Raw genomic sequence first — 53,890 nt, 5'->3', positions numbered from 1 at the left:
TCGCCGGGCGAGCCGGTGCGGCCCGGCCAGCCCCTGCTCTATCTGGAGCCCGCCGAGGTCGAGGGCGGCGAGGCTCTGGCGGCCGAAGCCGTCGACCCAGACGCGATCCGCCCCGACCACGCCGAGGTCATCGCCCGCCACCGCTTCACCCTGGACGAGGCCCGGCCCGAGGCGGTGGCCAAGCGCCGCAAGACCGGCCACCGCACGGCGCGCGAGAACATCGACGACCTGGTCGATCCCGGCAGCTTCCTGGAATACGGCGCCCTGGCCATCGCCGCCCAGAAGCGCCGACGCTCGACCGAGGACCTGATCGCCGCCACGCCCGCCGACGGCCTGATCACCGGGGTGGGCAGCGTCAACGGCGCGCTGTTCCCGCCGGACAAGGCCCGGGTCGCGGCCCTGGCCTACGACTTCACGGTGCTGGCCGGCACGCAAGGCGCGATGAACCACCGCAAGTCCGACCGCCTGCTGGCCGTGGCCGAGCAGCAGCGCCTGCCGATCGTCTGGTTCGCCGAGGGCGGCGGCGGGCGGCCGGGCGACACCGACACCACGGCGGTGGCGGGGCTGGACGTCCCGACCTTCCGCAGCCTGGCGGCCCTGTCGGGCGTGGTGCCCAAGATCGCCATCGTCGCCGGCCGCTGCTTCGCCGGCAACGCCGCCATCGCCGGGCTGTCGGAGATCATCATCGCCACCAAGGACTCAAACCTGGGCATGGGCGGCCCGGCCATGATCGAGGGCGGCGGGCTGGGCGTGTTCCGGCCCGAGCAGATCGGCCCGGCGGCGCACCAGTGGGCCAACGGCGTCATCGACATCCTGGCCGACGACGAGGCCCACGCCACCGGCTTGGCCAAGCAGGCCCTGTCCTATTTCCAGGGCGCGGTGACCGACTGGACCTGCCCCGACCAGCGCCTGCTGCGCCGGGCCGTGCCGGAGAACCGCCTGCGGGTCTACGACGTGCGGGCCCTGATCGCGGGGCTGGTCGACACCGGCTCGTTCCTCGAGCTGCGCGGCGGCTTCGCGGCCGGGATGATCACCGGCCTGGTGCGGATCGAGGGCCGCCCCTTGGGCCTGATCGCCAACGATCCCCGGCATCTGGGCGGGGCCATCGACGGCGACGGGGCCGAGAAGGCCGCGCGGTTCCTGCAGCTGTGCGACGCCTTCGGCCTGCCGGTGCTGAGCCTGTGCGACACCCCCGGCTTCATGGTCGGACCCGACAGCGAGGACGCCGGGGCGGTGCGGCGGGTCAGCCGCCAGTTCATCGCCGGCGCCAAGCTGCGCACGCCGCTGCTGACCGTGGTCACCCGCAAGGGTTACGGCCTGGGCGCCCAGGCCATGGCGGGGGGCAGCTTCCAAGCCCCGCTGTTCATCGCCGCCTGGCCCACGGGCGAGTTCGGCGGCATGGGCCTGGAGGGCGCCGTGCGCCTGGGTTATCGCAAGGAGCTGGAGGCCGAGACCGATCCCGCCAACCAGAAGGCGCTCTACGACCAGTTGGTCGCGAAGCTCTACGCGGCGGGCAAGGCGACCAGCATGGCCGCGGCCCTGGAGATCGACGCCGTGATCGATCCGGCCGACACCCGCCGCTGGATCCTGGGCGGCCTGGACGCGGCGGCGGGGACGACGCGGCCGTGGGAGGTGCGGGTGGACAGTTGGTGACGACGCGGCTTTCGCGGGACGAACTGCCGGTCGACACGGCCGCCCTGGCCCGCTTCCTAATCGGCAAGATCGTGGTGCGCGAGACGCCCGAGGGCGTGATCAGCGGCCGCATCGTCGAGACCGAGGCCTATGTCCTGTGCGACGCGGCCAGCCACGCGTTCCGGGGCATGACGCCCCGCACCCGCCCGATGTTCCTCGAGCGCGGGCACGCCTATGTCTATCTGAACTACGGCACGTCCTGGATGCTGAACGTCTCCGGCGAGGCGGCCGGCATCGGGGCCGGGGTGCTGATCCGGGCGCTGGAGCCGCTGGAGGGGCTCGCCCTGATGCAGGCCCATCGCGGGACCGAGAAGCTGCGCGACCTGGCGCGGGGACCGGGTCGGCTGTGCCGGGCGCTTCAGATAGGACCGTGGGCCGATGGTCTCGATCTGTGCGCGGACGGCCCGCTCTGGCTGGGCCGCGACGAGGTCGAGCCCGGCGAGATCGGGCTCAGCGTCCGGATCGGCATCACGAAAGACGCCGACCGGCCCTTGCGTTTCTACGTGCGCGGCAGTCCCTTCGTCAGCGGGACGAGGGCGCTGAATGTCTAAGCCGCTTCCGGACATCGTCGCGCCCGGGCTGTCGGTCGTGTTCTGCGGGCTGAACCCGGGACTGTCGGCCGCCGCCTCGGGCCACCATTTCGCCGGGCGCGGCAACCGGTTCTGGCGCGTCCTGCATCTGGCCGGGTTCACGCCGGCGCTGATCGCGGCGGAGAACGACGCCGACCTGCTGGCCTACGGCCTGGGGATCACCAGCGTGGTCGAGCGGCCCACGGCCGGCGTCGACGACCTGGCGCGGTCGGAGTTCGTGGACGCCGCCGCCGGCTTCGAGGCCTGGGTCCGCCGCTGGGCGCCGCGCCATGTCGCTTTCCTGGGCAAGGCCGCCTACGGCGCCATGCTGGGCCGCCGGACCGTGCCCTGGGGCCGGCAGGCCGAGCCGTTCGGCGGAGCCGTGGCCTGGGTCCTGCCCAATCCCAGCGGCCGAAACCTCGCCTTCAGCCAGGACGCGCTGGTGGCGGCCTATCGCGAGCTGCGCCTGGCGGCTGAAGGAGCCTGAACATGAGCGAAGTCGACGTCGCCACCGACGGCCCGGTCTGGACCGTCACGATCAACCGCCCGGAGAAACGCAACGCGGTGAACCCCGAGACGGCCCTGCAACTGCGCGCCGCCTTCGACGCCTTCGAGGCCGACGAGGTCGCCGCCGTGGCCGTGCTGACCGGGGCGGGCGGGACCTTCTGCGCCGGGTTCGACCTGGCCGTCGCCGCCTCCGGCGAGGGCGAGCGCTACGACCCGGTCGGCGAGGGTCCGATGGGGCCGACGCGGCGGCTGCTGTCCAAGCCGGTGATCGCCGCCGTCGAGGGCCACGCGGTGGCCGGCGGGCTGGAGCTGGCCCTATGGTGCGACCTGCGGGTGGCTTCCGAAGCCGCGATCTTCGGGGTGTTCTGCCGGCGCTGGGGCGTGCCGCTGATCGACGGCGGCACGGTGCGCCTTCCGCGCATCGTCGGCCAGGGCCGGGCGCTGGACATGATCCTGACCGGCCGGGCGGTCGAGGCGGCCGAGGCGCTGAGCTGGGGCCTGGCCGACCGCGTGGTCCCGGCGGGCCAGGCCCTGGCCGCCGCCCAGGCCCTGGCGGCCCAGATCGCCGCCTTCCCGCAGGTGTGCCTGCGCGCCGACCGCGCCTCGGCCTTCGCCCAGTGGGACGTCTCGCTGGCGGAGGCCCTGAAGGTCGAGGGGATCGGCGGGCTGGAGCCGCTGCGCCGCGAGGCCCGCGCCGGCGCCGCGCGGTTCAAGGACGGCGAGGGGCGCGGCGGGAAGTTCTGAGAACTCTCAAGAACCGCTCATCCCGGCGAATGCCGGGACCCGGATCCTGGGTAGTGGATTGGAAGGGCTCAGCGCTTGTGGCGTCAACCACACCGCCATTCCATCTGGGTCCCGGCATTCGCCGGGATGAGCGGAATTGAAATCTAGAACCGCGCCTTGCCGCGCCACCACTGGCTGACCAGCATCGGCCCGAAGGCGGCGCTGATGCCGCAGGCGTCGGCGAACAGGTCGAACCACGAGGCGTCGCGGCCGACCAGGCCCTGCAGGACCTCGATCCCGCCGCCGAACGCCAGGATCACCAGGCCGATGCGGTGCAGCCGGCTCTGCGGCAGGGCCAGGCTGGCCAGGACGCTCAGCACATAGAAGACGATGAAGTGCTTGGCCTTGTCCCACGGGATCAGGCCGATGCTGTCGTCGTCGGGCAGCAGGGCCCGGGCCAGGGCGTAGGCCGAGGCGGCCAGGAAGACGATGAAGACCAGGCGATTGATCTTGCGGGCGCGGATGGACATCGAAACTCCGGGTGAGGTCCCTCCGCACCTAGCCGTTCCGGTGAGGCTTGAAAATGGCGGGACACGGACTTCATCGCTTCCGATCAGGCCCTGCACCAAAACTGCTTGGCCGGCGCGCGCGACCTAGACCCAGACGCCGTGGTCGAAGATCTTCTGTCGCTCGGCCTCGTTGAATTCCCCCGCCAGCCGCGCCAGGACGGGCAGGCGCTTGCGGACGGCCACCACGGCCAGGGCGCTGCCGACCACGGTCGGATCCTCGGCAACGCGCAGGAGGTCCAGGGCGGCCGCCAGCAGCGTCTCCCAGGCCTGGGCATAGTCGGCGGACAGCCAGTCCGGGATCGGCGGGTTTCGGTCATGGACGCGTGACTGTTCGATGGTGGCCGCCAGTGCGTAGGCGTTCCATCCGCCCGCCTTTCCATCGGCGGCCAGGCGCGCGATCCACGGCACGGCGGCGTAGGAGGCGACATCGACGTCGCCCTGGTGGTGGAGCTCTTCCCAGAGTTCCGACCAGGCGGCTTCGGCGCCCTGATCGTCGTCAATCGCCTTGAGGGCCGGGCGGGGGTCATAGGGCAAACGGTAGCCGCCCAGCAGGCCCAGCCATCGCTCATCCAAAAGATCCACGGCGTCCCCCAGGGCTTCGTCCCCGGCGCGAGGCCGGGGACTGTGGCTCAGTTTCCTAGAACGTCAGGGCGCGGGCTTCCTTGACGTGCGGCAGGGCCTGGATCTTGGCCAGCAGGGCCTCGTCCGGGGCCTGGTCGACGCCGACCAGGGCGATGGCGTCCTCGTCGGCCGAGACGCGGCCCAGGTTGAAGGTGGCGATGTTGACGCCCGCCTCGCCCAGCAGCATGCCCAGGGCGCCGATGAAGCCCGGCTTGTCCAGGTTGTTGATGTAGAGCATGGCCGGCGAGAAGCCCGCGTCCAGCTCCATGCCCTTGACCTCGACGATGCGCGGCGCGCCGGCGATCACCGTGCCGGCGAAGGCGCGCTTGCCCTTCTCGGTGGTGATGGTGATGCGCATCAGGCTGTCATAGGTGGGGCTGACCTCCTGGCGGCTCTCCGAGACGGTGATGCCGCGCTCCTTGGCCACGGCCGGGGCGGAGACCATGTTGATCTCGGCCAGCATCGGCTTGAGGATCCCGGCCAGGGCGGCCGAGCTCATCGGCTTGACGTTCAGCTTGGAGACCTCGCCTTCGAAGGCGATGTCGATCGCCGAGATGCCGAAGTCGACCATCTGGCCGGCCAGGGCGCCGATCTTCTCGGCCAGGGCCACGAACGGCTTCAGCTTGGGGGCCTCTTCCGCCGTGATCGACGGGCTGTTCAGGGCGTTGGTGACCGCACCGGTCAGCAGGTAGTCGCTGACCTGTTCGGCGACCTGCAGGGCCACGTTCTCCTGGGCCTCGGCGGTGCTGGCGCCCAGGTGCGGGGTGGCCACGACCTTGTCCGAGCCGAACAGCGGGTTCTCCTTGGCCGGCTCGGTGACGAACACGTCGAAGGCCGCGCCGCCCACGTGGCCGTCGTCCAGGAGCTTGCGCAGGACCGTCTCGTCCACCAGGCCGCCGCGGGCGCAGTTGACGATCAGCACGCCCTTCTTGGTCTTGGCCAGGTTCTCGGCCGACAGGATGTTGCGGGTCTTGTCGGTCAGCGGGGTGTGCAGGGTGATGACGTCGGCGCGGGCCAGCAGCTCTTCCAGCTCGACCTTCTCGACGCCCATCTCGATGGCGCGTTCCGGCGACAGGAAGGGGTCGTAGGCCACGACCTTCATCTTCAGGCCCAGCGCCCGGTCGGCGACGATGCCGCCGATGTTGCCGGCGCCGATCAGGCCCAGGGTCTTGGCGAACAGCTCCACGCCCATGAAGCGGTTCTTCTCCCACTTGCCGGCCTGGGTGGAGGCGTCGGCCTGGGGCAGCTGGCGGGCCAGGGCGAACATCATGGCGATGGCGTGCTCGGCCGTGGTGATCGAGTTGCCGAACGGGGTGTTCATCACCACGATGCCCTTGGCCGTGGCGGCCGGGATGTCGACGTTGTCGACGCCGATGCCGGCGCGGGCGATGACGCGCAGCTTGTGGGCGGCGGCGATCACGTCCTTGTCGAGCTTGGCGCCCGAGCGGATGGCGATGCCGTCATAGTCGCCGATCACGGCGATCAGCTCGTCCTTGGACAGGCCGGTCTTGATGTCGAAGTCCAGGCCGCGGTTCTTGAAGATGTCGACGGCGGCGGGGCTGAGCTTGTCGGCGATGAGGACGCGGGGAGCGGTCATGTCGGGGTTCCTTGCGGAGAATGGTGTGCGGTGAAGGCCCCCTCCGGCCCTTCGGGCTGCCTCCCCCAGAGGGGGGGAGGACCTGCCCGCTGCGATGCTCCCCCTCCGGGGGAGCTGTCGCGGAGCGACTGAGGGGGTTCTAGGGCGCTAGGTTAAGCGGCGGCCAGTTCGGCCGAGACGGACGCGAACGCCCAGTCCAGCCACGGCGTCAGGGCCTCGAGGTCCGAGGCCTCGACGGTGGCGCCGCACCAGATGCGCAGGCCGGCCGGGGCGTCGCGATAGCCGCCGATGTCGAGGGCCGCGCCCTCCTTCTCGAGCAGCGAGGCCAGCTTCTTGGCGAAGTCGGCCTGGGCGTCGTCCGACAGCGCCGTGATCTTGGGATCGACGACCTTGAGGCACACCGAGGTGTTGGAGCGGATTTCCGGCGTCGCCGCCAGGAACTCGACCCACGGGGTCTTGGCCACCCAGTCGGCCAGCACGGCCAGGTTCTGGTCGGCGCGGGCCTGCATGGCTTCCAGGCCGCCGATGGACGAAGCCCACTTCAGGGCGTCGAGCGCATCTTCGACGCAGAGCATCGACGGGGTGTTGATCGTCGCGCCCTCGAAGATGTCGGCCGCGATCTTGCCGCCCTTGGTCATGCGGAACAGCTTCGGCATCGGCCAGGCGGGGGTGTAGCTCTCAAGACGGGCCACGGCGCGCGGCGACAGGATCAGGATCCCGTGCGCGCCCTCGCCGCCCAGCGCCTTCTGCCAGGAGAAGGTCACGACATCGAGCTTGGTCCAGTCCAGGTCCTGGGCGAAGGCGGCGCTGGTGGCGTCGCAGATGGTGATGCCTTCGCGGTCGGCGCTGATGAAGTCGGCGTTCGGGACGCGGACGCCCGAGGTGGTGCCGTTCCAGGTGAAGACCAGGTCCTTGGCCGGATCGACCTTGGAAGTGTCGGGCAGCTGGCCGTAGGGCGCGTCGAGCACTTCCACGTTCGGCAGCTTCAGCTGCTTGGTCACGTCGGTGACCCAGTCCTTGCCGAAGGACTCGAAGGCCAGCAGCTGCACGGGCTTGGCGCCCAGCATCGACCACATCGCCATCTCGACGGCGCCGGTGTCCGAACCGGCGACGATGCCGATCAGGAAGTCGGCGGGGACTTCCAGCACTTCGCGCGTCTGGTCGATGGCGGCCTTCAGGCGGCCCTTGCCCAGCTTGGAGCGGTGCGACCGGCCCAATACGGCGTTTCTGAGATTTTCGGGGGTCCAGCCGGGGCGCTTGGCGCAGGGGCCGGAAGAGAACTCGGGACGAGCCGGGCGGATCGCCGGCTTGGCGAGGGTCGTGGTCATAGCGATGTCTCCCATCCTTACAGATGGACTGCATCCCGTTGGGGGGATGTGGCCCGCCGGCGAGAAACCCCGTTTCGGCGACGAAGGCAAGGAGAGATTTTGCCGTGCGACGGACAAATCGTCCGTACCAGGCAATTATTTTGCGGCGCGGGCCCGGCGGCGGGCCGAGGCGAAAATCCCGAACAGGATGCAGACCAGCACCCCGGCGGAATTCAGGTTGTTGACGATCCCGTAGGTCAGGTCGTGCTTGCGCTCGGCGACGATGTAGTAGGCGTGCAGGCCGAACTGCGTGGCCTGCAGCAGCATCGCGCCGCCCAGCCAGGGGCTGGTGTAGCGCAGGGCCAGCATCAGGAAAGCGAGGCTATAGAGCCCTTCGGACAGCAGCAGGGCGATCGCCTCGGGCCGCGGGGGCAGGACCATCTGGATGATCAGGGCGACCACCGATCCGGCCAGCACGATCAAGCTGCCCCAGCGCTCGGCCGCGGACCCTTTGATCCACGCCAAGCCGCACACCAAGAAGGTGGCGCTCCATCCCAGCAGAGGTGCGATTTGCAGGTGCATCCCTAGAGTCTCTAACGCGAATTAGAGACCCTAGGGATTAAACTCTTGCAATATTGCTTAGCTGGCTTCGATTAGCCGGCTTCGGCGATCCGCTCGGAGCCTTGGACGTCGGCCGAAGCGAACGAACCGTCCTTCATGTCCCAGCCGATCATCTTGGTGCGGACGCCCAGACGCAGACGCTTTTCATCCAGGTCGGCGTGAGCCGAGACCATGGCTTCGCGAGCTTCCGACAGAGCGGACATAGCCGCGATCACCTTGCTGGTGACGTCGGCGGCGAAGGTCGGCGACAGGCCCAGATCCTTACGGGCTTGGACGAGTTCCGACATCATTTCGGCGGTTTGCACCATCGCCGCGTCGATCGCGGCCTCGGTCCCATGCAGCTTGCTGGCCACACGCTTGACGACAAAAACCTTTTCCACGCCCCATCTCCTTAATGAAAGACTAAGGATAGAGGTAAACGAAAAGTTAAGAACTGTGCAATGAGAAATGCGCGTTAACGTTGTTTTGTCGCGGGGCCGCTGTATCTTGGAAGCGAAGCGTTAGGAAGATTGGGGCAAGCTCGACCTCTAGGATTCTCCTGGGACGGGAAATGATCGACGACAGCCGCAGCTCTGAAGCCGCGACTCACGCGCCTCTGCAGGCGCGGATTTCGGCTGTCGCGCTGACCACCACGGTGGTCGCGCTGCTGGCGGCTTGCCTATGCTTCATGGTCCAGCAGTGGAGCGTCGCCCGCCAGGAATCCCGGGCCAATCATGAAATCCTGGCCCAGATGGTGGCGGCCGGCGCCGCCGCGCCGATGGCCGACCACAACACCGTCGGCGTCTATCGCGCCCTCGAGGCGGTGGCCAAGGCGCCCAACGTCGTCTCCGTCAGCCTGATCGACATGAGCGGCCAGCCCGTGGCCCAGGTGGGCGCGGCCAAGGATTCCGAAGTCGACACCCTGGTCCGCCCCGTGAAGCTGGGTTCGCGCCAGGTCGGCACCCTGTCCCTGGCGGCCCGTCGCCCCAGCCTGACCGACATCGTGGCCCGCGACCTGGCCCTGACCGGCACCCTGTTCTTCGGCTCGGCCGGCCTGGCGATCCTGCTGGCCAACGGCCTGGCCCGCCGCATGACCAAGCCGATGGAGCGCCTGTCCAACGCCATGCGCGAAGTGGCCGCCAACGGCCAGTTCAAGCCGGTGGAGCAGGCCGCCGACGACGACGTCTTCCAGAGCCTGACCGACAGCTTCAACCATCTGGTCTCGCGGCTGGAGATCAACGACCACGACCTGCGCGGCGCCATGGCCGAACTGGTCAAGGCGCGCGACGACGCCAACGCCGCCAATGTCCTGAAGTCGCACTTCCTGGCCAATATGAGCCACGAGATCCGCACCCCGCTGAACGGGGTGCTGGCCATGACCGAGGTGATGGCCATGGGCGAGCTCAGCCCCGCCCAGCGCGAGCGCCTGTCGGTGATCCGCGAATCCGGCGGCCTGCTGCTGTCGGTGCTCAACGACGTGCTGGACCTGTCGAAGATCGAGGCCGGGCGCCTGGACCTGGTGGAGCGCGACTTCGACCTGGCCAGCCTGGCCCTGTCGGTCCGCGAGTCCTACACCACCCAGGCCCGGGCCAAGAACCTGGAGTTCGGCGTCTTCGTCGCGCCCGAAGCCCTGGGTTCGTGGCGCGGTGACGCCGACCGCCTGCGCCAGATCCTGGGCAACCTGGTCTCCAACGCCCTGAAGTTCACGCTGGAAGGCAGCGTCTCGGTGCGCTTCGCCTCGGCCGACGACGGCAGCGGCCTGCGCGTCGACGTGGTCGACACCGGCATCGGCATCGACGCCGAGACCCTGCCCCGCCTGTTCGACAAGTTCGTCCAGGCCGACAGCTCGACCACCCGCCGGTTCGGCGGCTCGGGCCTGGGCCTGTCGATCTGCAACGAGCTGGCCACCCTGATGGGCGGCGGCGTGCATGTGCAGAGCCGCGAGGGCCAGGGCTCGACCTTCACCGTCGTGGTGGCCATGCCGCGCGGCGAGGCGACCGTGCCGGCCCAGGTCGAGGCGGCCCCGCCGCCGATCGAATCCGAGCGCCGCCTGCGGGTGCTGGCCGCCGACGACAATCCGACCAACCAGAAGGTCATCGCCGCCGTCCTGGCCCCGCTGGGCGCCGAGGTCGAGCTGGTGGCCGACGGCGCGGCCTGCGTCGAGGCCTGGAAGCGCGGCGGCCACGACATCGTCCTGATGGACATCCACATGCCGGTCATGGACGGCGTCGAGGCGGCCCGCACCATCCGCGCGCTCGAGGTCAGCGAGAGCCGCAAGCGCATCCCGATCGTCGCCGTCACCGCCAACGCCCTGGTCCACCAGGTCGAGGGCTACATGGCCGCCGGCATGGACGGCCACGTCGCCAAGCCGATCGAGGTCACCAAGCTGTACGACGCCATCGAGACCGCCGTGGCCATCGCCCGGCGCGACGGCGCGAAGACGGCTGCGGCTTAACAGCTCCGCTCATCCCGGCGAATGCCGGGACCCAGATGGAATAACGGTGTGGCGGGCTCCAGAAGCTCGGCGTTCATCCAACCAGCCCAGACGCCTTGGGATCTGGGTCCCGGCATTCGCCGGGATGAGCGGGCGTTTGGGGTGTTCAGGTACCTGAACAGAACATAACGAGCGGCTCAGAACCGCTTCAGGCTGGGTGTGGTCTCTTGTCGTCAACGTCGTCCCCGTCGGGCGTCGGAAATGTTCAAGAGGAACCGTACCGATGAAAAAGATTCTGCTTTCGATCGCCGCGGTCTCGGCTGTCGCCGCCGCCGTCCCCGCTGTCGCCTCGGCCCAGGCCTATGGCCCCGGTCCCGGCTACGACCGTGGTTATGACCGCGGCTACCAGGACATCGGCGGCGACCGTGTCGCCCGCCTGGACCAGCGGATCGACATGGGCATCCGCAGCGGCGGCCTGACCCGCAACGAAGCCTGGCGCCTGAAGGGCGACCTGCGTGAAACCGCCCGTCTGGAAAGCCGCTATCGTCGCGGCGGCCTGAGCGGCTGGGAACGCGCCGACCTGGATCGCCGCTACGACCGCATCAGCGCCCAGATCCGCTACGAGCGCCACGACGGCGACCGCTACGGCCGTCGCTACTAGGCCCGTGAGGGCTAACGGAGAGCCGGTTCCACCCTCAGCCGGCTCTCCACCATCGTGAAGCCGCGGCCGCGCAACAGAACGCGCGCGCCGCGGTTTTCGCATTCCAGGTCCCCGCCCCGCCCGGGGCAGGCCTGGTGGAACCGCAGGGTCGCCGCCCCCAGCCGCTCGCCGAAGAACGGCATGAGGATGCAGTGGGCCGAGCCCGTGGTCGGGTCCTCGGGAATGCCGCAGCCCGGCGCGAAGAACCGGCTGACCACCGCGTAGTCCCGCCCCGGATCGGCCAGGGCGGCGACGATCGCCTGACCCGCCCCACCCTTGGCCAGGCCGCCGCCGACCGTGTTCAGCAACGCCAGGTCGGGCGACAGCCCGCGCACCGTCGCCTCGTCGGCGACCACGGCCAGCAGGTACTGCCCCGCCCAGACCTCCAGGGGCTCCACGCCCAGGGCCTTGGCCAGGTCCCGCCCCGCCTCGACCCGCCGCGGCGGATCGGCCGGGAAGTCCATCTCCAGCCCCCGCCCGCCGAACACACCGTCGACCCGGCGCACGGTCAGCGCGCCCGACAGGGTGTCGAAGGTCAGCAGCGGGACGTCGACGCCCAGCTCCTCGAACAGGGCATGGGCGCTGGCCAGGGTGGCGTGGCCGCAGATCGGGGCCTCGACCGTCGGGGTGAACCAGCGCAGGCCGAACCGCGCCGGATCGGCGGTGCGCAGCAGGAAGGCGGTTTCGGCCTGGTTGTTCTCGGCCGCCAGGGCCTGCATCCAGGCCGTCTCGGGCCAGGCGTCGAACGGCTCGACCACGCAGGCCGGATTGCCCTTGAACGGGCCGGAGGCGAAGGCGTCGACGGTCCACTGGCGCATGGCGGGGCTCCTGTTCCTCAACGCCTAACCATCGCCCCAGCATGGATCAATTCGAACATTGTCACGCGGGACAATGTAGCGGCGGCTCCCCCTCCGGCCCTTCGGGCCACCTCCCCCAGAGGGGGAGGATCTACGCCGAGCAGATGCTCCCCCTCTGGGGGAGCTGTCGCGGAGCGACTGAGGGGGTCTTCACTGCCCCTCGACCGTGATCTCCGGCCAGCGCGCCTGGGCCGAGCCCGTCGTGCGCGCCCAGCCGCCCGCCCCCTTCACCCGCAGCGGGTTGGGCCGCAGATACAGGGCGAACAGGTCGTCCAGGCCGAACGGCGCGAACACCGACAGGCTGTCGTCGGCCTCCATCCGCACGCCCACGCAGAAGGCCGTGGCCACGAAGCGCTTCAGGGCCTCGGCGCTGGACTCCAGCGGCGGATAGGGCTCGTCGGCGCCGAACTTCTTCTCGAACCACAGATGGACGCGGGCCTGGTTGCGCACCTCGACCAGGTCGCGCAGCGGCGGCTCGAACGCGGCGGCCACCCGTTTGATGACCACGTCCTCGGCCTCGTACGAGGTGTCGGACGCGTCGTGATAGGCCACGTCGTAGTCCTTGATTCCGTAGTCCGGCGCCCGGCCGGTCAGGTGGTTCCAGACCGGCTGGTAGACGGCGCCGGAAAACACCATGGCGTCGGGCAGGCCCAGGTCTCGGGCCGTGCGCAGCACCTGCATCGTGGTCGGGACGCTGCGGACGATGTCGACGAGGCGGGCTTCCAGATCGCTCATTTCCGCACCCCCCACGCATGATCCAGCGGACCGTGCCCCGCCCCGAAGCCCGGAGCGCGCAGCATGGCCTCGTGGACGTAGTTCCAGGCCCGGGCCACCGACTCCGTCAGGCCCAGGCCCTGGGCCAGGCCCGTGGCGCAGGCGCTGGCCAAGGTGCAGCCGGTGCCGTGGGTGTGGCGGGTCTCGATCCGCTCGCCCTCGAAGGCGGTCTCGCCCTGGCGGGTGATCAGCAGGTCCACGACCCGCTCGCCCGCGACGTGGCCGCCCTTCATCAGCACCGCGTGGGCGCCCAGCTCCAAGAGGGCCTCGCCGGCCCGGCGCAGGTCGTCGGTGGTCTCGACCGTCAGGCCGGTCAGGGCGGCGGCCTCGGGGGCATTGGGGGTCAGCAGGGCGGCGCGCGGGACCAGCAGGCTCTTCAGCGCCCCGATCGCCTGCTGCGCCAGCAGCGAGGCCCCGCCCTTGGCGATCATCACCGGATCGATGACGGCGGGGACGGCCCCATTTCGTGTTTTTGGGGCGCTGTCCAGCACCCGGGCCACGACCTCGACCGTGGCGGCGTCGCCCAGCATGCCGGTCTTGAAGGCGTCGGCCCCGATGTCGTCCAGCACGGCGCGGGCCTGGGCCTCGACGATGTCCAGCGGGATCGGATGGACGCCGGTGACGCCCAGGGTGTTCTGCACGGTGATCGCCGTGATCGCCGTGGCCGCGTAGCCGCCCAGGGCGGTGATGGTCTTGATGTCGGCCTGGATCCCCGCCCCGCCGCCGGAATCCGATCCGGCGAGGACGAGCACGCGGCCTTGGTGGGGGGCGCTGGTCATGGGCTCTTCTAGCGGGGAGTCGGGGGTATGGGGTAGGCGCCTTGGGCGGTGGCTCACCCACTTACCCCCACCTGGCGACTTCGTCGCCTGTCCGCCCCGTAGGGGGCGGAGCCTTCCGCGCGGCTCTTCCCCCTATGGGGGAAGACGACCGCGAAGCGGTCCGTAGGGGGCAAGTGGCTACAGCCCGACGTCCGGACCTACTTCCCCACGCTCTCGAAGCTCCCCGCCGCCCCGGGGAACACAACCGGGCTCTCCCAGCCGTCGGCGCCCACCGACGACACCCCGAAGAACCAGTCGTCGATCACCACATTCTTCAGCGTCGTCGAGGTCTCCGCCCCGACCGCCCGCGCGCGGCTCCACCGCGGCTCGGTCGTGCCGCGCCACCAGACGCGGTAGCCGGCCGCGCCCGGGACGGCCGTCCACGAGACCTTGGTGTCGGCGCTGACCGCGCCCTCGATCTTGACGCCCGACGGCGGGGCCGGGGCCGAGGCCAGGGCGGCCAGGGTCACGGCGTTCAGCCGCGTCACCTGGGCCAGATACGGGAAGTCCACGCCCTCGATCACATCGCCATAGGCCCGGCCGTTCTCGGTGCGGACGGTCTGGTGCTGGCGGTCGTAGTGCTCGGCCGCCTCGGTGACCCGCACGGCCGGATAGCCGGCCTCCAGCACCGGCACCTGGTCGCCGCCCCGGCCGTAGCGGTCGGTGCGGTAGACCATCACCACGTCCAGCCCCTTCACATAGCGGTCGGCCAGGCCGTCCATGAACCGGGCCAGGTTGCGCGACGGGCTGTCGACCTCGCCGCCGTTGTAGCGCCGGGTGTTGGCCTGTTCCGGCGTCTCGACCGCCTTGGTGCCTTCCGAGAACACCCGCACGTGGGTCCGGTCCACGGTCCCGCCGATGCCGTGGACATTGCCGACGATGTCGTTGTTGAGGTCGGCCTCGACCTTCCAGCCCTTCTCCTTGGCGGTCTGGGCCAGCAGCTGGCCGCCGAACAGGCCCTGCTCCTCGCCCGACAGCACCGCATAGACGATGGTGGCCGGGAATTTGTGCTTGGACAGCACCCGCGCCGCCTCCAGCACCGCCGCCACGCCCGAGCCGTCGTCGTTGGCGCCGGGCGCGTCGGTCGTGGCGTCCATCACGTCGTTGACCCGGCTGTCGATGTGGCCGGCGATGATCACCACCCGGTCCGGATCGGTGGTCCCGCGCTGGATCCCCAGCACGTCGACGATCTCGACGCCGTTCGGCGCCCGCTTGCCGGTGAAGGTCTTGCTGGGCGTCTCGACCGTCAGGCAGCCACCGCAGTCCTTGGAGATCGTCGCGAACCGCGCCGCCGTCCAGCGCCGCGCGGCGCCGATGCCCCGGGTGTCCGAGGTGGTGTCCGACAGGGTGTGGCGGGTGCCGAAGCCCACCAGCGACCGGATCGTGGCCTCCAGCGCCTTGGCGTCGACATCGGCGGCGACGGTCTTCAGGACGGGCTGGACCTTAGCCGGCTTGGGCGCGGGCTCGGCGGCGAATGCGGGGCCGGCCAGGGCCAGGGGGGCGGCGAGCGCGGCGGCGATGAGAACGGAACGCATGGGGTCTCCCGACTAGGTCGCGCAGCTTGGCGGTTTCGCCCCTGGACGCAAGGGGACGGACGCAAGAGGCCTGAGTCAGGCGCGCGGCTCCCGCCACATCGCCGCCAGCGGCGGGGCGCCGGGCGCGGGGGCGAAGACCTCCAGCATGCGGAATCCCGCCCCTTCGTAGAGCGGGGTGTTGGCCGGATTGCTGTTCTCCAGATAGGCCGGCAGGCCCGCCGCGTCGCAGCCGGCCAGGACCGGCGCCAACAGCCGCCGCCCCAGCCCCTTGCCCCGCGCCTCGCTCAGCACGCCGATCGTGAACAGGTAGACGTGGGGCGCCTTGGGCTTGCGGCGCACCATCTCGGCGTCGACGGCCAGGGCGCGCTTCATGGCCTTGGGCCCGCCGTCGACCAGCAGCCGGGCCGCCGCGCCCAGCAGCGACAGCGGCGGCAGTTCCTTGCTGGGGCCCGGCGGCAGCCACATGGTCGCGCCCCTGTCGCCGTCCGCCAGGTGGCAGATCCCGCGCGGCAGGTAGACGTCCCGCGCCAGGCGCTGGAACACGGGCTTCAAGCAGGGCTTGCCGTCGAAGGTCCAGGTGGCGACCGGGTCCGCGGCGAAGGCCTCGGCGGTGATGGCGCCCAGCGTCCGCCAATCCGCCTGCGCCGCCTGGCGCAGCCCCTCGGCTGGTTCGATCCGCAGCATCGGCCCCTCCCTTTTGGAAGAAGGCTAGCATGGGCGCGGCGGTCGGCTAGGCCTCGCGCTCGTCCTTCAGGCGGGCGCTTTCGGTCTTCAGCGGCTTGGAGACCGGGCAGACCTCCTGGACGAAGTCGTTCAGGGTGTTGACCAGGCTGTCGCGCACCAGGCTGTAGTGCACGAACTGGCCGCGCTTCTCGCTGCGCACCAGGCCCGCCGCCTCCAGGATCGACAGGTGTTGCGACACCGCCGGCTTGGAGATCGAAAAGCGCGAGGCGATGTCCCCCGCCGTCAGATCGGCATGGGCCAGATAGGCCAGGATCTTCCGGCGGACCGTCGAGGAGAGGGCTTCGAACACGCGCTGCATGGGAAGGTATTTAAGCGCTTCGCTAACCGCTTGCAAATTAGCGATGAGGTATTTAAGGAATAGCTTATCTTCAATCGAGGATATCGCCATGGACGCCGCCCTGACCGATCGCCGCGCCTCCGCCCTGTCGCCTGGAAAGGTCGCCGGGGCCATCGTCGCCGGAACCTTCACGGGATCAGGGTTGCTCGCGGCGGCGGTCGTTGTCGTGGTGTCGATCGCCAGCCTGATGCAGGGCGGTTTCGAGGCGTTCGGGAACGGCGTGGCGGTCGCGTTCCTGTTTTTCCTGTTCTCGCTTCCGGTCTGGGCCGGCGGACTGATGGTGGTCGGCCTGCCCGGATGGGCCGCATTGCACGCCTTGGGATGGCGCTCACGAGGGGTTGGCGCGGGATTCGGCGGCGCGGCGACCCTTATCGTGTCCTGGATACTCGGGCTGGGCCTCAACCCAAGCCTGGCCGACGAGCCCTGGGGGCTCCTGCCGATAGCCGGCGGGCTGGCCCTGATCGGCGCGGTCGTGGGCTGGGTGACGGCGCAGGCGGCCTACGGTTCGCAAGGCGCCGACCGATGAGCGCGATGGCCCGTCACGACTCCGTCTGGCCGCCGCGGAACGCGATCAGGGGCCTGGTCGCCGGCGCGCTGACGGGGGCCAGCCTTCCGGGCGCGGTGATCGTGGTCTCGGGTGTCGCCACCTCGCCGACGGAAAGCCTCGGATCGATGCTTGTCGGCGCGGTCCTGGTCATGCTCGCGGTCCTTGTCTCCACCCTAACCATCTGGGCCTTCGGCCTGATCATGATCGGCATACCCGGCTGGTGGATGTTGTGGGCCCTGGGATGGCGCTCGCCCTGGGCGGGCGCGGCCTTCGGCGGCCTGGCGACCTTCATGGCCTCCAGCCTGCTCCTTCGGGGGCTTGGCCTCCACTCCGCCGCCGATCCCAAGCCCTTCCTGATCATGACGATCGTCCTTGGCCTGAGCGGCGCCGTCGCCGGTTGGGTAGTGGTCGTGGCGAGCCGGGACGAGAAGGAAACCGCCGAATGAATTCGCACCCTCACGACGATCCTTACGCCGTCCACTCCATCGCCGAGGACGCGGGCGGCGACGCCGCGGTCGGCCGGGTGGTCTGGGCGCCGGCGACCTCGCTCTGGCAGGGCGTCATGCTGGCCGGCGCCCTGGCCGCGCCGTTCGCCTTCAGCTGGAGCGGGCTCGGCGTGTTCGTGGTCCTGACCGGCGCCACCCTGCTGATCGGCCATTCCGTCGGCTTCCACCGGCGGCTGATCCACGGCAGCTTCCAGAGCCCGCCCTGGCTGGACCGCCTGATGATGTGGCTGGGGACGCTGGTCGGCATGAGCGGGCCGCTGGCCATGATCGCCGCCCACGACCTGCGCGACTGGGGCCAGCGCCAGCCGGCCTGTCACCCGTACCTTGCCAACCGCGCCGGGTTCTGGACCGACTACGCCTGGAACCTGCACGGCCGGCTGGTGCTGGACGCGGCGCCGCGCCAGGCGATCCCGGCCCGGATCGCCGACGACCGGTTCTACCGCTTCCTGGAACGCACCTGGATGCTGCAGCAGCTGCCCGTGGCGGTCGTCCTGTTCGCGCTGGGCGGCTGGTCGTGGCTGCTGTGGGGCGTCTGCGCGCGGGTCTGCGTGTCGGTGACCGGCCACTGGTACGTCGGCCGCCTGGCGCACACCACCGGACCGCAGCGCTGGCTGGTGACCGCCTCGGGCGTCCAGGCACACGACGTGCCCTGGGCGGCGATCCCGACCATGGGCGAGGCCTGGCACAACAACCACCACGCCTGGCCGGGCTCGGCGAGGCTGGGATTGTATCCCGGGCAAGCCGACTGGGGCTTCGCCTTCATCCGCCTGTTGGAGCGCCTGGGCCTGGCCTGGGACGTGCGGACGCCGGAGACCTTGCCGCAGCGGGCGGGACTGGCGCGGGTCTAGCCCGCACCGCCGATCGCGCCCCACACCGTCAGCGCCTGGACCGTCTCGCGCACGTCGTGGACGCGCACCGCCGCCACGCCGGCCGCCGCGCCGTGCAGGTGGGCCGCAAGGGAGCCGCCCAGGCGGTCGCCCGCCTCCGCCCCCAGCGGGTCCAGGGCGGCGATGAAACGCTTGCGGCTGGCGCCCAGCAGGATCGGATAGCCCAGGGCCTTGAAGCGCGGCAGGGCGGCCAGCAGGGCCAGGTTGTGGGTCGGGGTCTTGCCGAAGCCGATGCCCGGGTCGAGCCAGATCTTCTCGCGCGCCACCCCGGCGGCCATGGCGGTGAAGGCGCGGGCCAGCAGGAAGGCCTCGACCTCGGCCACGACGTCGTCGTAGCGCGGGGCGTCCTGCATGGTCCCCGGCTCGCCCAGCATGTGCATCAGCACCACCTCGCAGCCCAGCTCGGCGGCGACCTCGGGCGCATCGGGCGCGAAGCGCAGGGCGGCCACGTCGTTCCAGATCGTGGCCCCGGCGGCGACGGCGGCGCGGGCCACGGCGGGCTTCATGGTGTCGATCGAGACGGCGACGTCGCTGGTGGCGCGGATCGCCTCGATCAGCGGGACCACGCGGGCGATCTCCTCGGCGGCCGGCACGGGCGTCGCGCCGGGCCGGGTGCTCTCGCCGCCGATGTCGAGGATGTCGGCGCCCTGGTCGATCAGCCGCCGCGCCTGGTCCAGCGCCGCGCCGGGATCGAGGAACCGCCCGCCGTCCGAGAAGCTGTCGGGCGTGACGTTGACGATCCCCATGACGCGGGGGCGAGGGTGTTGGGATGTCATGGACGGGGTTTTAGGCCCGCGACGCCCCCTCCGTCACGATGCGTATTCGCATCGCGCCACCTCCCCCGCGTTGCGGGTGAGGAGGAAGCGGAACCGGCCTCTCCTCCCCCGTGCAACGGGGGAGGTGGCGCGTCGCGCAGCGACGTGACGGAGGGGGCGTTCGCAGTCCTACCAGTCGATGAACGTGGTGAAGTCGCCGATCATGCCGGTCCAGACGCTGAAGTCGTCGTCCAGGCCCGGGATCGTGCGGCCGGCGTTCACGTTGACGTCGTACTGGACGTAGGGGTCGCCGTCGTCGTCGAGATAGACCTTCAGATAGCGGTTCTTGCGGTTCCACTCGTTGGCCTTGGCCAGGGTCAGGCCGGACTTCAGGTCGAAGCCGGCCGAGAACTGCAGCGCCTTGCAGCGCTTGGTCGCGTCGCAGTCGTAGAAATAGATCTTGAAGCTGTGGCCGTCGGCGGCGCTGTCGATCAGCGGATCGCCGCCGTCGTCCTTGCTCAGCACGGCCTTGTAGCCGCCCTTCTGGAGCCAGGCCGCCACTTCGGGGCCGGTCATGCCGTCCTTGTGGATGGCCTGGGCCTGGGCGGCCCCGCCCGCCAGGGCCAGCGCCGTCGCGCCCGCCAGGGCGATGATCGCGTTTTTCATGTCATGCCTCCCCGCCGCGCGTCGCGGCCCCGCTTCAGGCTTAGCGCCGTCGCCGCGGGGATGCAAAGAACCGGCGCAAAGAAAAAGCCGGATCGGCGGACCGATCCGGCTCTTCCAACTTGGTCTCGAGACGCCGAGGCCTAGGCGGTGACGCCCGTCGACACCGGCACCGAGGCCACCGGCCCCGTCGGCATCTTGTTGCTCTCGTCCTCGACGCGGACGGGCGGGATGCCCTTCATGACGCCGATGATCTCGTCGCCGCTGAGGGTCTCGAACTCCAGCAGCGCCTTGGCCACCGAGTGCAGGCCGTCCAGCTTCTCGGTCAGGATCTGGCGGGCCTCGTCCTCGCCGCCCTTGACCAGGCGACGCACCTCGCTGTCGATCTTCATCATGGTCTCGGGCGAGACGTTCTGGGTGCGGGCCACCGAGTGGCCCAGGAACACCTCGTCCTGGTTGTCGCCGTAAGCCACGGTGCCCAGCTCGTCCGAGAAGCCCCAGCGGGTGACCATGTTGCGGGCCAGGCTGGTGGCGGCGCTGATATCGCTGGAGGCGCCCGAGGTGATCTTGTGCTTGCCGAAGATCAGCTCTTCCGCCACGCGGCCGGCCATCATGATGGCCAGGCGCGAGGTCATCATGTCGTAGCTCATCGAGTAGCGGTCGCCCTCGGGCAGCTGCATGACCATGCCCAGGGCGCGGCCGCGCGGCACGATGGTGGCCTTGTGGACCGGGTCGGCGACGGCGACGTTGAGGGCCACGATGGCGTGGCCGCCCTCGTGATAGGCCGTCAGCTTCTTCTCGTCCTCGCTCATGGCCATCGAGCGGCGCTCGGCGCCCATCATGACCTTGTCCTTGGCGTGCTCGAAGTCGTGCATGGTGACCATGCGGCGGTTCTTGCGCGCGGCGGTCAGGGCCGCCTCGTTGACCAGGTTGGCCAGGTCGGCGCCCGAGAAGCCGGGGGTGCCGCGGGCCAGGGTCTTGACGTCCACGTCGGCGGCCAGCGGCACGTTCTTCATGTGCACGCGGATGATCTTCTCGCGGCCCGAGACGTCCGGATTGGGCACCACGACCTGACGGTCGAAGCGGCCCGGACGCAGCAGGGCCGGGTCCAGCACGTCGGGACGGTTGGTGGCGGCGATCAGGATGATGCCTTCGTTGGCCTCGAAGCCGTCCATCTCGACCAGCAGCTGGTTGAGGGTCTGCTCGCGCTCGTCGTTGCCGCCGCCCAGGCCGGCGCCGCGATGGCGGCCGACGGCGTCGATCTCGTCGATGAAGATGATGCAGGGGGCGTTCTTCTTGGCCTGCTCGAACATGTCGCGCACGCGGCTGGCGCCGACGCCGACGAACATCTCGACGAAGTCCGAACCGGAGATGGTGAAGAACGGCACGCCGGCTTCACCGGCCACGGCGCGGGCGATCAGGGTCTTGCCGGTGCCGGGAGGGCCGACCAGCAGGGCGCCCTTGGGGATCTTGCCGCCCAGGCGCTGGAACTTGGCCGGGTCCTTCAGGAACTCGACCACTTCCTGCAGCTCTTCCTTGGCCTCGTCGACGCCGGCGACGTCGTCGAAGAGCACGCGGTTCTTGTTCTCGGTCAGCAGCCGGGCCTTGGACTTGCCGAAGCCCATGGCGCCCTTGGTGCCGCCCTGCATCTGACGCATGAAGAAGATCCACACGCCGATCAGCAGCAGGATCGGCAGCATGTTGAACAGCAGGGCCAAGGGGCTGAAGCCGCTCTTCTGGTAGACGATCGAGGAACCGCGCGCCTCCAGGCGCTTGACCAGGTCCTCGGAGTTCGGCGGCACGTTCACCTGATAGGGCTTGCCCGTCTTCGGCTGGATCTTGACGACGTCGCCGTTGATGTTGGCCTCTTTGACATCGCCGCTATCGACGTTCTTGAGCAGCTGCGAGTAGCTGACCTCGCCGCTGCCGCCGGGCTTACCGCCCTGGCTCACGACGAGATAGGCCATGGCCAGCACCACCACGATGGTCGCCCAGATGCCCAGGGTCTTCAAATTCATACGCGTTGTCTTCCCAACGATAGTCTCTGACCTACCAAGATAGGACGGCCCGGCCGATTTCGCCACGCGCGGGATATCATGTCGCGGGCTCTTGATCGACACGGCCCGTCGCCGCCTCGAAACGATCCACCACAAGACAACGCGCTCGCACGGCTTTCGCCTCTGCAAGGATCGGGCAAGTCGGCGTCCCATCCGGGGCCAGGACGACCGGCAGGCCGGGACGGGCGGCGGGCGGAAAGCCTTTCAGCGCCTGGCGTTGCGCGGCGGGCAGGCGGGCGGCGAGGCCCTGCAGGGCGCGCACGACCAGGCCGGGCTCGGCGGCGGTAAGCTCCCAGCGGCCGTCCCAGACGACGGGTTGGCCGGGGTCCAGGGCCTTCTCCACCACAAGGGGAGGACCTACGCGTCTGACCTCGCCCGGCTCGCGGAAGAACGACACCGCCTCCCCCGCCGCCTCGATCCGCGCCCCGGCCAGGGTGGCGGTGAAGTCCTCGCCGGCCCGGATCCGCGCGACCAGGCGCTGGAGCCGCTCGCCGCGCGGCGGGCGCGTCGTCCCGGCCGCGCACAGGCAGGCTGCGGCGACGTGTGCGGCGGGAGCCGTTCGGGCGAGCGCGAGCCAGCCTTCTCCTCCCTGGAACGGCGAAGGCGCGGCCTCCATCGGCCTGTCCGCCCCCTCCTCCGGTCCGCCGGGCGCGTCGGAAGCGGCGAGCGACCGCCGCGCCCTGGCCCGGGCCGACCGGGGATCGGCGTTGGCCGGGTCGTCCAGCCAGGTCTCGCCCCGCGCGGCCAGCCAATCGCGAAGATCGACGCGTCCCACCTCAAGCAGGGGGCGCAACACGAACACGCCGCGCCCTTCCGGCCAGGCCGGCGACGGCGCCCAGGCGCGGGGATCGGACACCGTCGAGCCCCCGGCCCGCATCACGGCCGCCTCGGCCAGGTCGTCGCGGGTGTGGCCCAGCAGCAGGACGCGCGCCCCGGCGGCGCGGGCGGCCTCGCCCAGCAGGGCGTGGCGCGCGGCGCGGGCGGCGGCGGAAAGGCCGGTGGCGGGCTTGGGCCCGGTCCAGGCGAGGGCGCGCGGCTCCGCCCCCAGGGCGCGGGCCTCGGCGACGGCGTCGGCGGTCCAGGCGGCGCTGGCGGGGTTCAGCCCGTGGTCGACGGTCAGGCTCACCACGGAACGGCCGTGGGCGCGGGCCCAGTCCAGGGTCAGGATCAGCAGGGCCAGGCTGTCGCCGCCGCCGGAAAAACCGACGGCCAGCGGCCAGGCGGCGTCCGGACGCAGGCGGCGGTCGAGGGCGGCGGTGAAGGTGGGGAAGGTTTCGATCGTTCGCCCTCCCTTCAAATTCCGCTCATCCCGGCGAATGCCGGGACCCAGATCCTAAGGCCGAGAGATTGGTCGGATAAGCACCGCGCTCAAGGACCCCATCACAGCGCCATTCCATCTGGGTCCCGGCATTCGCCGGGATGAGCGGATCAATAGATCTGGAGCGCTACGTCGCGCACTTGGCCTGGACGCGGGTGGCCGTGGCCTTGGAGACGACCGCGTTCGGCGCCTTGGGGTAGCGGCGGCTCAGTTCGTCCAGGGCCTTGCAGGCGTCGGCGGGCTTCTTCAGCGCCACCAGCGAGCGCGACAGCTTCACCACCGCGTCGGGCGCCCAGCTGGTCTGCGGCCAGCCGCGCAGCGAACCCAGATAGTTGCCGGCGGCGTCGCTGTAGGCCTCGCGCACGAACTGGGTCTCGCCCAGCCAGTAGCGGGCTTCCGGCGCCTTGGCGCTGTCGGGGAAGGCCTCGACATAGCCGCCGAAGGCCTGTTCGGCGCCGCCGTAGTCGCCGTCCAGCAGCAGCTGGCGGGCCGACTTGAAGGCGGCGTTCGGATCGGTGGGGGTCGCGACAGCGGCGGGCGCGGCCGGGGTCGCCGCCGCCGCGGCGGCCGCGGCGGCCTCCTGGTCGGCGAGACGCTTCTCCAGGGCGGCCAGGCGCTGGTCCAGCGCGTCGGCGCGGGCCTTCTGGCCGTCATTGGCCTGCCGCGCCACGTCCAGGTCGTGGGTCAGGCTTTCGTTCTGGCCGTTCAGCTTGGTCAGGGTCTGTTCCAGGTCGGCCAGCTTTTCCGACAGCGCCGCGATCTGGGCGTCGGTCTCGGCGGCCTGCACCACCACCGGCTTGCCGGTGTCGCGGCCCTGGAAGACGATCGCCCGCAGCTCGCGGACCACCTTCTCCATCTTGTCCAGCCGTTTGACCGAACGGTCGTCCAGCGGGTCGGGCATGGCGGTCTGGGCCATGGACAGGGACGGCGTGACGAGGACGGGCATGGCGGTGAGCGCCAGGACCGAGGCGAGCAGAGCGGCTTTCAGCTTCATGTCGGCGATTATGCCCCGGTTGCGGACAAAAGTGCGGCGCTAGAGGCCAGGGCGTCACGATGGGACGAGATCGCGCCTAGCTGCATCTCAAAACGTCGTCATCCCGAAAGCGCGGGCGCTTCCGGGATGACAGCGTCGAAGCCCCGTCTCCAGGCGGAGACGGGGATATCGGTCTTACCGCGCGCCGTCGGTGATGGCGGTGCGGGCGTTACGGTTCTTAGCCCAGGCGTCTTCGCCCGTGCCCGGATCGATCGGACGTTCCTTGCCGTACGACAGGGACTCGATGCGCGAGGCCGAGACGCCCGCGCCGATCAGCACTTCGCGGACGGCGTTGGCGCGACGGGCGCCCAGGGCCAGGTTGTACTCGCGGGTGCCGCGTTCGTCGGCGTTGCCTTCGATGCGCACGCGCACGGCCGGATAGCGGTTCAGCCATTGGGCCTGGGCCGCCAGCACCGCCTGGGCGTCGGGGGTGACGTCGTAGCTGTCGGTGGCGAAGTAGATGCGGTCGCCGATGTTGATCACGAAGTCCTGCACCGTGCCCGGCAGCGGGCCCTGGTTGACCGGCGATTGCGGCGTGGCCGGAGGCGTATAGGGAGCCTCGGGCTGGGTCGGGGCCGGTTGCGTCGGCGCCGCGGGGCCCTGCGGCTTCGGCCGCGAAGCACAGGCGGCGAGCGAGGCGGCGGCCAGGCCGATCATCGCCAGTCTAGCAACGCGTTGGGTGTCGAAGCTCATCCAGTTTCTCCTCAAGTCCACGGCCAAGGTTCATACTTCTAACGCGTGTAGCCTTCGTGGCGCCGCGCCAAATCGCACCTTGCACCTCACAATGGCGTCAGAATGTCGCACGCCCACGTGGTTTCACCTGGCGGGTGAACGTCGGATGAACGACTCTAAGGCAACGCGCCTTTACGGCAGAGGTTGCCTCAAAGTCGTGTGGATCAATCCAGCAGCGGCGACCAGGCGGGATCCGAGGCGGCGCCGGTATAGGCGGCGGGACGCAGGATCCGGCCGGTGATGTCCACCGTCCACAGCCGCGAATTGCCGCTGGAGCTCTCGCGCGAGAACATCAGCACCCGGCCGTTGGGGGCCCAGGTGGGGCCTTCGTCCAGGTAGCTGGTGGTCAGCAGGCGCTCGTCGCCGCCGTCGGGCTTCATCACCCCGATGTGGAATTCGCCGCCGGTCTGCTTGGTGAAGGCGATGTAGTCGCCGCGCGGGCTCCACACCGGCGTGGTGTAGCGGCCGCCGCCGTACGAGATGCGACGCACGCCGCTGCCGTCGACGTTCATCACGTAGATCTGGGCCTGGCCGCCGCGGTCGGAGTTGAACACGATGCGGCTGCCGTCCGGCGAGAACGACGGCGAGGTGTCGATGGCCGGGTCTGTGGTGATCCGCGTCGACTGCCGGCTGCGCAGGTCCAGCACGTAGATGTCGCTGTTGCCGCCCTTCTCGACCGAGAAGGCCACCTTGCTGCCGTCCGGCGAGAAGCGCGGGGCGAAGACCATGCCCGGGAACTTGCCGATGGTCTCGGTGCGGGCCGTCTCCAGGTTGGTCAGATAGATGCTCGACCCCGTGGGCCGCAGCGCCATGTAGGTGATCTCCTGGCTGGTCGAGGAGAAGCGCGGGGTCATGACGATGTACGAACCGTCGGTCAGGTACTGCGGGTTGGCGCCGTCCTGGTCCATGATCGCCAGCTTCTTGACCCGGGCCAGCTTGGAGCCGCTCTCGGCCACGAACACCACGCGGGTGTCGAAATAGCCCTTCTCGCCGGTCAGGCGCTCATAGACCGCGTCGCTGATCTTGTGGGCCACGCGGCGCCAGTTCTCGGCCGTCGAGGTGAACTGCAGGCCCAGCAGCTGCTGCTGGCTGAAGGTGTCCCACAGGCGGAAGTCGACGCGCAGCACGCCGTCGGCGCCGACCGTGACCTGGCCGTTGATCAGGGCCTGGGCCCCGGTGGCCTGCCAGTCGGGGAAGCGCGGCTGGACGTTCACGTCGGCCAGCTTGTCGGCGACGTTGGCGACGTTCAGCGGCTGGAACAGGCCCGAGCGTTCCAGATTGCCGCTGATGACCTGCGAGATCTCGGCCCCGCGCCCGCCGCCCGAGAAGGCGGGGATGGCCACCGGCAGCGGCTTGACCGCGCCCTTGTCGATGTCGACCTCGATCTGGGCGCGGGCGGTCGTCGGCGCGAAGGCGGCCATGGACACGGCCAGGACGGCGGCGGTCGCCAACCCGGTGAAGACGGACTTGAGGTTCATGCTTCGGGTCCTCCCTATCGCGCCGCGCAAGCGTCGCGCGCCTTGAAGTTCAAATTGAGTTGCTGGCCATAATAGTCCGGCGGCAGGCCTTCGAAGGGCGCCGACTGGTAGACCGCGCGGATCGCCCGGTCGGCGGCGGCCTTGACCACCGGATCGGACGAACGCTCGGCGTCGCCGGCCGTCACCTGGCCCACGATGCGCCCGCCGGTCGCCAGCTTGAAGCTGACCTTGACCTGGACGGCCGCGCCGCCCTCGACCTCGCAGTTGGGGTTCCAGCGGCGCTGGATCTCGTCCTTCATGCCGTTGATGGCCGCGGCCTGCAGGCCGGTCATCGCCCCGGCGCCCGGACGGGCCTGGGTGGCCGTCTCGGGACGGGTCGGGCCCTTGGGCGCGTTGGCCACGGGCTTGCCGGTCGCCTTGGGCGTCTTGGCCAGGGTCTTTTCCAGCGAGGCGAAGAAGTCGGGCTCGGGCTTGGCCGGGGCCGGCTTGGTCGGGGTGGGCTTGGGCGTCGGGGCCGGCGTCGCGGTCTTGGGCGGCGCGGGGGCCGGAGTCGGGACCGGCGCGGGCACGGGAGCCGGCGGCTGCGGGTCGGCCTCGGGCGTGGGCTCCTCGGTCTGGGCGGTCTGGTCGACGACGTCCTCGATCGCCGGCCGCACGTTGGTCGGCCCCTCGGTGACGATGGTCACCGGCACGCTTTCGCCGATGATCACCGGCTTGGACGGCTTCCACGGGCCGATCAGGATCGCGGCCACCACTAGCACGTGGAGGCCGATCGACCCGACCAGGGCCGGAGAGAAGTTGGTCTTGTCGTCCCTACGGGTCACCGGGCGACCGCCTCACTGCGCCGGACGCAGGTCGCCCGCGCCGTCAGCCTTAGCCGAAGCGCCCGACGAGGGGCCGCCGGTGTCGGTCAGCAGGTTGATCTTGGCGAAGCCGGCGTTGGACAGGGCGGCCATCACCTGGGCGACGGTCGCGTAGTTGGCCTTGCCGTCGGCGCGCACGAAGATCGGCTTGTCGTAGCCGTCGCCGGCGATCGACGAGATGCGCGGGGCCAGCTCGCCGAACGGGACCTCGCCCTCGCCGATGAATACCGCGCCGTCGGCCTTGATCGACACCGTGATCGGCTCCTGCTGGTTCTGCAGGGCGGCGGCCTCGGTCTTGGGCAGCTCCAGCGGCACGCCGGCGGTCAGCAGCGGAGCGCTGATCATGAAGATGATCAGCAGCACCAGCATGACGTCGACCAGCGGGGTGACGTTGATCTCGGACAGGGCGCCCTTGCCCCGCCGGCGTCCGCGGCGGCGGCCGCGACGGCCGCCGGTGGCGAAGGCGTCGTTGGCGGACATGGCCATGGGGCTAGACCCGCTCGCTGAGGCGACGCTGGATGGCCGTCGACAGGTCGTCGGCGAAGTTCTCCAGCCGGCCGGCGAACTTGCCCGCGTCGGTCGAGAACTTGTTGTAGGCGATATAGGCCGGGATGGCGGCGATCAGGCCCACGGCGGTGGCGAACAGGGCCTCGGCGATCGACGGGGCGACCACGGCCAGCGAGGTGTTCTTCGAGATCGCGATGTTCTGGAAGGCGTGCATGATGCCCCAGACCGTGCCGAACAGGCCGATGAACGGGCTGGCGGTGGCGACGATGGCGAGGCTCCCCAGGCCTTCCTCGGCCTTGCCGGTCTCGCGCGAGATCAGGGTGTCCATCATCCGGTCGATGCGCTGGATCAGGAAGGCGGCCTGGGCCTCGCCCACCGGCCCCTTGGCCTTGGCGTCGCGCCATTCCTTCAGCGCCAGCTGCAGCATGCGCGGCAGCGGGTGGCGCGGATTGGCGCCGGCCTGGGCCGCGACCTCCTCCAGCCCCTGGCCCGAGCCGACCTGGTCCTCGAATCGGTTGGCGGCGCTGTTCAGGCCCGAGAAGCGGAACAGCTTGTCGATGATCACCGCCCACGAGCCCAGCGAGGCCAGGATCAGACCGACCATCACGCCCTTCACGACCCAGTCGGCCTGCATGAACAGCGAGATGAAGGAAAAGCTCTGCGGGCCTGCGGCGGCGTCCATGCGGGGTCCTGCTCCGTTGGGGCGTCAGTATCGTGGAAGGCGGCGGGGCCTTCCGGGGTTCCGTTGCGCCCTTACTGACATGAAGCGGGGCAATGGTGAAACTATGACAATCGGCGAGGGAGGCGGTTTTTTGGTGGGTGCGCCCACACCCGTCATCCTCGGACTTGTTCCGAGGACCCCTGCTTCAGCTTCGAAGAAGGATGATCCGTGGAACGGTGAGGCGGCGGACACCTTTGAAGCGACAGCTCAGCCGACAGAGGGGTCCTCGGAACAAGTCCGAGGATGACGACCGTCGGGGGCGGTCGCTAAACCTCCAGCCACGGCGCCATCTGGGCCAGCATCTCGGCCGTCGGTTTGCGCGGGCGGCCGTCCAGGGTGATGCAGACCGCCTCGCCGGCCGCCTGGCAGATCAGCTCGTCGCCGCGCGTGATCCGTTGGCTGACGAACAGGCGCGGGCCCTTCACCCGGTCATAGGTGGTGCGCACCAGCAGGGCGTCGTCGATCCGGGCGGCGCGCTTGAAGTCCAGCTCCATGCGCACGATCGCGAAGGCCGTGTCGGCCTTGTGCAACGCCGTGTGCGAGATGCCGATCATCCGGAAGAAGTCGCTCCGCCCCCGCTCGAAATAGCGCAGGTAGTTGGCGTGGTAGACGATGCCGGAGAAGTCGGTGTCCTCGTAGTAGATGCGCACGGGCAGTTGGTGCTCGCGGCCCTCGAAGACGCCGGGCGTGGGCTGGGGAAGGTCGGTCATGGCCTCGTTGTAGCCGCCCGGCCGGAGAAGGGGGAGTAGGCGCCGCGCCCGGGCTCTTCCCGCGCTTCCCGGACGGGTCCCGCCTCGAGCACGCGGGTGACGTGCTCCATCAGGAAGGCGCGGTCGCGCTCCAGCATGGCGCGCATGAACCGGAACAGGCCGTAGCCGACCGCCATCGTCACCAGCGGGTCGATCAGGTGCGAGACGGGCGAGCCTCGCCGGAAGCCGGCGACATGATCGGCGTGCGTGGCCAGCGCCACCAGCGCCCCCGGGACCGCGCCCAGCGACATCAGGGCGAAGACCATCCAGACGCCGATGAACAGCACGATCTCGATCGGCAGGCGCGTGCGGCAGGTCACCAGACTGCCCTCCGCCTGCGCCGTCCAATCCAGGGTCAGCCGGAACGTCAGGCTCTTGCGGCTGGTGGGGCGGCGATGAAGCTCGGCGCCGGTCGGCGTGACGACGCCCACGACAGGCTCGGCGCCGTTGGGGCCGACGTCGGTCCCGATCGTCGCCGCCAGGCGCGCGCCGACCTGGTCGGGCGGAACGGCGGTCCGGAAGGTCCAGACGTTCGGCCGCCTGGGGATGACCGTGGGATCCGGCGGCCGATGGGCCTTGGGAACCTCGATGACGTCGCGTCGCCCCATGAGCGCTCCAAACCCCAAGGTTGAGCTTGGAAGAGAGCATGATCGACAGCGAAACGGCTAGGGCCTTTAGAGCCCTCTCCCAAAGGGAGAAGGTGAAACTAGTCTTCCCCGAACAGCCCGCCCTGCACGATCTTCGGCGCCGAGACCGGCTCGTCCAGCCCCAGGTGCAGATAGGCCTTGCCGCAGGCCATCCGCCCGCGCGGGGTGCGCTGGATGAAGCCCTGCTGCATCAGATAGGGCTCGATCACGTCCTCGACGGCGTCGCGGGCCTCGGCGATGGCGTAGGCGATGGTCTCCACGCCCACCGGGCCGCCGCCGTAGTTGTCGATCATGGCGCGCAGGTAGCGGCGGTCCAGGCTGTCCAGGCCGCTCTCGTCGACCTCGAGCCGCGCCAGGGCCATCCCCGCCGCCTTGCGGTCGATGACGGTCGCCCCATCGGCGGCGGCGAAGTCGCGGACGCGGCGCAGCAAGCGGCCGGCGACGCGCGGCGTGCCCCGGGCACGCTTGGCGATCTCGTCGGCCCCGTCGTCCGACAGCGGCGCGCCCATCTTGCGGGCGGCGTGCAGCAGCACGTGGCGCAGCTCGGCCGGGGTGTAGAATTCCAGGCGGATCGGGATGCCGAAGCGGTCGCGCAGCGGCGTGGCCAGCATGCCCGCCCGCGTGGTGGCCGCCACCAGGGTGAAGGGGGCCAGGTCGATGCGGATCGAGCGCGCCGAGGGCCCCTCTCCGATCACCAGGTCCAGCACGTGGTCCTCCATCGCCGGATAGAGGATCTCCTCCACGGTCGAGGGCAGCCGGTGGATCTCGTCGATGAACAGGACGTCGTTGGCTTCCAGGTTGGTCAGGATCGCCGCCAGGTCGCCGGCCTTGTTCAGCACCGGGCCGGAGGTGGCGCGGAAGTTCACGCCCAGCTCGCGGGCGACGATCTGGGCCAGGGTGGTCTTGCCCAGGCCGGGCGGGCCGAACAGCAGCACGTGGTCCAGGGCCTCGCCCCGGCCCTTGGCCGCCTCGATGAAGATGCGCAGATTGCCCTTGGCCTGCTCCTGACCGACGAACTCGGCCAGGGTCTGGGGCCGCAGGGCGCGGTCCGAGGCCGTGGGGATGGCTTCGCCGTGCTGAGGTTCGCCGGAGACGATGCGGGTCATATGAAAGTCCCCTCAGTCGCTCCGCGACAGCTCCCCGGGGGGAGCGTCTTCGTTCGCGCGGCCGCGCTCACCGGCCAAGCTCCTGAAGCCCGGCCTTGATCAGCTGCTGCACGGTGGCCTCTTCGCCCAGCCTGTCGGCGGCGGCCTCGATCACGCGGCGGGCGTTCACCTCGGCCACGCCCAGGCCCATCAGGGCCGCGACGGCGTCGCCGGTCGGGGCGGCCTTGGCGGGCGTCGCGGGCGCGGCCGTCGTTGGGGCGCCCATGAACACCGGACCGTCGATGATCGGCTTGTCCTTCAGCTCGGTGACGATGCGCAGGGCCAGCTTGGGACCCACGCCGTTGGCGCGGCCCACGGCGGCCTTGTCCTCGCGCGCCACCGCCGAAGCCAGCTCGGCCGGCGACAGCACGTCCAGCACGGCCATGGCCGCCTTGGGCCCCACGCCCTGGATGGCCTGGAGCAGCACGAAGGCCCGGCGCTCGTCGCGGGCCAGGAAGCCGTAGAGCCGCAGGCCGGCGCTCTCGCTCCATTGGCTCTCGATGTGCAGCAGGGCCTCCTCGCCCAGGGCCGGCAGGCGCTGCAGGGTGCGCGCGCCGCAGCGCACGACATAGCCCACGCCCATGACGTCGATCAGCGCCTCTTCCTCGCCGACCTCGGCCACCGCCCCGCGCAGTCTTCCGATCATGCGACTCTCCGATTGGCGACGCGCAGGTTCGCATGGGTGATGGCGACGGCCAGGGCGTCGGCGCAGTCGGCCGTGGTCTTGCCGGCCGTGGGCAGCAGGCGGGCGATCATGAAGCCGATCTGGGCCTTGTCGGCCGCCCCGGTGCCGACCACCGCCTTCTTGACCAGGCGGGTCGAATATTCGGCCACGACGAGCCCGGCGCGGGCCGGGGCGATCAGCGACGCGGCGCGGGCGTGGCCCAGCTTCAGCGTCGACTGGGCGTTGGTGTTGAGGAACACCTCCTCGACCGCCGCCTCGTCCGGCCTGTGCTCTTCGATCACCGCCCCGATGCCCTCGAACAGGGCCAGCAGGCGGTCGGCGAAGTCCATCTTGTCGTCGGGCGCGATCACCCCGTGGGCGACGTGGCTCATGCGCGAGCCCTCGACGCTGAGCACGCCCCAGCCGGTGCGGCGCAGGCCGGGGTCCAGCCCCAGGATTCGGATAGGCGTGCGATTCGCGTTCATCATGTGTTCTCGCACCATCGCCGGTTTCGCGCCCCAGGAAAAGGCGCTGTTTGCCTAACGAAACCTTAAGCTTGATCCCGTTTAGGCCGGGTTCAGGGCCGGGGCGCAGAACAGTCGCGCCAGCAGCAGGGCCTCGACGGCCGCCACGTCGACGCCGACGCAGACCTCGGCGTTCGGCTCGCCCTCGATCCGCTCGATGCGGCCCAGGTGCTCGCCGTCGGTCATCACCCGCAGGCGCGCCGGCTCGAAGGTGAACAGCGACGGGGCCACCAGGCCGGCGGCGACCACCGCGTCGTGCGGATGGCAGCCGGCCTCCAGCCCCCAGGCCCGGCCGTGGAAGGCCATGTAGGGCCCCAGGGCCTTGTTCAGCCGGGCCGACAAGGGCGAGCCGCAGGCGGTCGAGCCCTCGGCCATGGCCTTGGCGGTCAGGGTGACCCGCGAGGTGACGTCCAGCGGCACCAGACGCGGCATGACCCCGCGCTCCAGCACCCGGGCCAGGGCCTCGGCGTCGCTCCAGCTGTTGAAGTCGGCCCCGCCCGTCGCCTTGCCCGCGACCGCGAAGGCGCCCGCCATGATCGTGGGCCGCCAGTCGCGGAACGCGCCGGGGTCCTCCAACAGGCCGTGGGCCAGGTTGGTCAGCGGTCCCAGGAACAAGCCCGCCACCTTGGCCCGGGCGCGGAAGGCCAGGAGGCTGCCGCCCTGCCCCCGGTCCAGCTCGGGAAGCTTCCAGCGCTGGGAGAAGCCGGCGCCGTTCAGGCCGTCCACGCCGTGGGCCGGGCGCATCCGCTCGACGCGGCGCTTGGCCACCCCCGAGCCGGCGCCGATATAGACCTCGGCCGGACAGCCGGCCAGGCGCAGCACCCCCCGGGCGTTGGCGGCGGCCTGGTCGACATAGGTGTTGCCGAACACCGCCGAGACCGAGACGATCTCCACCGCGTCGCGCGAGCGCGCCAGCATGGCCAGGGCCAGGGCGTCGTCCACGCCGCAGTCCGTATCGATGTGCACCCGCAGCGACATGGCTCCAGCATAGCGCGGCGCCCCGGGGGCCGGGAAGCCGCTCCGCCCCTCCGACGGCGGGATTTCACCCCGCCTGCAGACCGCGCGGCCCCAGGATCAGCAGGGCGGGCGGCAGGCAGCAGGCCACGGCCACGGCGAACAGCCAGGCGGCCGTCCGGAAAGCCCGGAAGCCGCCCACCGCCAGCCGGTGGTGCAGCCAGCGGGTCTGGACGCTGAGGTACCAGGCCACCGCCGCCGCCGCGATCGCCCCGCCCGCCAGCCGGGTCGTCGCCGTCGGCGAGCCCAGCAGGATGACCGCCACCGACAGCGACAGGGCGAACGGCGCGGCGCACAGGCACTGCAGCTCGAACGGCTCGCGCAGGGTGGCGTGGTCGACCGGACGTCCCTGGCGCTGCAGCGTGCCCGCCGCCATCACCAGCGGGAACAGGCTGAAGACCAGGGCGCGGAACAGCAGCGGGCCGAAGCCCGGCGACGCGGCGGCCTCGCCCAGCTCGCCGCGCAGCGACAGGTCCAGGGCGTGGGCCAGGCCGATGGAGATCAGCAGGAACAGCGGCGGGCTGACCAGGTCCGGCGGCGCGCCGCTCGCCGCGGCCTCGTCATGTCGCCCGGCCGAGGGCGGGACCAGGGTCTCGGCCGGCCACAGCAGCACGCGCCACAGCGTGCGCGGATAAAACAGCAGCCCGGTCATCACCTCGTAGAGGATTTCCCCCAGCGTGCGAAAGCGAAGGCGTTCCATGTCGTTCCCCAGCCTGTCGGCCCCGGAACCAAACACTCCAGCTTGCGGAATCCGTTCAGCCGGCGGGAAATGCGCGTCAAGAAATCAGGGAATTCCCTGATTTCGGCGCCTTCTTTCCCCTTGGGGGAGAGGGCGGCCTCGCGGAGCGAGGTCGGGTGAGGGGTTGAAGAACGCAAAAGCCGCGCCCAGCGGTCAGGCTGGGCGCGGCTTTCGGCCGGGGACATGCACTTGTGCGTGTCCCCACTGTCATCCCCGGCGTCAAAGCCTGGAAATATCGGCGAGGCCGCGAACACGGCCGGGGACACGCACAAGCGCATGTCCCCGGCCAGGATCACGCCAGCTTCGCCGCGTCCTCGTCGCTGATCTCTTCGTTGGAGTAGACGTCCTGGACGTCGTCGTCCTCGTTCAACGCGTCGAGCAGCTTCATCAGGGTGGCCACGGCGTCGCCGGTGACCGGGACCTGGCTCTTGGGACGCCAGGCGATCTTGGTGTTGGCGGCCGGGCCGAACTTGGCTTCCAGGGCGGCGGCCACGTCGTTCAGGTCCTCGAAGGCGGTGTAGACCGTGTGGCCCTCGCCCTCCTCGTCCATGTCCGAGACGACGTCGTCGGCGCCGGCCTCGATGGCGGCTTCCATCATGTCGTCTTCCGACGCGGCCTTGGCCGGATAGCTGATCTGGCCGACGCGGTCGTAGTTGAAGGTCACCGAGCCGGTGGCCCCCATGTTGCCGCCCATCTTGGTGAAGTACGAGCGGACGTTGGCGGCGGCGCGGTTCTTGTTGTCGGTCAGCACCTCGACGATGATCCCGACGCCGCCGGCGGCGACGCCTTCGTAGCGGATCTCGGTATAGTCGGCCGCGTCGCCCATCTGCGACTTCTTGATCGCGCGGTCGATGACGTCCTTGGGCAGGCTTTCGGCCTTGGCGTTGTTCACGGCCAGGCGCAGGCGCGGGTTCATGTTCGGGTCGGGCAGGCCCGCCTTGGCCGCCACGGTGATTTCACGCGACAGCTTGGAGAACAGCTTGGAGCGCGCGGCGTCGGCGCGGCCCTTGCGGTGCATGATGTTCTTGAATTTCGAGTGGCCGGCCATTCGCGGGGCTCTTCTCTCGTCTGCGAGGAAAGGTAGGGCGCGCTTCTAGCGCTTGGCGCCCCATATTGTCATCCTCCAAGCTTAGAAGCCCATGCTGGAGGCGCCCGATGACCCCGTCCGATTTCCTGTCCGAACAGTTCGACCCGGCGCGCCTCGGCCAGTTCGAGGCGCAGGACCAGGAGGCGATCCACGCGACCGACAGGCCCTCCGGGGTGGCGACGGGCGCCGCGGCGGCCGGGGCCCTGTCGACCGGCGCGGCGGCGCTGGGCGGCATGGCGGTCGGCGCGCTGGCGGTGGGGGCGATCGCCATCGGCGCCCTGGCCATCGGACGCCTTTCGGTCGGCAAGGCCCGGTTCCGCCGGCTGGAGATCGACGACCTGATCGTCCACCGCGTCTCGGAAAGGCGGCGCTAGGATCGGGGACATGCCCTTGCGGCGTGTCCCCGGACGACGCACCGAGCCAGCCTTGGGGACACGCCGCAAGGGCATGTCCCCGGCCGTGAAGTCGATCGGCCCTAGGCCACCTTCAGCACGACATCGATATTGCCGCGCGTCGCCTTCGAGTACGGGCAGACCTCGTGGGCGGTGTGCAGCAGCTTCTCCGCCGTCTCGCGGTCCAGTTCCGGGGCGTTCAGGGTCAGGCGCACGCCGACGTGGAAGCTGGTCTCGTCCTTGATCAGGTCGACCTCGCTGTCCAGGCTGTGCTCGCCCAGCTTGATCCCCTGGTTGCGGGCCACCAGGCCCAGGGCGCCCAGGAAGCACGCGCCGTAGCCGGCCGCGAACAGCTGCTCGGGATTGGTCCCTTCGCCGTTGCCGCCCATCGACTTGGGGTAGCCCAGCTTGACGTCCAGATGGCCGTCGTCGGTCTTGGCCGTGCCCTGGCGGCCGCCGACCGCGTGGGCGTGGGCGGTGTAGATGGCGTCGGTCATGGGGGAGCTCCTTCGGTTGAAAGTCGGCGAGGACTGTTGGCCGAAGGTGTGACGGGCGCAAGCGCGGATGGCTTGAAGGATCGGGCCGGAAAGCCCGTCCCTCCTCCGGGGAGGGGCTACACCGCCGGAACCGTCTCCTTCAGCCGCCCGCCCACGCGGATCGGCTCGACGCGGACCGCCAGGCCCGTGCGGTCGTCGGTTTCGACGAACACGCCGCAGACCGTGGCCGGGCCGCTGGCCGGCTGGTAGCGGCCGCCGCTGATCTTGGTGGTGAAGCGCCGCAGCGGCTCGTCCTTCTGGTTGCCGATCACGCTGTCGTAGTCGGCGCAGGCGCCGGCGTCGGTCTGGTAGGCGGTGCCGCCGGGCAGGATCTGGGCGTCGGCGGTCGGCACGTGGGTGTGCGTCCCAACGACCAGCGAGGCGCGGCCGTCGCAATAGTGGCCCATGGCCATCTTCTCGGACGTGGCCTCGCAGTGCATGTCGACCACCACCGCGTCGGCCACCTGGCCCAGCGGGGCTTTGTCCAGCTCGCGATCGGCGGCGGCGAACGGGTCGTCCATGGCGTCCATGTGCACCCGGCCCAGTAGGTTGATGACCATGATGGTCTTGCCGCTGTCGGTCTGGAACAGGTGGCTGCCGCGGCCCGGGGCGTCCGACAGGATCGGATAGTTGGCCGGACGGATCAGGCGCGGTTCGCGCACGATGTAGGTCAGCGCCTCGCGCTGGTCCCAGCTGTGGTTGCCCAGGGTGAGGCAGTCGGCCCCGGCCTCGAACAGCTCGCGGGCGGTGTTCTCGGTGATGCCGAAGCCGGCCGCCGCGTTCTCGGCGTTGATGATCACGAACTCCAGCTGGAGCTGGCGGCGCAGGGCGGGAAGGTGGTCGGCCAGGCCGTCGCGGCCCGACTTGCCCACGACGTCGCCGAAGAAAGCAAAACGCATGAATTAGTCCTCTTGGACGGCGATATACTCGCTTTCCGTCAGGATGGCGTCCAATCGTTGGTCGTGGGGCTCATCGGGCAGGCCGTGTGTCTCCTGGCCCACATAGGCCAGGCCCAGCACGAAGACGTCCTTGCGGGCCCGCAGGGTCTCCAGCGCCCGGTCGTAGTAGCCGCCGCCCTGGCCCAGGCGCCGGCCCTCGCGGTCGAAGGCCAGCAGGGGCGCGACCACCAGGTCGGGCTGGACGATCGGCCGGTCGGCCGCGGGGGCGACCAGGCCGATGGCGTCGCGGACCAGCGGCTCGCCCGGCGTCCAGAGCCGGAACACCATGTGGCCGCCATGGCCTTCCGGATCAGCGCCCTCGACGCTGGGCAGGGCCAGGGTCCACCCCGCCTCGGCCAGCCAGTCGGCCAGCAGGCGGGCCGGAAGCTCCGAGCCCAGGCCGTGATAGACCGCCGCGATCCTGCCCTTCGGATCGGGGAACCGCCGCGTCAGGGGCTCGCGCGCCACGTCCACCACCCGCCAGTCGGCCTCGGGATGCTCCAGGGCCAGTTCCTTGCGGCGGCTGCGGACGAACAGACGCAGGGCGGTCTTGGCGACGGCGGGATCTTTGATGGCCATGGCTATCCTCTGCCACCTCAGGCGGCGGGCCGCCAGGGGCGCAGGCGCGGCAGCCAGCGCGGCACGTGGCGGCGGAAGGTCTCGTAGTCCTGGCCGTAGTCGCCCAGCAGCCGGGGCTCTTCGTAGAACACCACGAACAGATGCATGGTCAGCCAGGCCGCCGCGCCATAGGCCAGCAGCACGGCCTGGCCCAGCAGCAGCGCCTGGCCCAGGATCAGGCTCACGACGGCCACGTACATCGGGTTGCGCACGAAGCGGTAGGCGCCGCCCACCACCAGCATCTTGGTCGGGGCGACCGGCGCGGGCGTGCCCCGGCCCTCCAGGGCGAAGCGGACGAAGGCCTCCAGCAGCACCGGCGCGGCGACGAGGATCAGCGCCCCGCCCAGCCAGCGCCCGGCCTCCAGGCCCAGCAGCGGCGGCGCGAACCGCCAGCCGCTCAGCCACCACGGAACCAGCCCCGCCACCACGCCGGGGGCGACGACCAGGAACAGCGCGCTGCCCAGCAGGGCCCCAGTCCTGTCCGTGCTCTTTTCCATGCGGACCTCACGCGCCGAGGCGTTCGGGATCGGATGAGAATGGGGGAAGGTGGCGGCGCCGTGAAGAACCGTGAAGACGTTTCAATCCACTCGAACCTGTAAGTTACAGGTGGGCCCCGTGTTCCCGCAGCCACGGCCACGGGAGGGAACAGGTCCCGATAGAGAGATTAAGGTCCCTGGGAATAGAAATCTTCGACGAGGGCCACAGCAGACCCGCCGCTGGTGAAGATAGGCGTTCGGGGTCACGAATACCAGTGGGGACCTTGTCGCACTTGCCCCCTACGGATCGCTTCGCGATCGTCTTCCCCCGGAGGGGGAAGAGCGCGAGGCTCCGCCCCCTATGGGGGCGGACAGACCGCGAAGCGGTCAGGCGGGGGCAAGCGGGTGCGCCTCAGCCCTTCACCAGCTCCGCCATCACCGCCGTCCAGCCCGCGTGGGCCTCCGCCCCCGCCCGGTCGAAGGCCGCCCGCAGGTGGCGCGTCTGGGCCTCGGTGAGCTCGGCTTCCAGCTTCCGGCCCGACGCCGTCAGGCGCAGGTTCTTGACCCGGCGATCCTCGACCCCGGCCTCGGCCCCGACCAGGCCCATCTCCATCAGCTGGCGCAGCGGCGCGTTCAGGGCCTGCTTGCTGACGGCCAGCAGGTCCAGCAGGCCGCGCACCGAAACGTCGGGCCGCCGGCCGATGAAATAGAGGATGCGATGGTGCACACGGCCTAACCCGCGCCTTTCGAGAATCCGGTCAGGACGGTCCGTGAATCCGCGATAGGCGAAATAGAATTGCTCTATCGCCTCATGCAGGTCGTCAGATAGGGCAGGATCATCCAGGTCAACCATGTTGACACTTTAGGATGCGTCGGCTCATGGTGTCGATAGGTCAAGGTGTTTGACGCTGTTTGGAATGTTGAGGGAGGTCGGCGATGGCGCGGCTGTCGGTGCGGAGTTCGGACATCAGGCCCTCGCCGGTGCGCGACATGCTCAACGTGTCGCAGCGCCCGGGCATGATCTCGTTCGCCGGCGGCCTGCCCTCGCCCGAGACCTTCGCGGGGCTGGACCTGCCCCCGCCGCCGCGCGACCTGCTGCAATACGGCCCTACCGAGGGCGAGCCGGCCCTGCGCGCGCGGATCGCCCGGGACCTGGCCGCCCTGGGCCTGGACACCGAGGCCGACCGGGTGATGGTGCTGTCCGGCTCGCAGCAGGGCATCGACCTGGCCGCCAAGCTGGTGGTCGACGCCGGCACGACCCTGGCCGTGGAGTCGCCGGCCTATCTGGCCGCCCTGCAGGTGTTCCGCTTCTACGGCGCGCGGTTCGGGATCATCGACCGGTCGAGCCCCGGCGCCGGCTGGGGCGAAGCGCCGCCGTCGATGGCCTATGTCATCCCCACCTTCCAGAATCCGTCGGGCCACTGCTGGACCGCTGACGAGCGCGCGGCGATGGCGGCCGCCTGCCGGGCCAGCGACGTGATCCTGTTCGAGGACGATCCCTATCGCGACCTGGTCTACGAGCCGTGCGAGCGTCGCCCGGCCTGCGCCGGCATGACGGGCGGATCGTGGATCTACCAGGGCTCGTTCTCCAAGACCGTCGCCCCTGGCCTGCGCCTGGGCTACCTGACCGCCTCGCCCGACCTGTTCCCGCTGCTGGTCCAGCTGAAGCAGGCGGCCGACCTGCACACCAACCGGCTCAGCCAGTGGATGGTGCTGCAGTATCTGAACGACCCGGGCCGGGCTGAGCGGATGGACCAGGTCGCCGCCCTCTATCGCCGGAAGCGCGACGCCTTCGCCGACGCCCTGACCCGTCACCTGGGCAACAACGCCTCGTGGTCGCTGCCGCCCGGCGGCCTGTTCTTCTGGCTGACCCTGGCCGAAGGGACCGACGTCGAGCGCCTGTTGAAACGCTCCGTCGAGCGCGGCGTGCTGTTCACCCCCGGCAGCCACTTCCTGGCCGAGGGCGGCGCCTCGCCGACGATCCGGCTGAACTTCAGCCTAGCCGACCCCGAGGCGGCCGAGAGGGGGCTGGCGATCCTGGCTGAACTGTTGGACGACTAGGCCCCGACGGCCGTCGGGGTCGGGGGATGGAGAAAAGCATGCGCCTGGTCCTGTTCGCCGCCCTGGCCTGGGCGCTGGCCGCCGCGGGACCGGCCGCCGCCCAGGGCGCCTTCGCCTGGCCGAAGGGCAAGCGCGCGGCCATCGTCCTGACCTATGACGACGCCATGCCCTCGCAGTTGGACGTCGCGATCCCGCAGCTGGACGCGGCCGGACTGAAGGGGACCTTCTTCCTGGACGCCGACAGCCTGACCCCGGCCGAGATGCTGCGATGGCGGCGGGCGGCGAAGAGCGGCCACGAGCTGGGCAACCACTCGGTGAACCATCCCTGCCCGCGCGCCATGCTGCCCCGCGCCGAGCACCATGTGACCGAAACCTACGACACGCAGTCGATGCTGGCCGAGATCGGGGTGATGAACGCCGTGCTGTTCGGCATCGACGGCCTGACCGCGCGGACCTACGCCTATCCGTGCAGCCAGAGCCTGGTCGGCGGCGAGGATTATCGCGGCGGTCTGCGGACCTCCGGCCTGATCCGCTATGCGCGGACCGGCGGCGACGCCTACCGGTCGGTGATCACCGACGCCGCGTCGCTAGATCCCTTGGACGTGCCCAGCTGGGGCCCCGTCGATCATCCCGACGGCGCGCAATTGATCGCCTATGTGGAACGCGTGCGTGCGGCCGGCGGGCTGGGCGTGCTGCAGTTCCATGGCGTGGGCGGCGACTATCTCGAGGTCTCGGCGCAAGCGCACCAGCAGCTGCTGGATCACCTCAAGCGGAACCCCGACATCTGGGTCGCGCCGTTCCAGCAGGTCATGGACCACGTGACCAAGGTCGGCGCCGCCACGCCTTAGCCGCCCAGCCTGGCTCGCCCAGTCTCGCCCGCCAAGCCTGGGGTCAGTCGGCCCGCACCGCGATCACGGTCTGGGCCTGGCCGGCGGCCCAGACCTGGCCTTCGCAGACCTTGGCGTGGCCCTTCGGCACGCCGCCGGCGGCGGGGACGAGGCGCACGCCCTTCTCCGGATGGCCCTCGCCGTACTCGAAGGTCGCCACGCTGCCCTCGAAGGGCCGATTGAGGCCGACCAGCTTGCCGACGCCGGCTTCGTCGGCCGCGATCGCCTCGCTCAGCTCGTCGAGGGAAAACTCACGCGGATAGGTGAACGTCTTCTGTCCCACCGGCGCCTCCACATCTCGAGATTGCGCTGGAGGCAAGCACAATTATGCCGACGGGGATAGGCGCATTCCGGCCAGGGTGGCCGGAGGCCGTCAGCCCTGGACCAGGGCCTCGATCTTCTCGGACGCCGCGTCCAGGGCTTTGATGGCCCGGACCTCTACCCGGGTCTGTTCGGTCTGCAGGCGGGCCAGCTCGGATTGGGCATGGGCCAGGCGCAGCTTCAGGTCCGACAGCTCGTCGGCCAGCAGCAGGGCGCCCATCAGGAACAGCCGGGTCTCGCCCAGCTGGCCGACGTCCTGGCTGACCTGGCGGACCTGGCGGTCGAACAGGCGGGCGATCTCCAGGAGGTGGGCTTCCTGCCCGTCCTCGCAGCCGACGGTGTAGGGCCGGCCGTTCACCTGGATGGTCAGTTGGGCCATGGCTCAGGCCTCCCTTTCCGAACGATCCTCGGGGAAGAGATCGGCGCCGTCGTCGCCGTAGTCCTCTTCCTCGTCGTCGTCGTGGACGCCTTCGGTGATCAGGCTCTCGTCGCCCAGGGCGGCGCGGATCTCGGCGATGGCGCGGCCCAGGGCCTCGGAGGCCTGCTCGCCGGCTTCCTCCAGCGCCTTCTCCCGGGCGCGGGCGGCCTCCAGGTCCAGCGCCAGGCGCGCGGCCTTGGACTCGGCTTCGGCGTCGCCGTCGAACAGCCCCGGCTCGCCCGAAACGGGCGCGGCCGGACGCGCCGCGCGCTCGGCGGCGATCTTCTGTTCCAGCTGGCTGACGGCGCGCTCGAGGCGGCGCGCGGCCAGTTCGAGGGCGTTACCTTCGCCCGGGGTCATCGGCATCGTCCCAAAATCATGCGTCGCAACATATAGACTGCGGTCCGCTTCGCCACCCGCCATGGCGACAATTGGGCGATGAAACGGTGCGGATAACAATAGGTCATCCTATGTGAGCGCTCGCGCAGGTTTCTTGGGGTTGACTTCCCCGCCCCGCCCCGCAAAACGCGCTGCAAAATCAAGGTAACGTCGGTCGCCTCGGCCGAACGCTCGTTAGGAGAAAGACCTCATGGCCATTCGCGTCGCCATCAACGGCTTCGGCCGGATCGGACGTCTCGTCCTGCGTTCCATCGCCGAACATGCGCGCCGCGACATCGAGGTCGTCGCCATCAACGATCTGGGCCCGGTCGAGACCAACGCCCACCTGCTGCGCTACGACAGCGTCCACGGCCGCTTCCCGGGCGTCGTCACCTCGGGCGAGGACTGGATCGACGTCGGCCTGGGCAAGATCAAGGTCACGGCCATCCGCGACCCGAAGGACCTGCCGCACAAGGAACTGAACGTCGACATCGCGTTCGAGTGCACGGGCATCTTCACCGCCCGCGACAAGGCCGCCCTGCACCTGGAAGCCGGCGCCAAGCGCGTGCTGGTCTCGGCCCCGGCCGACGGCGCCGACAAGACCATCGTCTACAAGGTCAACCATGAGACCCTGACCGCCGACGACATCATCGTCTCGAACGGCTCGTGCACCACCAACGCCCTGGCCCCGGTGGCCAAGGTGCTGCAGGACCTGACCGGCATCGAGCGTGGCTACATGACCACGATCCACAGCTACACCGGCGACCAGCCCACGCTGGACACCATGCACAAGGACCTCTACCGCGCCCGCGCCGCGGCCCTGAGCATGATCCCCACCTCGACCGGCGCCGCCAAGGCCCTGGGCCTGGTGCTGCCGGCCCTGAAGGGCAAGCTGGACGGCAGCTCGATCCGCGTCCCGACCCCGAACGTCTCGGTTATCGACCTGAAGGTCGTGCCGTCGCGCGACACCACGGTCGACGAGGTCAACGCCGCCCTGCAGGCCGCCGCCGACGGCCCGATGAACGGCGTGCTGTTCACCACCAAGGACCCGCTGGTCTCGCACGACATGAATCACATCGCCGCCAGCTCGACGGCCGCCCTGCCCCAGACCCAGGTCATCGAGGGCAAGCTGGTCCGCGTGCTCAGCTGGTACGACAACGAATGGGGCTTCGCGACCCGCATGAGCGACACCGCTCTCGAGATGGCGAAGTTCCTCTAGGTCAGCCTTCCAAGCCCCCGCCCTCTCCGAGGCGCGGGGGTTTCCTTTGACCGGCGCACGCCGGCCTCAGCCAAGGACCACGATGCCCAGCGCCGCCGCCAGCCAGACGATCTTCACCAGGGCCCGCCCCTGGGTCGCCGTCGTCCTGCTGACCGTGACGAGCATCCTGGGGGGCGGCCTGGTCGCTCCGGTCTGCTACTGGCTGGGACGAGCCAGCCTCGGCCCCAATCCGAGGTTCATACCCTTGGCCTGGGCGCCGGAAGCCGCCCCCTCCCGCTGGGCCGCGCTGGGCCTCGCCGTGGCCTGGGTCGTGCTCTGGTCGCTTTACGCGCTGTCCGTCCGCAGCCGGCCGATTCATCTGGCGTTCGCCGCCATCCCTTTTCTGGCGTTCGTGCTGGTCGCCTACCTGGCTTCCAGCATGTCCTACGCCTGCAATCCCATGTGAGTGATCCCGTCATGCCCTTCCGCACCCTCGACACCGCCGATCTCGCCGGCAAGCGCGCCCTGGTCCGGGTGGACTTCAACGTGCCCGTCGACGGCGGGAAGATCACCGACGACACCCGCCTGCGCGCGGCCCTTCCCACCATCCACTACCTGTCGACGAAGGGCGCCAAGGTGATCCTGCTGGCCCACTTCGACCGCCCCAAGGGCAAGGTTGTGCCGGAGATGAGCCTGGCCTTCGTGGCCGAGCCGCTGGGCAAGCTGCTGGAGCAGGAAGTCGCCTTCGCGTCGGACTGCGTCGGTCCCGAAGCCGCCAAGGTGGTGAACGGCCTGGAGAACGGCGGCGTGGCCCTGCTGGAGAACGTCCGCTTCCACGCCGGCGAGGAGAAGAACGACCCCGACTTCGCCAAGGCCCTGGCCGCCAACGGCGACCTCTATGTCGACGACGCCTTCAGCGCCGCCCACCGCGCCCACGCCTCGACCGAGGGCCTGGCCAAGATCCTGCCGGCCTATCCGGGCCTGGCCATGCAGCGCGAGCTGGAAGCGCTGGATTCGGCCCTGGGCAATCCGAGGAAGCCCGTGCTGGGCATCGTCGGCGGCTCCAAGGTCTCGACGAAGCTCGACCTGCTCAACAACCTGGTCGCCAAGCTGGACCGCCTGGCCATCGGCGGCGGCATGGCCAATACCTTCCTGTACGCCCAGGGCCACGACGTCGGCGGATCGCTCTGCGAGAAGGACCTGGCCGACACCGCGCGCCAGATCATGGCCACGGCCGAGAAGAGCGGCTGCGAGCTGCTGCTGCCGATCGACGTGGTGGTGGCCAAGAAGGTCGCGCCCGGCGTCGACGCCGAGACCCGCGAGCTGTCCGAGGTCCAGCCCGACGACCTGATCCTGGACGCCGGCCCCAAGAGCGCCCAGCGTCTTATCGAAGCCATGGAATCGAGCAATACGCTGATCTGGAACGGCCCTTTGGGCGTTTTCGAGGTGCCTCCGTTCGACGAAGCGACGGTTTCGGCGGCAAAACACGCCGCGAAACTCGCCAAAGGGGGTAAGATCGTGGCGGTCGCCGGCGGCGGTGATACCGTGGCGGCCCTGAACCACGCGGGCGTGTCGGGCGATTTCACCTTCGTCTCGACGGCCGGCGGCGCGTTCTTGGAATGGATGGAAGGCAAGACGCTTCCGGGCGTCGCCGCTCTGGAGATCTAGGGAGAAACGACCCTTCGGCGCGTCTCAGGAGGGCGCGCCGAACCGAAAATACGGACACCACGGAGGTCCGGAAAACTTGGGCAAAGAGCGCTTCAGCGCCGGGCCCCAACAACAAGAAACGACCCAATTCACTCACGCTTGCAGGAGAACACCACGTGGCGAGGATCACGCTAAGACAGTTGCTGGATCATGCGGCGGAGCATGACTATGCGCTGCCGGCCTTCAACATCAACAACATGGAACAGGGCCTGGCGATCATGGAGGCGGCGGAAGCCGTGAACTCCCCGGTCATCATCCAGGCGTCGCGCGGCGCGCGCAGCTACGCCAACGACATCATGCTGGCCCGGATGATCGACGCCCTGGCCGAGATCTATCCCAACATCCCGGTGTGCATGCACCAGGACCACGGCAACGGCCCGGCGACCTGCGCCACGGCGATCCAGTACGGCTTCACCTCGGTGATGATGGACGGCTCGCTGATGGAGGACGCCAAGACCCCCGCCACCTACGAATACAACGTCGAGGTCACCCGCAAGGTGGTCGAGATGGCCCATAGCTGCGGCGTCTCGGTCGAGGGCGAGCTGGGCGTGCTGGGCTCGCTGGAAAGCGGCATGGGCGAGGCCGAGGACGGCCACGGCTTCGAGGGCGTGCTGAGCCACGACGAGCTGCTGACCGATCCCGACCAGGCGGTCGAGTTCGTCGAGCGCACGGGCGTCGACGCCCTGGCCATCGCCATGGGCACCAGCCACGGGGCCTACAAGTTCACGCGCAAGCCGGACGGCGACGTCCTGGCCATGAACGTGATCGAGGAGATCCACCAGCGCCTGCCCAACACCCACTTGGTGATGCACGGCTCCTCGTCGGTTCCGCAGGAGCTGCAGGACATCATCAACCAGTACGGCGGCGCCATTCCCCAGACCTGGGGCGTGCCGGTGGAAGAGATCCAGCGCGGCATCAAGCACGGCGTGCGCAAGGTCAATGTCGACACCGACAACCGCCTGGCCATCACCGGCGCGATCCGCAAGATCCTGACCGAGAAGCCGCACGAGTTCGACCCACGCGCCTATCTCAAGCCCGCCAAGGAAGCCATGCGCCAGGTCTGCCAGGACCGCTTCGTGCAGTTCGGCTCGGCCGGCCACGCCGACAAGATCAAGGCGCTGTCGACCGCGACCATGGCCAAGCGCTATTCGTCCGGCGAGCTGAACGCCAAGTTCGGCGCGGCGGCGAAGAAGGCCGCGGCGGAATAGGTCCACGATCGGGGACATGCCCTTGGGCGTGTCCCCAGCAAAACGATGAGGCCTTCCGGGGAGACCCGGGAGGCCTTTTTCGTTGGGCGAAAGCCGCCTTGCGCTTCCGCGCCCGACCGCCCAGACTACTCGCGCAAAGGCTGTGCTCGGGGGAGCGGACATCATGCGACACGGAACGATGCTGGCGGCCACGCTGGCGACCGCGCTGGCGGGTGGGGCGGCCCACGCCGGCCAGCCGAAGCTGGACCCGGCGTCCGACTACGGCCTGGTCGCGCTGGAGATCGAGCCCGGCGGTCCCATGGCGGCCGCCAACGGCGGCTACCAGCTGAACATCGCGCGGTTCTCGCCCCAGGAGCACGCCTCCCTCGCCAACCCACTCGGCGGATGGGTCAATCTGGGCCGCGTGGGCGGCAAGAACCAGCCCCGCGCCTACTACCTGGCCAAGGCCAAGCCCGGCAGCTACGTGCTGCTCAGCATGTCGGTCATGAACTGGGGCGTCTGCTACAACGCCGACTCCCGGACGTTCGACGTCAAGGCCGGCGAGGTGACGTTCATCGGGCGCTACGATCCCGCCGCCAGCCTGATGGAACTGAGCCAGGCGGTCGGTTCGGGCGCCCTGCCCAGCTACGCCCGGTCCACCGACATCAACTACCTGTTCGACAGCTCGCGCCCGGGACTGACCGCGCCCGAGCAGCTGGAGCCCTGGCGGCCGGGGCTCGAGGCCTGGCTCAAGGCCGAGCGGCCCGGCGTGACCGCGCCGGTCGTGGCCGCCCAGGTCACGCCCACCCACTTCAACACCGGGCGCGACGCCTTCGGCCTGCAGAGGATCTGCGGCGGCTACTACGCCAAGAAGGACAAGGCCCCGGCCGCCGACGGCAAGGCGCCCTAGCCCTTCGGCGGATAGGCGTGCGCGCCGCCGTTCGGGTCCTCGACCTCGCCTTTGACCGCCAGATAGTCCGGGCCGATCGGCACCTTGCCGTGGCCGTCGGGGATGTCGAGCACGTAGGTCGGCTGGCACAGCCCCGAGAACCGGCCGCGGATGGCGCGCATCAGGGCGCGGCCTTCTTCGACGCTGGTGCGCAGGTGGGCGGTGCCGGGGGCGTGGTCGCCGTGGTGCAGGTAGTAGGGCCGGATGCGGGTCTCGACGAAGCCGCGCATCAGGGCGCCCAGGGCCTCGGGGTCGTCGTTGACGCCCTTCAGCAGCACCGTCTGGCTCAGCATCGGCACGCCGGCGTCGATGATCCTGGCGCAGGCCGCCCGCGCCGCCGGCGTCAGCTCGCGGACATGGTTGGCGTGCAGGGCCACATAGACCGCCTTGCCGCTGGCCTTCAGGGCCGCGACCACCTCGTCGGTCACCGCCTCGGGATCGACCGCCGGCACGCGGGTGTGGAAGCGCACGACCTTGACGTGGTCGATGGCCGCCAGCCGCTCGGACAGGTCGCGCAGGCGGCGCGGCGACAGCACCAGCGGGTCGCCGCCGGTGACGATCACCTCCCAGATCTCCGGCCGACCGGCGATGTAGGCGAAGGCGGCGTCCAGCTGCTCGGGCGTCAGGTTCGAGGCGCCGTCGGGCCCCACCACCTCGCGGCGGAAGCAGAACCGGCAATAGACCGCGCAGGTGTGGGTGGGCTTCAGCAGCACGCGGTCGGGATAGCGGTGGACGATCCCCTCGACCGGGCTGTGGGTCTCGTCGCCGATCGGGTCGGCGACCTCGCCGGGGTTCTCGACCAGTTCGGCGGCCTGGGGCAGGAACTGGCGGGCGATCGGGTCGCTCTCGTTGGCCGGATCGATCAGCTCGGCCATGACCGGGGTGATCGCCACCGCGTAGCGCGCCGCCACCGCTTCCAGGGCGGGCAGGCGCTCGGGCGCCACCAGGCCGGCTTCGGCCAGGGCGGCGGCGCTGCGGAGGGTGCGGGCGGCGGTCATGAGGCGGGCGGTATGGCGGGTTTAGGCGGGGGACGCAATGCGGCCCGCTGACGGGGACATGCCCTCGCGGCGTGTCCCCAGCTGCATCCCCGGCGCCGAGCAAGGGTTTGGGGACACGCCCAAGGGCATGTCACCGGCGTCACCCCGCCACCGGCGTCCACAGCACCTGGTCCACCCGGCTGGCCCCCGCCGCCAGCATCACCAGGCGGTCGAAGCCCAGGGCCGAGCCCGACGCCGGCGGCATGATCTCCAGCGCCGCCAGGAAGTCGTCGTCCAGCGGATAGCGCTCGCCGTAGACCCGGGCCTTCTCGTCCATCTCGGCCTCGAAGCGGCGGCGCTGCTCGCCGGCGTCCGTCAGCTCGCCGAAGGCGTTGGCCAGCTCGACGCCGCAGGCATAGAGCTCGAACCGCTCGGCCACGCGCGGGTCGCCGGGCTTGGGCCGGGCCAGGGCCGCCTCGGCGGTCGGGTATTCGCAGAGGATCGTCGCCCGCCCCACGCCCAGGTTCGGCTCGACCTTCTCGACGATCACCCGGCTGAAGACGTCGGCCCAGGTGTCGTCGCCGGCGACGCGGATTCCGGCCGCGCGGGCCGAGGCGGCGAGCGCGTCGCGGTCGGTCTCGCCGCCGGGCCCGATCGAGGCCAGCAGGTCCACGTCCGCATGCCGCGCGAAAGCCTGCGCCACCGTCACCCGCTCGGGCGGGGCGAAAGGATCGCAGACATGGCCCCGGAAGCGGAATTCGAGGGTTCCCGCCGTTTCCGCCGCCAGGGCCAGAAGGGCCGCGCAGTCGTCCATCAGGGCCTGGTAGGGCTCGCCCGCCCGGTACCATTCCAGCATGGTGAACTCCGGATGGTGCAGCGCTCCGCGCTCGCGGTTGCGCCAGACCTTGCCGAAATCGAAGATCCGCCGCTCGCCCGCCGCCAGCAGCTTCTTGCACGAGAACTCCGGCGAGGTGTGCAGGTAGAGCGGCGCGCTTTCGCCGCCCAAGGTCAGGGCCCGGGTCTCGAAGGCGTGCAGATGCGCCTCGTTGCCGGGCGAGACCTGCAGGGCGGCGGTCTCGACCTCCAGGAAGTCGCGCTCGGCGAACCAGGCGCGGAAAGCGGCCTTGATCCGGTTGCGGGCCAGCAGGAACGGTCGCCGGTCGGCGTGGTTTTCGGGCCGCCACCAGGGCGAAGGAGAGGCTGTCGGCACGGGAAACGCTCTGCTCGGGGTGGCGAACTTGGCGAGGATCGCTATAGGAGGGCGATATCCAACGCAAATTCGCGCGGCTTAAGGCCGCCGCGGGATCAAGGACGTACTCGTGACTAAAGTCGCCGCCAGCTCGCTGAGGAAGGGTTCCGTCGTCGATATGGACGGCAAGCTCTACGTGGTCCTCAACGCCGAAAACATCCACCCCGGCAAGGGTACGCCGGTCACCCAGCTGAACATGCGCCGCATCTCGGACGGCGTGAAGGTGTCGGAACGCTACCGCACGACCGAACAGGTCGAGCGCGCCTTCGTCGACCAGCGCAACCACACCTTCCTGTACCAGGACGGCGAGGGCTATCACTTCATGAACCCGGAAAGCTACGACCAGCTCGTGGCGACGGAAGACGTGGTCGGCGATCTGGGCGCCTATCTGCAGGAAGGCATGACCGTCGCCCTGTCGACCCACAACGACGTGCCGATCGCCCTGGAACTGCCGCGCACCGTGGTGCTGGAGATCGTCGACACCGAACCGTCGGTGAAGGGCCAGACCGCCTCGTCGTCGTACAAGCCCGCCATGCTCAGCAACGGCGTGCGCACCATGGTCCCGCCGTACATCTCGGCCGGCACCAAGGTGATCATCCTGACGGAAGACGGTTCGTACCAGGAACGCGCCAAGGACTAAGGTCTTCGCACCCTTCTCCCCTCGCGGGAGAAGGTGTCGACGCCAGCCGACGGATGAGGGGTCGCACCGGTGAAAGCCGTGCGGCCCTTCTTCATTTCACCACCTCAGCGCCCACTTCCCGATCACCGCGCCCAGCACGCCCGTGCCCAGCACCCCCAGGGTGTACCAGGTGCCCACGAACACCATCGTGCTCTCGCCGCAGTGCAGGCCGTAAACCGTGGCCGCCACGCCGCCGGCGAAGGCGCCCGCCGCGAAGCCGGTCAGGGCCGGACGGGTCGGGGCCATGCCGCGCAGCACGACCAGGGTCGCCGCCAGCCCCGGCAGGGCCAGGGTCAGGATGTAGCGGAAGCAGACCTTCCACGACCCGCCCATCATCATCGACCGGCGGTGCGCCCAATCGGCCGCCAGCCATTGGCCGAAGCCCAGGCCGACGAACAACGCCAGCACCAGGGCCCCGAACAGCAGCGCCTTCTTCGGGACACCCTCGGGCCGGGCCAGGCGCTCCAGCGCCCAGAAGCCGGCCAGGCCCAGCAGGCCGGTATAGGTCGCCTTCATCCAGAACATCCGGCCGGTCATGGCCTGGGCCAGGTCCTGGCGCGTGCCCAGCCAGGCCAGCACCATGACCAGGGCCGCCAGGGCGGCGGCCACGGCCAGGCCGAGGAAGCGGCGCTGCACCGCCCCGGCCGGGATGGCGCGCGGGTCGGCCGCCAGCTGATCGATCAGATCATCCGTCCGCACGGCCGCGCATCCTTTCTCCCAGGCTCTTGAGCGCCCGGTGCAGGGCGACCTTGGCCGCGCCCTCCGAGACGCCGGTCCGGTCGCCGGCCTCGGCCAGGCTCAGCCCCTCGATCTTGACCGCGCGCACCAGCTCGCGCTGGCGCTCGGGCAGGGTGTCCAGGGCGCGGTCCAGGTCCATCGCCGAGCCGGGTTCCGGGGCGTAGGCGGCCAGGACCTCGACATAGTCGTCGATCGGCACGGCCGCCCGCACCTTCCGCCGCCGCCAGTGGTCGATCAGCTTGTAGCGCGCCAGGGCGAAGGCCCAGGGGGTGAACGGCTGGGCGCGATCGTAGGTCGCGCGCCGCGTATGCACCGCCATCAGGGTCTCCTGCACCAGGTCCTCCACATCGCCGGGGGCGTCGCGCATGCGGCGCTCGAAATAGACGCGGAGCCTACCGCCCAACTGGGACAGCAACAGCCGATAGGCCGGGGCGTCGCCGTCCAGGCCCAGCAGCATCAGCGCCTTCAGGGCGGCCTCGGTTTCCGTCACGCCTCCCCCTTGTTCGCGCGAGACGGGCCGATGGTTACACCGCGTCGCCCCAACCGGAAAGCGGGCGAGCGCGGGAACCGGATGCGGTGATTTTCACATCCCCGTTTTGGCCGCCGCGTTTTTGTTCGGATACCGGTGTAACCTTTCGCCGCACCCGTCCGTAACTCCCCCATGACCGCGCAGGACGGGCCGACGATCGGCGCTGGGCGCGGTCGGACAGACGAAGGAAACGTCCCCCCATGACCCGTACCGTGCAACGCACTCCCGCCCTCGCCCTCGCCGCCGTGTTCGCCCTGAGCGCCGGCGCCGCCATGGCCCGCGACGACATGAAGCCGGCCAAGACCGAAATGGAAAAGTGCTACGGCGTGGCCAAGGCCGGCCAGAACGACTGCAAGGCCGGCGCCGGCACCTCGTGCGCGGGCACCTCGAAGGTCGACTACCAGGCCGACGCCTGGAAGAAGGTCGCCAAGGGCACCTGCGTGACCATCAAGACCCCGAACGGCACGGGCTCTCTGACCCCGCCGAAGGCGTAAGCCTCCTCTCTCGTTGTCATCCCGGAAGCGCGTAGCGCTGTCCGGGACCCAGGGGCGGCCACACCGCCTTGGCCCAGTCACCTGGGTCCCGGACAGCCTCTACGAGGCTTCCGGGATGACAACCGATTTTCGTTTTCGGAATGGCGACCATGTCCCCCACCGCCGGCCTCGGCCTGAAACCGCAGCACTATGACGACGCGCTCGCGGCCGACGCCGAGGGGCTGTGGTTCGAGGTCCATCCCGAGAACTACATGGCCGCCGGCGGGCCGCGCCTGCGCCGGCTGGAGGCGATCCGCGAGACGCGCCCGCTGTCGCTGCACGGCGTGGGTCTATCCCTGGCCGCCGACGCCGATCCCGACCTCGGCCACCTCCTGGCCCTGAAGGCCCTGGCCGACCGGTTCGAGCCGTTCGTGATGTCCGAACACCTGGCCTGGAGCGCCTGGCGCGGGGTCCACCAGCCCGACCTCCTGCCCTTCCCCCGCACCCGCGCCGCCCTCGACCGCATCGCCGCCAATATCGGCCGCACGCAGGACGTCCTGGGACGGACGATCCTGGTCGAGAACCCGTCGCTGTACCTGCCGCTGACCGGCCATGAACTGGACGAGACCGATTTCCTGGTCGCCCTGACCCGCCGCACGGGCTGCGGCCTGCTGGTCGACGTCAACAACGTGTTCGTCAGCGCCAGCAACCTGGGCTACGCCGCCGAGACCTATCTGGACGCCCTGCCCGCCGAGGCGATCGGTGAAATCCACCTGGCCGGCCACGGCGTCGATGCCAATGAGGCGCGAAGCGGATCGAGCCTGCTGATCGACACCCACGGCGCGCCGGTGGCCGAACCCGTCTGGGCCCTCTATCGCCGCCTGATCGACCGCGTCGGCCCGCGCCCCACCCTGATCGAACGCGACGACAACATCCCCGCCTTCGACGTGCTGATGGCCGAGCGCGACCGGGCGCATGGCCTGCTCCAGCGGACGCTGATGGGGACAGGCGCATGCGCCTCTCCCCAGTCCAGGCCCGAACCTGTCGGGGATGACGCCCGTGGGTGAACTCGGAACATTCCAGGACGCCTTCGCCGCCGCCCTCGCCGAGCGCACGGCCGCGCCGATCGCCGGCTGGCTGCCGGAGGGCGAGACCGATCCCGCCGGCCTGGCCGTCTATCGCAACACCATCGCCAAGGGCTGCATCGACGCCCTGGCCGCCAACTTCCCGACCGTGGCCAGCCTGGTCGGCGACGACTGGTTCGGCGCGGCCGCCGCCCTGTTCGCGCGCGGCAACCCGCCGAAGAGCGCCGCCCTCCTGGCCTATGGCGCGGGCTTCCCGGACTGGCTGGCGCGCTTCCCGCCCGCCGACGACCTGCCCTACCTGCCGGCCATGGCCCGGATGGATGGGATGTGGACCACCGCCCTGTTCGCGCCCGAGGGCCGGCCGCTGGCCGCCGAGGCCTTCGCCCTGGAGCCCCAGGCCCTGGCGGCCGCTCGCCCGCGCCTGCATCCCAGCCTGGCCTTCGCCTGGTTCGACAGCGGCCTGCCCGGCCTGTGGCTGGCGGCGCGCGAACCCCAGCCCGGCGAGATGGAGCTGGCGGAAGACCCGCAGGGCGTCCTGATCGTCCGCCCGCACGAAGCCGTAACGGCCCGTCTGCTCGACCGCGCCGGCCACGCCTTCCTGGCCGCCGCGGAAACCGACGCGACCCTGGGCGAGGCGATCACCGCCGCCGCCGAAGCCGATCCGGCCGCCGACCTGCCCGCCCTTTTCGCCGCCCTCATCGCCGACGGCGTGTTCGTCGGCCTCGACCCCGGAGACCCCGCGTGACCGACCAGATGCTCGTCCCCGCCGCCGCGCGCCCCTGGAGCCGCCCGCTCGACCGCCTGGCCGCCCTGGCCCATCGCGCCCTGCCCGACGGGGTCCTGACCCTGGTCGCGCGCCTGGGCATCGCCTCGGTGTTCTTCCTGTCCGGACGCACCAAGGTCGACGGGATCCTGCACATCACCGACGGGACCTATTCGCTGTTCGCCGACGAATACCGCCTGCCGCTGATCCCCTCGGACATCGCCGCGCACCTGGCGACCTACAGCGAGCACCTGTTCTCGATCCTGCTGGTGCTGGGCCTGTTCACCCGGCTTTCCGCCCTGGCCTTCCTG

General features: G+C 70.2%; 64 protein-coding genes (2 of these 64 only partly in view). 22 read left to right on the top strand and 42 right to left on the bottom strand.

Annotated features, from left to right (window positions below; all coding sequences use genetic code 11):
* The 4 genes in view from BR39_RS0101365 to BR39_RS0101350 are tightly spaced (at most 2 nt apart) and all read left to right on the top strand, a layout consistent with a single transcriptional unit that may run on beyond the window.
* Positions 1-1,653 carry the 3' portion of a carboxyl transferase domain-containing protein gene (locus BR39_RS0101365; RefSeq protein WP_029907241.1) on the top strand. The gene continues 1,548 nt to the left of window position 1, outside the view, so 1,653 of the gene's 3,201 nt are visible here — the last part of the coding sequence; its start codon lies beyond the left edge, outside the window; it ends in the stop codon at positions 1,651-1,653.
* Entirely contained in the window at positions 1,650-2,243 is a 594-nt protein-coding gene (locus BR39_RS0101360) for a DNA-3-methyladenine glycosylase (RefSeq protein ID WP_081916455.1), read from the top strand. Before BR39_RS0101365 ends, BR39_RS0101360 begins: the two co-directional genes overlap by 4 nt.
* Positions 2,236-2,748 carry a G/U mismatch-specific DNA glycosylase gene (mug, locus tag BR39_RS0101355; RefSeq protein ID WP_029907239.1) on the top strand — a complete coding sequence of 171 codons (513 nt, stop codon included), beginning with the start codon at positions 2,236-2,238 and terminating at the stop codon, positions 2,746-2,748. Before BR39_RS0101360 ends, mug begins: the two co-directional genes overlap by 8 nt.
* Before the next feature lie 2 nt (positions 2,749-2,750).
* Entirely contained in the window at positions 2,751-3,512 is a 762-nt protein-coding gene (locus BR39_RS0101350) for a crotonase/enoyl-CoA hydratase family protein (protein ID WP_029907238.1), read from the top strand.
* A gap of 143 nt (positions 3,513-3,655) precedes the next feature.
* On the opposite strand, the gene BR39_RS0101345 is transcribed toward BR39_RS0101350, so the two are convergent.
* From BR39_RS0101345 to BR39_RS0101320, 6 genes are all read right to left on the bottom strand, one after another.
* On the bottom strand, positions 3,656-4,021 hold the full coding sequence (locus BR39_RS0101345) for a VanZ family protein (protein ID WP_029907237.1): 366 nt from the start codon (positions 4,019-4,021) through the stop codon (positions 3,656-3,658).
* Positions 4,022-4,144: 123 nt separating this feature from the next.
* Positions 4,145-4,642 (bottom strand): hypothetical protein, encoded by a 498-nt coding sequence (locus BR39_RS25575; RefSeq protein ID WP_051695046.1) that lies wholly within the window; start codon positions 4,640-4,642, stop codon positions 4,145-4,147.
* 55 nt (positions 4,643-4,697) lie between these two features.
* Positions 4,698-6,278, bottom strand: a complete 1,581-nt coding sequence (gene serA, locus BR39_RS0101335; RefSeq protein WP_029907235.1) for a phosphoglycerate dehydrogenase — start codon at positions 6,276-6,278, stop codon at positions 4,698-4,700.
* Positions 6,279-6,430: 152 nt separating this feature from the next.
* Complete coding sequence (locus BR39_RS0101330; RefSeq protein ID WP_029907234.1) at positions 6,431-7,606, bottom strand: phosphoserine transaminase; 1,176 nt, start codon at positions 7,604-7,606, stop codon at positions 6,431-6,433.
* Positions 7,607-7,741: 135 nt separating this feature from the next.
* Positions 7,742-8,119, bottom strand: a complete 378-nt coding sequence (locus BR39_RS0101325; RefSeq protein WP_231499378.1) for a hypothetical protein — start codon at positions 8,117-8,119, stop codon at positions 7,742-7,744.
* Positions 8,120-8,238: 119 nt separating this feature from the next.
* On the bottom strand, positions 8,239-8,586 hold the full coding sequence (locus BR39_RS0101320) for a hypothetical protein (protein WP_029907232.1): 348 nt from the start codon (positions 8,584-8,586) through the stop codon (positions 8,239-8,241).
* A gap of 170 nt (positions 8,587-8,756) precedes the next feature.
* Here BR39_RS0101320 and BR39_RS0101315 point away from each other — a divergent pair, with 170 nt between their 5' ends.
* The gene (locus BR39_RS0101315) at positions 8,757-10,640 is read left to right on the top strand and encodes an ATP-binding protein (protein WP_029907231.1); all 1,884 of its coding nucleotides are present in this window, start codon (positions 8,757-8,759) and stop codon (positions 10,638-10,640) included.
* A 262-nt stretch (positions 10,641-10,902) separates the two neighbouring features.
* Complete coding sequence (locus tag BR39_RS0101310) at positions 10,903-11,280, top strand: hypothetical protein (RefSeq protein WP_029907230.1); 378 nt, start codon at positions 10,903-10,905, stop codon at positions 11,278-11,280.
* An 11-nt stretch (positions 11,281-11,291) separates the two neighbouring features.
* Here BR39_RS0101310 and BR39_RS0101305 read toward each other — a convergent pair whose 3' ends face one another.
* The 6 genes from BR39_RS0101305 to BR39_RS0101280 form a co-directional block, all read right to left on the bottom strand.
* A complete protein-coding gene (locus BR39_RS0101305) occupies positions 11,292-12,137 on the bottom strand; it encodes a PhzF family phenazine biosynthesis protein (RefSeq protein ID WP_029907229.1) in 846 nt (281 codons plus the stop codon).
* Positions 12,138-12,326: 189 nt separating this feature from the next.
* Entirely contained in the window at positions 12,327-12,911 is a 585-nt protein-coding gene (locus BR39_RS0101300) for a nucleotidyltransferase family protein (RefSeq protein WP_029907228.1), read from the bottom strand.
* On the bottom strand, positions 12,908-13,729 hold the full coding sequence (thiD, locus tag BR39_RS0101295; protein WP_029907227.1) for a bifunctional hydroxymethylpyrimidine kinase/phosphomethylpyrimidine kinase: 822 nt from the start codon (positions 13,727-13,729) through the stop codon (positions 12,908-12,910). The genes BR39_RS0101300 and thiD overlap by 4 nt, the downstream gene beginning before the upstream one ends.
* A 197-nt stretch (positions 13,730-13,926) precedes the next feature.
* Positions 13,927-15,303, bottom strand: coding sequence for a M20/M25/M40 family metallo-hydrolase (locus BR39_RS0101290; protein ID WP_029907226.1), 1,377 nt, complete (start codon positions 15,301-15,303; stop codon positions 13,927-13,929).
* Positions 15,304-15,378: 75 nt separating this feature from the next.
* Positions 15,379-15,987 (bottom strand): GNAT family N-acetyltransferase, encoded by a 609-nt coding sequence (locus BR39_RS25570; protein WP_051695044.1) that lies wholly within the window; start codon positions 15,985-15,987, stop codon positions 15,379-15,381.
* A 46-nt stretch (positions 15,988-16,033) separates the two neighbouring features.
* Positions 16,034-16,345 (bottom strand): metalloregulator ArsR/SmtB family transcription factor, encoded by a 312-nt coding sequence (locus tag BR39_RS0101280; RefSeq protein ID WP_051695042.1) that lies wholly within the window; start codon positions 16,343-16,345, stop codon positions 16,034-16,036.
* 88 nt (positions 16,346-16,433) lie between these two features.
* On the opposite strand from BR39_RS0101280, the gene BR39_RS0101275 reads away from it, so the two are divergent.
* The 3 genes from BR39_RS0101275 to BR39_RS0101265 are packed head-to-tail and all read left to right on the top strand — an operon-like array spanning position 16,434 to position 18,285.
* On the top strand, positions 16,434-16,910 hold the full coding sequence (locus BR39_RS0101275) for a hypothetical protein (protein ID WP_029907223.1): 477 nt from the start codon (positions 16,434-16,436) through the stop codon (positions 16,908-16,910).
* The gene (locus BR39_RS0101270; protein WP_029907222.1) at positions 16,907-17,377 is read left to right on the top strand and encodes a hypothetical protein; all 471 of its coding nucleotides are present in this window, start codon (positions 16,907-16,909) and stop codon (positions 17,375-17,377) included. Before BR39_RS0101275 ends, BR39_RS0101270 begins: the two co-directional genes overlap by 4 nt.
* Positions 17,374-18,285, top strand: coding sequence for an acyl-CoA desaturase (locus tag BR39_RS0101265; RefSeq protein WP_029907221.1), 912 nt, complete (start codon positions 17,374-17,376; stop codon positions 18,283-18,285). The genes BR39_RS0101270 and BR39_RS0101265 overlap by 4 nt, the downstream gene beginning before the upstream one ends.
* On the opposite strand, the gene folP is transcribed toward BR39_RS0101265, so the two are convergent.
* The 18 genes from folP to BR39_RS0101175 form a co-directional block, all read right to left on the bottom strand.
* Positions 18,282-19,100 (bottom strand): dihydropteroate synthase, encoded by an 819-nt coding sequence (gene folP, locus BR39_RS0101260; RefSeq protein ID WP_029907220.1) that lies wholly within the window; start codon positions 19,098-19,100, stop codon positions 18,282-18,284. The two genes, BR39_RS0101265 and folP, sit on opposite strands and share 4 nt — an antisense overlap.
* 168 nt (positions 19,101-19,268) lie before the next feature.
* Positions 19,269-19,745 carry a YbjN domain-containing protein gene (locus BR39_RS0101255; protein ID WP_029907219.1) on the bottom strand — a complete coding sequence of 159 codons (477 nt, stop codon included), beginning with the start codon at positions 19,743-19,745 and terminating at the stop codon, positions 19,269-19,271.
* Between the two features lie 140 nt (positions 19,746-19,885).
* Complete coding sequence (gene ftsH / locus BR39_RS0101250; RefSeq protein WP_029907218.1) at positions 19,886-21,760, bottom strand: ATP-dependent zinc metalloprotease FtsH; 1,875 nt, start codon at positions 21,758-21,760, stop codon at positions 19,886-19,888.
* A gap of 76 nt (positions 21,761-21,836) precedes the next feature.
* Entirely contained in the window at positions 21,837-23,096 is a 1,260-nt protein-coding gene (tilS, locus tag BR39_RS0101245) for a tRNA lysidine(34) synthetase TilS (protein WP_231499372.1), read from the bottom strand.
* A gap of 148 nt (positions 23,097-23,244) precedes the next feature.
* Entirely contained in the window at positions 23,245-24,111 is an 867-nt protein-coding gene (ybgF, locus tag BR39_RS0101240) for a tol-pal system protein YbgF (protein ID WP_029907216.1), read from the bottom strand.
* 174 nt (positions 24,112-24,285) lie between these two features.
* Positions 24,286-24,858, bottom strand: coding sequence for a peptidoglycan-associated lipoprotein Pal (pal, locus tag BR39_RS0101235; protein WP_035018059.1), 573 nt, complete (start codon positions 24,856-24,858; stop codon positions 24,286-24,288).
* 188 nt (positions 24,859-25,046) lie between these two features.
* Positions 25,047-26,360, bottom strand: a complete 1,314-nt coding sequence (tolB, locus tag BR39_RS0101230; protein WP_029907214.1) for a Tol-Pal system beta propeller repeat protein TolB — start codon at positions 26,358-26,360, stop codon at positions 25,047-25,049.
* A 14-nt stretch (positions 26,361-26,374) separates the two neighbouring features.
* Entirely contained in the window at positions 26,375-27,184 is an 810-nt protein-coding gene (locus tag BR39_RS0101225) for a cell envelope integrity/translocation protein TolA (RefSeq protein WP_029907213.1), read from the bottom strand.
* 12 nt (positions 27,185-27,196) lie between these two features.
* Positions 27,197-27,709 (bottom strand): biopolymer transporter ExbD, encoded by a 513-nt coding sequence (locus BR39_RS0101220; protein ID WP_029907212.1) that lies wholly within the window; start codon positions 27,707-27,709, stop codon positions 27,197-27,199.
* Positions 27,710-27,713: 4 nt separating this feature from the next.
* Positions 27,714-28,412: a protein TolQ gene (gene tolQ / locus BR39_RS0101215; RefSeq protein ID WP_029907211.1), complete on the bottom strand. Its 699-nt coding sequence runs from the start codon at positions 28,410-28,412 to the stop codon at positions 27,714-27,716.
* A 305-nt stretch (positions 28,413-28,717) separates the two neighbouring features.
* Entirely contained in the window at positions 28,718-29,161 is a 444-nt protein-coding gene (locus tag BR39_RS0101210) for a YbgC/FadM family acyl-CoA thioesterase (RefSeq protein ID WP_029907210.1), read from the bottom strand.
* Positions 29,158-29,808, bottom strand: a complete 651-nt coding sequence (locus tag BR39_RS0101205; protein WP_029907209.1) for a hypothetical protein — start codon at positions 29,806-29,808, stop codon at positions 29,158-29,160. Before BR39_RS0101205 ends, BR39_RS0101210 begins: the two co-directional genes overlap by 4 nt.
* Positions 29,809-29,906: 98 nt before the next feature.
* Positions 29,907-30,953, bottom strand: coding sequence for a Holliday junction branch migration DNA helicase RuvB (gene ruvB / locus BR39_RS0101200; protein WP_029907208.1), 1,047 nt, complete (start codon positions 30,951-30,953; stop codon positions 29,907-29,909).
* 67 nt (positions 30,954-31,020) lie between these two features.
* Positions 31,021-31,638: a Holliday junction branch migration protein RuvA gene (gene ruvA, locus BR39_RS0101195; RefSeq protein WP_029907207.1), complete on the bottom strand. Its 618-nt coding sequence runs from the start codon at positions 31,636-31,638 to the stop codon at positions 31,021-31,023.
* A complete protein-coding gene (gene ruvC / locus BR39_RS0101190; protein ID WP_197026631.1) occupies positions 31,635-32,156 on the bottom strand; it encodes a crossover junction endodeoxyribonuclease RuvC in 522 nt (173 codons plus the stop codon). The genes ruvA and ruvC overlap by 4 nt, the downstream gene beginning before the upstream one ends.
* Positions 32,157-32,222: 66 nt before the next feature.
* Entirely contained in the window at positions 32,223-33,158 is a 936-nt protein-coding gene (locus BR39_RS0101185; RefSeq protein ID WP_029907205.1) for a nucleoside hydrolase, read from the bottom strand.
* A gap of 64 nt (positions 33,159-33,222) precedes the next feature.
* A complete protein-coding gene (locus tag BR39_RS0101180) occupies positions 33,223-33,894 on the bottom strand; it encodes a hypothetical protein (protein ID WP_051695040.1) in 672 nt (223 codons plus the stop codon).
* A gap of 331 nt (positions 33,895-34,225) precedes the next feature.
* A complete protein-coding gene (locus BR39_RS0101175; RefSeq protein ID WP_029907203.1) occupies positions 34,226-34,981 on the bottom strand; it encodes a YebC/PmpR family DNA-binding transcriptional regulator in 756 nt (251 codons plus the stop codon).
* Between the two features lie 107 nt (positions 34,982-35,088).
* Here BR39_RS0101175 and BR39_RS25120 point away from each other — a divergent pair, with 107 nt between their 5' ends.
* Complete coding sequence (locus tag BR39_RS25120) at positions 35,089-35,394, top strand: hypothetical protein (protein WP_029907202.1); 306 nt, start codon at positions 35,089-35,091, stop codon at positions 35,392-35,394.
* Positions 35,395-35,495: 101 nt separating this feature from the next.
* On the opposite strand, the gene BR39_RS0101165 is transcribed toward BR39_RS25120, so the two are convergent.
* From BR39_RS0101165 to BR39_RS0101145, 5 genes are all read right to left on the bottom strand, one after another.
* Entirely contained in the window at positions 35,496-35,909 is a 414-nt protein-coding gene (locus BR39_RS0101165; protein ID WP_029907201.1) for an organic hydroperoxide resistance protein, read from the bottom strand.
* Between the two features lie 116 nt (positions 35,910-36,025).
* Positions 36,026-36,847: a YmdB family metallophosphoesterase gene (locus tag BR39_RS0101160; RefSeq protein ID WP_029907200.1), complete on the bottom strand. Its 822-nt coding sequence runs from the start codon at positions 36,845-36,847 to the stop codon at positions 36,026-36,028.
* Between the two features lie 3 nt (positions 36,848-36,850).
* Positions 36,851-37,465, bottom strand: a complete 615-nt coding sequence (locus BR39_RS0101155; RefSeq protein ID WP_029907199.1) for a 5-formyltetrahydrofolate cyclo-ligase — start codon at positions 37,463-37,465, stop codon at positions 36,851-36,853.
* Positions 37,466-37,482: 17 nt separating this feature from the next.
* Complete coding sequence (locus BR39_RS0101150) at positions 37,483-38,001, bottom strand: isoprenylcysteine carboxylmethyltransferase family protein (RefSeq protein WP_029907198.1); 519 nt, start codon at positions 37,999-38,001, stop codon at positions 37,483-37,485.
* A gap of 391 nt (positions 38,002-38,392) precedes the next feature.
* Positions 38,393-38,707, bottom strand: a complete 315-nt coding sequence (locus BR39_RS0101145) for a MarR family transcriptional regulator (RefSeq protein WP_231499371.1) — start codon at positions 38,705-38,707, stop codon at positions 38,393-38,395.
* Between the two features lie 209 nt (positions 38,708-38,916).
* Between BR39_RS0101145 and BR39_RS0101140 the strand changes: the two genes are divergently transcribed.
* Complete coding sequence (locus BR39_RS0101140) at positions 38,917-40,041, top strand: PLP-dependent aminotransferase family protein (RefSeq protein ID WP_029907196.1); 1,125 nt, start codon at positions 38,917-38,919, stop codon at positions 40,039-40,041.
* Positions 40,042-40,079: 38 nt separating this feature from the next.
* Positions 40,080-40,889 carry a polysaccharide deacetylase family protein gene (locus tag BR39_RS0101135; RefSeq protein WP_029907195.1) on the top strand — a complete coding sequence of 270 codons (810 nt, stop codon included), beginning with the start codon at positions 40,080-40,082 and terminating at the stop codon, positions 40,887-40,889.
* 43 nt (positions 40,890-40,932) lie between these two features.
* On the opposite strand, the gene BR39_RS0101130 is transcribed toward BR39_RS0101135, so the two are convergent.
* From BR39_RS0101130 to BR39_RS0101120, 3 genes are all read right to left on the bottom strand, one after another.
* Positions 40,933-41,211: a hypothetical protein gene (locus tag BR39_RS0101130; protein ID WP_156035537.1), complete on the bottom strand. Its 279-nt coding sequence runs from the start codon at positions 41,209-41,211 to the stop codon at positions 40,933-40,935.
* 90 nt (positions 41,212-41,301) lie between these two features.
* Entirely contained in the window at positions 41,302-41,628 is a 327-nt protein-coding gene (locus BR39_RS0101125; RefSeq protein ID WP_029907193.1) for a cell division protein ZapA, read from the bottom strand.
* 3 nt (positions 41,629-41,631) lie between these two features.
* A complete protein-coding gene (locus BR39_RS0101120) occupies positions 41,632-42,027 on the bottom strand; it encodes a hypothetical protein (protein ID WP_035018056.1) in 396 nt (131 codons plus the stop codon).
* Between the two features lie 229 nt (positions 42,028-42,256).
* On the opposite strand from BR39_RS0101120, the gene gap reads away from it, so the two are divergent.
* The 5 genes from gap (at position 42,257) to BR39_RS0101095 (ending at position 47,047) form a co-directional block, all read left to right on the top strand.
* Positions 42,257-43,264, top strand: a complete 1,008-nt coding sequence (gene gap, locus BR39_RS0101115) for a type I glyceraldehyde-3-phosphate dehydrogenase (RefSeq protein WP_029907191.1) — start codon at positions 42,257-42,259, stop codon at positions 43,262-43,264.
* 82 nt (positions 43,265-43,346) lie between these two features.
* On the top strand, positions 43,347-43,709 hold the full coding sequence (locus tag BR39_RS0101110; protein ID WP_029907190.1) for a hypothetical protein: 363 nt from the start codon (positions 43,347-43,349) through the stop codon (positions 43,707-43,709).
* Between the two features lie 11 nt (positions 43,710-43,720).
* A complete protein-coding gene (gene pgk, locus BR39_RS0101105; RefSeq protein WP_029907189.1) occupies positions 43,721-44,911 on the top strand; it encodes a phosphoglycerate kinase in 1,191 nt (396 codons plus the stop codon).
* A gap of 155 nt (positions 44,912-45,066) precedes the next feature.
* On the top strand, positions 45,067-46,158 hold the full coding sequence (gene fba, locus BR39_RS0101100) for a class II fructose-bisphosphate aldolase (RefSeq protein WP_029907188.1): 1,092 nt from the start codon (positions 45,067-45,069) through the stop codon (positions 46,156-46,158).
* A gap of 163 nt (positions 46,159-46,321) precedes the next feature.
* Positions 46,322-47,047, top strand: a complete 726-nt coding sequence (locus tag BR39_RS0101095) for a hypothetical protein (protein WP_156035536.1) — start codon at positions 46,322-46,324, stop codon at positions 47,045-47,047.
* Here BR39_RS0101095 and BR39_RS0101090 read toward each other — a convergent pair.
* Positions 47,044-48,084, bottom strand: coding sequence for a lysine-2,3-aminomutase-like protein (locus BR39_RS0101090; protein ID WP_029907186.1), 1,041 nt, complete (start codon positions 48,082-48,084; stop codon positions 47,044-47,046). The two genes, BR39_RS0101095 and BR39_RS0101090, sit on opposite strands and share 4 nt — an antisense overlap.
* A gap of 139 nt (positions 48,085-48,223) precedes the next feature.
* A complete protein-coding gene (gene epmA / locus BR39_RS0101085) occupies positions 48,224-49,273 on the bottom strand; it encodes an EF-P lysine aminoacylase EpmA (protein ID WP_029907185.1) in 1,050 nt (349 codons plus the stop codon).
* 109 nt (positions 49,274-49,382) lie between these two features.
* Between epmA and efp the strand changes: the two genes are divergently transcribed.
* Positions 49,383-49,952, top strand: coding sequence for an elongation factor P (efp, locus tag BR39_RS0101080; RefSeq protein WP_029907184.1), 570 nt, complete (start codon positions 49,383-49,385; stop codon positions 49,950-49,952).
* Between the two features lie 96 nt (positions 49,953-50,048).
* On the opposite strand, the gene BR39_RS0101075 is transcribed toward efp, so the two are convergent.
* On the bottom strand, positions 50,049-50,690 hold the full coding sequence (locus BR39_RS0101075; RefSeq protein WP_029907183.1) for an NrsF family protein: 642 nt from the start codon (positions 50,688-50,690) through the stop codon (positions 50,049-50,051).
* Positions 50,677-51,219, bottom strand: a complete 543-nt coding sequence (locus BR39_RS0101070; RefSeq protein ID WP_029907182.1) for a sigma-70 family RNA polymerase sigma factor — start codon at positions 51,217-51,219, stop codon at positions 50,677-50,679. Before BR39_RS0101070 ends, BR39_RS0101075 begins: the two co-directional genes overlap by 14 nt.
* Positions 51,220-51,458: 239 nt before the next feature.
* On the opposite strand from BR39_RS0101070, the gene BR39_RS0101065 reads away from it, so the two are divergent.
* The 4 genes from BR39_RS0101065 to BR39_RS0101050 all read left to right on the top strand — a co-directional run.
* Positions 51,459-51,752, top strand: coding sequence for a DUF2282 domain-containing protein (locus BR39_RS0101065; RefSeq protein WP_029907181.1), 294 nt, complete (start codon positions 51,459-51,461; stop codon positions 51,750-51,752).
* Positions 51,753-51,901: 149 nt separating this feature from the next.
* Positions 51,902-52,798 carry a DUF692 domain-containing protein gene (locus BR39_RS0101060; RefSeq protein ID WP_051695058.1) on the top strand — a complete coding sequence of 299 codons (897 nt, stop codon included), beginning with the start codon at positions 51,902-51,904 and terminating at the stop codon, positions 52,796-52,798.
* Positions 52,782-53,561 carry a DNA-binding domain-containing protein gene (locus BR39_RS0101055; protein WP_029907179.1) on the top strand — a complete coding sequence of 260 codons (780 nt, stop codon included), beginning with the start codon at positions 52,782-52,784 and terminating at the stop codon, positions 53,559-53,561. The genes BR39_RS0101060 and BR39_RS0101055 overlap by 17 nt, the downstream gene beginning before the upstream one ends.
* Positions 53,558-53,890 carry the 5' portion of a DoxX family protein gene (locus BR39_RS0101050; protein ID WP_156035535.1) on the top strand. 138 nt of this gene lie beyond the right edge of the window, so only the first 333 of its 471 coding nucleotides appear in the window; the start codon lies at positions 53,558-53,560; its stop codon lies off the right edge, out of view. The genes BR39_RS0101055 and BR39_RS0101050 overlap by 4 nt, the downstream gene beginning before the upstream one ends.

The sequence above is a fragment of the Caulobacter sp. UNC358MFTsu5.1 genome (assembly GCF_000712075.1).
Classification (GTDB): domain Bacteria; phylum Pseudomonadota; class Alphaproteobacteria; order Caulobacterales; family Caulobacteraceae; genus Caulobacter.
This window is presented reverse-complemented; position numbering and strand designations above follow the sequence as displayed.

Coding starts and splice junctions, on each gene's coding strand:
- BR39_RS0101165 (WP_029907201.1), bottom strand. CDS start 35,909: ATGACCGACGCCATCTACACCGCCCACGCCCACGCGGTCGGCGGCCGC.
- BR39_RS0101090 (WP_029907186.1), bottom strand. CDS start 48,084: ATGACCGCCGCCCGCACCCTCCGCAGCGCCGCCGCCCTGGCCGAAGCC.
- thiD (WP_029907227.1), bottom strand. CDS start 13,729: ATGACCAGCGCCCCCCACCAAGGCCGCGTGCTCGTCCTCGCCGGATCG.
- BR39_RS0101350 (WP_029907238.1), top strand. CDS start 2,751: ATGAGCGAAGTCGACGTCGCCACCGACGGCCCGGTCTGGACCGTCACG.
- BR39_RS0101265 (WP_029907221.1), top strand. CDS start 17,374: ATGAATTCGCACCCTCACGACGATCCTTACGCCGTCCACTCCATCGCC.
- BR39_RS0101140 (WP_029907196.1), top strand. CDS start 38,917: ATGGCGCGGCTGTCGGTGCGGAGTTCGGACATCAGGCCCTCGCCGGTG.
- gap (WP_029907191.1), top strand. CDS start 42,257: ATGGCCATTCGCGTCGCCATCAACGGCTTCGGCCGGATCGGACGTCTC.
- BR39_RS0101065 (WP_029907181.1), top strand. CDS start 51,459: ATGACCCGTACCGTGCAACGCACTCCCGCCCTCGCCCTCGCCGCCGTG.
- BR39_RS0101220 (WP_029907212.1), bottom strand. CDS start 27,709: ATGGCCATGTCCGCCAACGACGCCTTCGCCACCGGCGGCCGTCGCGGC.
- tolB (WP_029907214.1), bottom strand. CDS start 26,360: ATGAACCTCAAGTCCGTCTTCACCGGGTTGGCGACCGCCGCCGTCCTG.
- BR39_RS0101305 (WP_029907229.1), bottom strand. CDS start 12,137: ATGCGCCAGTGGACCGTCGACGCCTTCGCCTCCGGCCCGTTCAAGGGC.
- BR39_RS0101155 (WP_029907199.1), bottom strand. CDS start 37,465: ATGGCCATCAAAGATCCCGCCGTCGCCAAGACCGCCCTGCGTCTGTTC.
- BR39_RS0101315 (WP_029907231.1), top strand. CDS start 8,757: ATGATCGACGACAGCCGCAGCTCTGAAGCCGCGACTCACGCGCCTCTG.
- ftsH (WP_029907218.1), bottom strand. CDS start 21,760: ATGAATTTGAAGACCCTGGGCATCTGGGCGACCATCGTGGTGGTGCTG.
- BR39_RS0101160 (WP_029907200.1), bottom strand. CDS start 36,847: ATGCGTTTTGCTTTCTTCGGCGACGTCGTGGGCAAGTCGGGCCGCGAC.
- BR39_RS0101060 (WP_051695058.1), top strand. CDS start 51,902: ATGTCCCCCACCGCCGGCCTCGGCCTGAAACCGCAGCACTATGACGAC.
- BR39_RS25120 (WP_029907202.1), top strand. CDS start 35,089: ATGACCCCGTCCGATTTCCTGTCCGAACAGTTCGACCCGGCGCGCCTC.
- BR39_RS0101310 (WP_029907230.1), top strand. CDS start 10,903: ATGAAAAAGATTCTGCTTTCGATCGCCGCGGTCTCGGCTGTCGCCGCC.
- BR39_RS0101180 (WP_051695040.1), bottom strand. CDS start 33,894: ATGGAACGCCTTCGCTTTCGCACGCTGGGGGAAATCCTCTACGAGGTG.
- BR39_RS25570 (WP_051695044.1), bottom strand. CDS start 15,987: ATGCTGCGGATCGAACCAGCCGAGGGGCTGCGCCAGGCGGCGCAGGCG.
- ruvA (WP_029907207.1), bottom strand. CDS start 31,638: ATGATCGGAAGACTGCGCGGGGCGGTGGCCGAGGTCGGCGAGGAAGAG.
- BR39_RS0101125 (WP_029907193.1), bottom strand. CDS start 41,628: ATGGCCCAACTGACCATCCAGGTGAACGGCCGGCCCTACACCGTCGGC.
- BR39_RS0101095 (WP_156035536.1), top strand. CDS start 46,322: ATGCGACACGGAACGATGCTGGCGGCCACGCTGGCGACCGCGCTGGCG.
- BR39_RS0101345 (WP_029907237.1), bottom strand. CDS start 4,021: ATGTCCATCCGCGCCCGCAAGATCAATCGCCTGGTCTTCATCGTCTTC.
- BR39_RS0101280 (WP_051695042.1), bottom strand. CDS start 16,345: ATGCAGCGCGTGTTCGAAGCCCTCTCCTCGACGGTCCGCCGGAAGATC.
- BR39_RS0101255 (WP_029907219.1), bottom strand. CDS start 19,745: ATGAAAAACGCGATCATCGCCCTGGCGGGCGCGACGGCGCTGGCCCTG.
- BR39_RS0101150 (WP_029907198.1), bottom strand. CDS start 38,001: ATGGAAAAGAGCACGGACAGGACTGGGGCCCTGCTGGGCAGCGCGCTG.
- BR39_RS0101330 (WP_029907234.1), bottom strand. CDS start 7,606: ATGACCACGACCCTCGCCAAGCCGGCGATCCGCCCGGCTCGTCCCGAG.
- BR39_RS0101120 (WP_035018056.1), bottom strand. CDS start 42,027: ATGACCCCGGGCGAAGGTAACGCCCTCGAACTGGCCGCGCGCCGCCTC.
- BR39_RS0101055 (WP_029907179.1), top strand. CDS start 52,782: ATGACGCCCGTGGGTGAACTCGGAACATTCCAGGACGCCTTCGCCGCC.
- BR39_RS0101290 (WP_029907226.1), bottom strand. CDS start 15,303: ATGCGTTCCGTTCTCATCGCCGCCGCGCTCGCCGCCCCCCTGGCCCTG.
- BR39_RS0101110 (WP_029907190.1), top strand. CDS start 43,347: ATGCCCAGCGCCGCCGCCAGCCAGACGATCTTCACCAGGGCCCGCCCC.
- BR39_RS0101210 (WP_029907210.1), bottom strand. CDS start 29,161: ATGACCGACCTTCCCCAGCCCACGCCCGGCGTCTTCGAGGGCCGCGAG.
- BR39_RS0101300 (WP_029907228.1), bottom strand. CDS start 12,911: ATGAGCGATCTGGAAGCCCGCCTCGTCGACATCGTCCGCAGCGTCCCG.
- serA (WP_029907235.1), bottom strand. CDS start 6,278: ATGACCGCTCCCCGCGTCCTCATCGCCGACAAGCTCAGCCCCGCCGCC.
- folP (WP_029907220.1), bottom strand. CDS start 19,100: ATGACATCCCAACACCCTCGCCCCCGCGTCATGGGGATCGTCAACGTC.
- tolQ (WP_029907211.1), bottom strand. CDS start 28,412: ATGGACGCCGCCGCAGGCCCGCAGAGCTTTTCCTTCATCTCGCTGTTC.
- BR39_RS0101135 (WP_029907195.1), top strand. CDS start 40,080: ATGCGCCTGGTCCTGTTCGCCGCCCTGGCCTGGGCGCTGGCCGCCGCG.
- mug (WP_029907239.1), top strand. CDS start 2,236: ATGTCTAAGCCGCTTCCGGACATCGTCGCGCCCGGGCTGTCGGTCGTG.
- BR39_RS0101185 (WP_029907205.1), bottom strand. CDS start 33,158: ATGTCGCTGCGGGTGCACATCGATACGGACTGCGGCGTGGACGACGCC.
- pgk (WP_029907189.1), top strand. CDS start 43,721: ATGCCCTTCCGCACCCTCGACACCGCCGATCTCGCCGGCAAGCGCGCC.
- ruvB (WP_029907208.1), bottom strand. CDS start 30,953: ATGACCCGCATCGTCTCCGGCGAACCTCAGCACGGCGAAGCCATCCCC.
- BR39_RS0101175 (WP_029907203.1), bottom strand. CDS start 34,981: ATGGCCGGCCACTCGAAATTCAAGAACATCATGCACCGCAAGGGCCGC.
- BR39_RS0101275 (WP_029907223.1), top strand. CDS start 16,434: ATGGACGCCGCCCTGACCGATCGCCGCGCCTCCGCCCTGTCGCCTGGA.
- ybgF (WP_029907216.1), bottom strand. CDS start 24,111: ATGAAGCTGAAAGCCGCTCTGCTCGCCTCGGTCCTGGCGCTCACCGCC.
- BR39_RS0101205 (WP_029907209.1), bottom strand. CDS start 29,808: ATGGGGCGACGCGACGTCATCGAGGTTCCCAAGGCCCATCGGCCGCCG.
- BR39_RS0101270 (WP_029907222.1), top strand. CDS start 16,907: ATGAGCGCGATGGCCCGTCACGACTCCGTCTGGCCGCCGCGGAACGCG.